Source organism: Agrobacterium sp. GW821-FHT14E08 (assembly GCF_058803865.1).
Genome location: NZ_JBXAPJ010000008.1, coordinates 1 through 57671 on the forward strand (window position 1 = coordinate 1; position 57671 = coordinate 57671).

Consider the following 57671-nt stretch of genomic DNA (forward strand, 5'->3'; position numbering starts at 1 on the left):
GGCTTTTCCCAGCATTCGGGCGTCGTCATCTGCGCCGATGGATCGGACGATGCGGCCAGGCGGCTTGAACGCGTGCTCTTCAACGACCCGGCAACCGGCGTCATGCGGCATGCCGATGCCGGTTACGAGATCGCCCTCGATTGCGCAAAGCAACAGGGACTGCGCCTGCCTGGAATTCTCGGGAACTAAAAAGACAAAGCGGCGCAGGCAGAAAACTGCGCCGCTTGTCAGATTGCAGAGGACGGCCGCGCGGATTTGATCCGGAGCCCGGTTATGTTCGAAACGCATGAGAGCGGGCCATGAACCCCGACTGAATAATCTCTTCAGCTTCCGTTCCGGCGGGACCGTCTAAAACAAAGACGTTCAACCGCGGTCCTATCCGCCTGAGGAGACAGTCATGATCCGGAAGTCTTTCATTGCAAGTGCACTCGTTGCTCTCGTTGGCATCGCTGCCGCGGCACCCGCCATGGCCAATGATGTGCGCATCGAACAATATGGCTGGTCCAACTCTGCCGGTGGCGCGCAGGAAGGTTATGGCAACCGGATCCGCACCTACCAGAATGGCGGTTACAACCGGATTGTCGGCCATCAGTATGGACGGCAAAACCTTTCGGCCGTCGGTCAGGAGGGGCATGATAATTACGGCTCCACCTATCAGAACGGCAGCCGCAACGTGGCCGGCATCGGGCAATTCGGCTCCAACCACACCACCATCCTCACCCAGGACGGCAACGGCAATATCGCGGCCGGTGTTCAGGTGGGTCGTGGCTGCAGCGCCAATGTGAGCCAGGGCGGCAACGACAATGTCGCGGCCTTCGTGCAGGCCTGCCCTTAAGCAGTCCGCAATGACGTGAACGGTCGAGATCGAGATATCAGATCGTCAGGGAGACGAGCCATGCCCCATACCCTCAGACATCCGCGCCGTCTGGCGGCGATCCTTGCAATGGCCCTGCTTCCTTTCGGCGCCGTTGCAGCCATATCGACTGCAAAGGAACCGGCCGAAGGGCAGCGTTGCGAGATCAGAGCAACACCGCAGGCCGGCATGGTAAGGCTGGAAGCCGTCACGAAGGGTGACGCCGGTGGCGGCGGGACCTACTCCTTTCACGTCGAAAAATCGGGCGGCAGCGGGCGTTCCGTCATCAATCAGGGCGGCGATTTCGACGCCGCTGCCGGACGTTCGCAATTGCTGAGTTCTGTGACGCTCGATGCGAAGGGAGCCCGCTACAAGGCGGTGCTCGATCTCGTGATCGACGGCAGGAGCTTCAGTTGTACGAAGCAGATTGGCGGCGATTAGGCTGCCGTCGTGTCGTATATTTCAAGAGACAAGGGCGCCGGTTTCGGCGCCCTTTTCTTTTGATCGTGCCGAGCCGCTGAACGACATGTGAATGGGCAATTCCGATCTGGTTCAGTTGCCAGATGCGACAGTGGATCATCGGCAAGACGCTGACAGATGGGAGACAAAAATGACCCGCAACATATTGAAACTTGTTACCATTCCTTTGCTTGTCGGTAGCCTCGCGCCAATCGGGCTTTCAACACCCGCTCATGCCGGCGGACGGATTTCATTCGACCTTGCGCCGGGCAATACAGCGGATGGTGATCTTCTCTCGACCGGGCTGCGCGCCTATTCGCTTTACCGTGGCCTGAAGGATGCCGATATCCGGCAGCTTGGCCGTGGCAACGCCGCCGGCATCGCCCAGAATGGCGGCGGTAATCTCGGTTTCATCCGGCAACGGGGCAACGGCCATGCCGCAACATTGCAGCAGAATGGCAACAACAATGCCTATGGCATTTTCCAGTATGGCCGCAACACGCAAACCAATGTTGTACAGGATGGCGACAATGGCAGCGGCCTGACCTTCAGCTATGGCTGGTAAGGAAGGCGGTCTATTTTATCACAGGCCGGTCTTTGCGTTGCCTTGCCACGCGGTCAAGGGTCTATCGGGAAGGCGAAGCCGGCCTTGACGCGGTCCATGACGACCATCGTCTTGAACCCCTTGATATCGTGGTTCTCGTAAAAAAACCGGCGGGTGAAGGCCTCGTAGTCCTCCATGTCCTTGGCCGTGATAACCAGAATGAAATCGGCGTCACCCGTCACGTAATAACCGATCATCACCTCCCGCGTGGCGCGAATGGCGGCCTTGAAACGGTCGACAATATCGGCCCTTTCTCGCTCCAGCGAGACAAGAACGATCATGGTGATGCCGCGCCCGACAGCCTTGGGCGAAACGATTGCCACATCGGCTTCGATCACCCCCTCATCACGCAGGCGCTTCAAGCGACGCTGGCACGCGGTTGGCGACAGGTTGACGATTTTGGCCAGTTCTTCCGATGTCAGGCGATTGTTCTTCTGCACGGCGTCAAGCAGCGCCCGGTCGGCTCGGTCAATATGGGTCATGCGGGATTCCTGCATATGAATATCAAACTAAGCATTATTCCTGCGTCAAAGCGCGCTTAAATGCCGCCGATCAATCATGCAGCGCAGTTAAGCTTCTGGCAAATGAAAAGGGAACTTGCCGATGGAAGCTATCGCCAGCGCAGCGCTTAAAAACCTTCACCGACCGGAGCTGATCGAGAATCGTGCCTTTCTGGACGGGCAATGGGTGGCGTGCAAGGAGACGCTGGGCGTTGTCGATCCGGCAAGCGGAGATCATCTGCTCGATGTCTCTTCCTGCTCCCTGAATGACGTGGACGCCGCAGTCGAGGCCGCCGGCAGAGCATTTCTCCGGTGGCGGGACATGCTGCCCGTCGAACGCGGCGATATCCTGCGGGCATGGGGCCGGCTGATGCGTGACAATGCCCGCGACCTCGCTGTTATCATCAGCGCCGAACAGGGAAAGCCGCTTTCGGAATCGCTCGGCGAAATTTCCTATGCCGCCGCCTTTCTCGACTGGTTTGCGAGCGAGGGCGAGAGATCCTATGGCGAGACGATTCCAAGCCACCTCCAAGGCGGCAATCTATCCGTGCGGATGCAGCCGATCGGCGTCACGGTGGCCATCACCCCATGGAATTTCCCCTCAGCCATGATCGCCCGCAAGGCCGGCGCGGCCCTGGCTGCCGGCTGCACGATGATCGTCAAACCGGCCCCGGAAACACCGCTTTCGGCACTGGCACTGGCAAAACTGGCGCAGGAGGCGGGCATGCCGGCCGGCGTGTTGCAGGTTCTGCCGGGTGAAGCCGCACCGCTTGCGCGCCGCCTGCTGGAACATACCGAGGTGCGGGCATTTTCCTTCACCGGTTCGACCGAGGTGGGACGGCTCCTCCTCACGCAATCGGCGGCGACCATCAAAAAAGCCTCGCTGGAGCTTGGCGGCCACGCCCCCTTCATCGTCTTCGCCGATGCGGACCTTTCCCAGACCGTGAAGGGCTCCCTTGCCGCCAAATTCGCCACATCGGGACAGGACTGCCTTGCGGCAAACCGCATCTATGTTCAACGCGGGCTTTATGACCGCTTCATTGAGCGATTTGCCGATGCGACCTCCAGACTGACCGTCGGCCATGGCCTTGAACCCGGTATCGACATCGGGCCGATGACACGACCGTCCGTCGCCGAAAAGTGCCGTCAGCAGGTTGCGCAGGCGCTCTCTTCCGGCGCGCGCCTCGTCTGCGGCGGGCAGGATAGCCCGCTCGGTGGCAATTTCGTCACACCTACCGTGCTGGCCGATGTGACCGACGACATGCTGATCGCGCGCGAAGAAACCTTCGGCCCGGTCGCCGCCATCCTGCCCTTCGATGACGAGCGGGAGGTGGTCCGCCGCGCCAATGCCACGGAGATGGGGCTTGCGGCCTATGTCTACACCAACGACCTCGGCCGGGCGATGCGCCTGACGGACCAGCTGGAATACGGCATGGTTGCCGTCAACACGCCGAAATTCACCGGCGCGCCCATTCCATTCGGCGGCTGGAAACAATCCGGCCTTGGCCGCGAAGGCTCGCGTCATGGACTCATGGAATATCTCGAACCCAAATATGTCTGCTTCGGCAACCTGGCTGCCTGAAAGGAACTGCCTATGACCATCGACATCAAAAACATCGCGGAAATGGATCGAAATGCGGTTCTGCATCCCTTCACGCAGCTGAAGGATTTCGCCAGCGGCAAGCTCGGTGAACCGACCATCGTCGAGACCGGCAAGGGCATCCGTATTCAGGACGCGCATGGCAAGCAGCTGATCGATGGCTTCGCCGGTCTTTATTGCGTCAATGTCGGTTATGGCCGTACCGAGGTGGCGGAAGCCATCTCCCGTCAGGCCTATCGGCTTGCCTATTACCATTCTTACGCCGCCCACACGACGGACGAACTGGCGATCCTTTCCGACCGGCTGGTGAAGATGGCGCCCGGCAAGATGAGCAAGGTCTTTTACGGCATGTCGGGCTCGGACGCCAATGAGACACAGGCGAAGCTCGTCTGGTATTACAACAACCTGCGCGGCAAGCCGCAGAAGAAAAAAATCATCTCCCGCGAAAGGGGATATCACGGCTGCAGCGTGGTTTCCGGCTCCATGACCGGCATGAGCTTTTATCACGACCACATGGACCTGCCGCGCGCCGGCGTGCTGCACACCGGCGCTCCGCACCATTATTGGGGCGCAGAAGCCGGTGAAACCGAGCTGGAATTCTCAAAACGGCGCGCCGACGAACTGGAAGCGCTCATTCTGCGCGAGGACCCCGACACGATAGGCGCCTTCATTGCCGAACCGGTGCTCGGCACGGGCGGCATCACGCCGCCGCCGGAAGGCTACTGGCCGGCGATACAGGATGTTCTCAAAAAATACGATGTCCTGCTGATTGCCGATGAGGTGATTACTGGCTTCGGCCGTACAGGTTCCATGTTCGGCTCGCAACATTATGGCATCGAACCGGACCTGATCACCGTCGCCAAGGGCCTGACTTCGGCCTATTTCCCGCTCTCCGGTGCCATCGTCGGGGAGAAAGTCTACAGGGTGATGGAGGAAGGTGCCGATCGCGTCGGGGCCTTCTCCCATGGCTACACCTATTCCGGCCACCCCATCGGTGCGGCTGCGGCAAATGCCGTGCTCGACATCGTCGAAAAGGAAGACCTGCCCGGCAATGCGCGGGCCGTCGGCAGCTATTTTCAGGAGCAGCTGAAGGCGAAGTTCGCCCAGCTTCCAATCGTCGGAGAGGTGCGCGGCGTGGGCCTGATGGGCGCCATCGAATTCGTGGCGGATCGTGAAAAGAAGACACGTTTCGCCGCCGGCCTCACGGTGGGTGCGCGCGTTTCGAAGGCGGCGCGCAATGGCGGCCTTATTGCGCGCGCCATGCCGCATGGCGATATTCTGGGCTTTGCGCCGCCGCTCGTCACAACGAAGGCGGAGGTGGATGAGATCATCGCTATCGCCGAAGCCGCCGTGCGCAGCGTCATGGATGATCTGGTGCGGGCCGGCGAAAAAATCTGATCGCCAGCCTTGGCGTTCAACGGTCACAGCTGCTGCCCATTTCGACAGCAATGACGTGTCAACTGCGCCTATTTGCGGCGCAGTTGACATCTGCGCTGCATAAGGCTTCATCTTTTCGCAGAAGCATGCATAATGTCATGAAATTACCGTCGTCGAAAACGAGACAATTTCATGCGTCGTCAAGCCAATCCGCTCAGCTCCGATCCGGTTTCCGCAACCAAACCGGTGGCATGGCGGCCGACCCTGGCCAAGCAGAAAGGCGAAACGAAACATTCAGCGCTGACGGAGCGCATCATTGCCGATATCGACGCCGGCGTCCTGAAGCCGATGGACCGCATGCCGACCCACCGCGATCTCGCCCGCGAACTCGGCCTTTCGGTGCAGACCGTCAGCCTTTCCTACAAAGAAGCCGAGCGGCTGGGTTATCTCAGCGGCGAAATCGGCCGCGGCACTTTCGTGAAGACGCGGGTGACGGACCGGGCGGGCCGCATGATGCTCGATCACAGCCCGACCGAGGTGCTCGATCTCTCCATCATTCGCGGCGTCTATCTCGACGACCATGAAAACGCCTCGCGCGCCATCCTTCGCGAATTGGCCGATAGCGACAATTCGGGCTTCATGCGCCCTTGCCGGCCGGTCGCGGGCCTCGACAGCCATCGCGAAACCGCCCGGATCTGGCTTGGCATGATGGGCGTGACCGCCGGCGCGGAGCGTATTCTCGTCACCAACGGTGCTGCGCACGGCATTTTTCTTGCCCTGAGCTGTATTATCCGCTCGAACGACGTGGTTCTCTGCGAAAACCTCACCGACCACGGCATTATCGGCCTGTCGAACATTCTTGGCTTCAGCCTCAAGGGCTTGCCCACCGACGCAGAGGGCATTCTGCCGGACGCGCTGGAGGCCGCCTGTGCAGCCGGTGGCGTCAGGGCGCTGGTGCTCATTCCCACCCTCAACAATCCGACCGGGCATGTTTCGGGTGCGGAGCGCAGGCGGGCGATAGCCGCGATTGCCGAACGGTACGGCGTCTTTGTCATTGAGGACGAAGTCTATCGCCCGATCATCGAGGATGATCTGCCATCCATCACCGAAATGCTGCCTGATCTGGGCTTTTTCGTCACCAGCTTTACCAAGACGGTGCTGACCGGGCTGCGCGTCGGTTATCTCGTCGTGCCGCCCGCCTACTCCATCCGCGCCGCCTCTATCCTGCGTGTATCGAGCTGGAGCGGCACCTATCTCACGGCCGAAATCGCCACGCGCTGGGTCGAAAACGGCACTGCACGGCGGCTGCTGGACGTCCAGCGCGCCGAAGTGCGTGCGCGGCAAAAGATTGCCGCGGACATATTGGGCGACCATATCGCCTCGACCCACCCCCTCTCCTTCTGCGCCTGGCTAAAGGTTCCACCGCGCTGGACGGAGGACGGCCTAGTGCGTGCGCTCACAAACCAGAACGTCGCGGTCACGCCGTCGGAACCATTCATTGCCGGTCCCGGCCATGGCGGCGGCATCCGCATATGTCTCGGCGGTCGCCTCAATCACCCAAGCCTCGTCAAAGCCTTGACCACTGTGCGACAGACCTTCGAGCAGCTGCCGCCGGTCTACGATATCGGTTCAATCGGCTGAGGCAGCTGCCCGAAAATCATTGAATCATTACAATATAATAATTGACATGATTTTACTTCGCTCTCAACATGACAATCATGAAGAGCGAAAACCTGTCCATATCCGCCGATAAAAACCCGCTTCCGGTCTCGCTGGCCGCGATAGAGCAGGCGGCTGCACGGCTTGCCGGACAGGTGGAGCGAACACCATTGGTTCTCTCGGATACTCTGTCCGAACGCTGTGGCAATCCCGTTCATCTGAAACTTGAAACCCTTCAGCCCATCGGCGCCTTCAAACTGCGCGGCGCGATGAACGCCATACTCTCGCTTGACGAGGAGGCACGCAGGCGTGGCCTCGTCACCGCCTCGACCGGCAATCATGGCCGGGCCGTGGCCTATGCGGCCCGCAAGCTCGGAATTCCCGCCACGATCTGCATGTCGGCGCTCGTGCCGGCGAACAAGGTTGAAGCGATCCACGCGCTCGGTGCGGAGATCCGGATCGTCGGCAGGTCACAGGATGACGCGCAGGAGGAAGCGGAGCGCCTGACCAAGAGTCTCGGCCTGACCGCAATCCCGCCATTCGATGATGCTGACGTCGTGGCCGGCCAGGGCACGATCGGTCTAGAGCTTGTCGAAGACATGCCGGGACTGAAGACGGTGCTCGTTCCTCTTTCCGGCGGTGGCCTTGTGGGCGGTATCGCCGTCGCGGTCAAGGTGCTGAAGCCACGGGCACGGGTCATCGGCATTTCCATGGAGCGGGGTGCGGCCATGCAGGCGTCGGTCGCAGCCGGCCGGCCCGTCGCCGTCCGGGAGGAAGAAACGCTGGCGGATTCGCTGGGTGGCGGGATTGGACTGGAGAACCGCGTGACATTCGCGCTTTGCCAGGCACTTCTCGATGAGATCGTGCTGGTTTCCGAAGACGAGATTGCAGCCGGCATCCGCCATGCGGCGCGCGAAGAAGGTTTGACGGTGGAGGGTGCGGGCGCCGTTGGTTTCGCTGCCATTCTGTCGAGCAAGATCGACATCAGCGGCCCGACCGCCATCATCGTGTCGGGCGGAAATATCGATCCGGCGATGCACAGGACCATCATCGACGGGGGAGCCGCATGAGCCGCATCACCATCCTGACAGAAAAAGACCTCCGCGGTGTCATCAAGCTCGACCTTTCCGCTGTCGATTGTGTGGAGCGGGCCTTTGCGGCGCTCGCAACGCAAGCCGTTGCCATGCCGCCGATCCTGCGGCTCGATATTCCCGAGTTTCGCGGCGAAGTGGATGTGAAGACGGCCTATGTGCCGGGCTTTGACGGTTTCGCCATCAAGGTCAGCCCCGGTTTCTTCGACAATCCGAAACTCGGCCTGCCCAGCCTCAATGGCCTGATGATCCTCTTCAGCGCAAAGACCGGACTGGTGGAGGCCCTTCTCCTCGACAATGGCTATCTTACCGATGTGAGGACCGCCGCGGCCGGTGCTGTCGCGGCGCGGCATCTGGCCCGCAAAGATGCTTCCGTCGCCGCGATCTTCGGGGCGGGCATGCAGGCGCGTTTGCAGCTTGAAGCCCTGATGCTGGTGCGCCCGATCAGGTCGGCGCGAATATGGGCGCGGGACCACCAAAAGGCCGAGAGACTTGCGGGCGATTTCGCCAGCGAACACGGCATCGAGATCGCCGCTGTGGCCGATCCGCAGGCCGCCGCGCGGGGTGCCGATATCATCGTCACCACGACACCAGCCGAAAAGCCAATCCTCTTTGCTGACTGGCTGGAAGAAGGCCAGCATCTGACAGCCATGGGATCGGATGCCGAACACAAGAACGAGATCGATCCGGCCGTATTCGCCAGAGCGCGCTATGTCGCGGACCGGCTGTCGCAGACCCGCATTCTCGGTGAGTTGCATCACGCCATCGCCGCAGGCCACGCCGCGTCGGATCAGCACTTCGCCGAACTTGGCGGTGTCATTGCCGGCAAGGTGCAGGGCCGTGTTTCGAACAAGGACATCACCTTTGCCGATCTGACCGGCACCGGCGTGCAGGACACCGCCATCGCCAATCTCGCCTTTGCCCGCGCAAAGGAAGCCAAGAGCGGTCAAACCATCGAAAACAGCGTAAAAATGGGAGACGCAGCGTGAGCGTAACGCTGAACTTTACGCGCGAGGAATATGCCGCGCGCCTGTCCAAAACCCGCAAAGCCATGGAAAAGGCCGGGATCGATCTTCTGCTCGTCACCGACCCGTCCAACATGCATTGGCTGACCGGCTATGACGGCTGGTCCTTCTATGTGCATCAATGCGTGCTGGTACCGCCGGAGGGCGAACCGATCTGGTACGGCCGCAAGCAGGATGCCAACGGCGCCAGGCGCACGGCCTATCTCGCCCATGACAATATCATCGGCTATCCTGACCATTACGTTCAATCGACCGAACGGCACCCGATGGACCTGCTGTCTGAGATCATCGAGGAGCGCGGGTGGTCCAGCCTGACGGTCGGCGTCGAGATGGATAATTATTATTTCTCGGCCGCCGCCTTTGCATCGCTGCAAAAAAATCTGCCAAACGCCCGTTTCAAGGATGCCGCCGGTCTCGTGAACTGGCAGCGCGCGGTGAAGAGCCCGACCGAACTCGACTATATGCGCAAGGCCGGCAAGATCGTCGAGCTGATGCACAAGCGTATCGTCGATGTCGTTGAGCCGGGCATGCGCAAATGCGATCTCGTGGCCGAAATTTACGATGCCGGCATTCGTGGCACCGCCGAATTCGGCGGCGACTATCCCGCCATCGTGCCGCTGCTTCCTTCGGGTGCCGACGCGTCCGCCCCGCATCTGACATGGGACGACAAGCCGATGCGCTCAGGCGAAGGCACTTTCTTCGAAATCGCCGGCGCTTACCGCCGTTATCATTGCCCGCTGTCGCGCACCGTCTTTCTCGGCAAGCCGACACAGGCGTTTCTCGATGCGGAAAAAGCAACGCTTGAGGGCATGGAAGCCGGTCTTTCCGCGGCGAAGCCGGGCAACACCTGCGAGGACATCGCCAATGCCTTTTTCGCCGTGCTGAAAAAATACGGGATCATCAAGGACAACCGTACCGGCTATCCGATCGGCCTCTCCTATCCGCCGGACTGGGGCGAGCGCACCATGAGCCTGCGACCGGGCGACCGCACGGAGCTGAAGCCCGGCATGACATTCCATTTCATGACCGGTCTCTGGCTGGAAGACATGGGCCTCGAAATCACCGAAAGCATCGCGATCACCGAGACCGGTGTCGAATGCCTTTCCAATGTGCCGCGGCAACTCTTCGTGAAAGGCTGAGACGATGTTGAAGACCGCGCTTCGCCCCTCGCCGATCACGCCCACCGTCGATTTTGACGCGAAGGGCGTGCAGCACGGTCATCTACGGCTGCCATACAGCCGCGATGACAGCGCCTGGGGTTCGGTGATGATCCCGATCTGCGTCATCGCCAATGGCGAAGGGCCGACAGCCCTTTTGACCGGCGCCAATCATGGCGACGAATATGAAGGACCGGCAGCACTTTTCGAACTCGCCCACACGCTGGATCCGGCAGACGTGAACGGGCGCGTCATCATCGTGCCGGCGCTCAACTATCCGGCCTTTCGAGCGGGAACACGCACCTCGCCCATCGACCGGGGAAACCTGAACCGCAGCTTTCCCGGCCGCCCTGACGGCACGGTGACGGAGAAGATCGCCGACTACGTGACCCGCCATCTGATACCGCTCGCGGATATCGTTCTCGATTTTCATTCCGGCGGCAGGACGCTTGATTTCCTGCCTTATGCCGCAGCCCACGAACTGCCCGACAAGACGCAGGAGGCCCGGTGTTTTGAGGCGGTGGCGGCGTTTGCTGCCCCCTATTCGATGAAGATGCTGGAAATCGATGCCGTCGGTATGCTCGACACAACGGTCGAGGAGATGGGCAAGGTCTTTGTCACGACCGAACTCGGCGGAGCCGGCACGGCGAGCGCAAGATCGATCGACATTGCCCGGAAAGGCATCGTCAATCTGCTGCGCCATGCCGGCATACTGTCCGGTGCGCCGGTGCCCGCCCCAAGCCGCTGCCTGGACATGCCATCGAGCGATTGCTTCACCTTTGCCGAAGACGACGGGCTTGTCGCTTTTGTCCGCGATCTGGGAGACGCGGTCACGGCGGGTGAAACAATCGCCCGGGTTTATCCCGTCGGGAAAACCGGCCTTGCGCCGGTCGATTACCGCGCCTCCATCAATGGCGTGCTTGCCGCGCGCCATGTTCCCGGCCTGATCAAGGCCGGCGACTGCCTTTCCGTCATCGCCACGGTCACGGAGAATAGCTAGCCATTAGAAACATCGTGAGATCCGAAAACGGACCACGCAACCCAACCAGAGGAGTAAGAACATGCGTATGATCAGACTTGCCGGGCTTTCCGCCCTCGCCCTTACCATCGGCGTGACGTCCGCCAGCGCCCTGACCGTCGAGGAAGTCAAAAGCCAGGGCTACATCCGCGCCGCCACGGCCAATGAAGTGCCCTATTCCTACATGCAGCCAGACGGCACCTCCGCCGGCATCGGCCCCGATGTGGCCAATGCGGTTCTGAAATCGATGGGCATCGAGGAGGTCAACTGGACGGTAACGCCCTTCGGCACGCTGATCCCGGGCCTCAAAGCCCGTCGCTTCGATTTTGCGGCGGCCGAACAGAACATTTCGCCCGAGCGCTGCAAGCAGGTCGCCTTCACCGAACCGAACTCGTCCTATGGCGAAGGCCTGCTGGTGAAGAAGGGCAATCCGAAAAAGCTCACCACCTATGCCGATATTGCCAAGGACCCCTCGCTGAAGGTGGCGGTCGTGTCGGGTGCCAACAATGTCGACTTCCTGCGGGCGGTCGGCGTCAAGGAAGACCAGATCGTCTTCATCCCTGCCAATGCCGACGCCATCCCAACCGTCCAGAGCCGCGCCGACGCCTATGCGGCCACGGAGCTGACGGTTTCGGAACTCGCCAAGGGCCAGGCCAACGTCGAGCAGGTCAAGCCTTTCACCGACCCCGTCGTGAAGGATGCGCCAGTGCGCAATTACGGCGGTTTCGCTTTCCGGCCGGAAGATAAGGAACTGCGTGACGCCTTCAACGCCGCGCTCGTCGAATTCCGCAAGACCGACGATTACAAGAAAATCCTCGCAAAATACGGTCTGTCCGAACAGAGTATCGCGGCGGCGGCCGAAAAGAAGGTCGCCGATCTCTGCGCCGGCAAATAATGCCAGCCGGCGCCCGGCCAAAACCGGGCGTCGTTCCTCGGGAATTCGGGAAAACGCCAGATGGACATGACCGCCTATCTGCCGATGTTATGGCAAGGCGCCGTCGTCACCATGACGATTACGCTCGCAGCCCTTGTCGTCGGCACGGTGCTCGCCTTTTTCTTCGGCATTCTGCGCGTCGAGGGTGGACCAATCCTGTCGACCATCGCGCTTTGTTACACGGAAGTGTTCCGCGGCACCTCGCTGCTGGTGCAGCTTTTCTGGTTTTATTATGCCTTGCCGCTAGTCGGGCTTAGCTTCGATCCTATCACGACGGGGGTGCTGGTGCTTGCCGCCCATGCCGGCGGTTATGGCGCCGAGATCGTGCGCGGCGCGCTGTCTTCCGTTTCGGTGCAGCAGCTGGAGGCCGCACGCGCGCTGAATTTCACGCGGATGCAGACGCTGTTTCGCATCTCGCTGCCGCAGGCCGTTGTCGAGATGATGCCGGCCTTCGGTAATCTCGCCATCGAAACGCTGAAGCTTTCCTCGCTCGTGTCGCTGATCTCGATTGCCGATCTCACCTTCGCGGCGCAGTCGATCCGCAACCTGACGCTGGACAGCGCCAGCATCTATTCGATCACGCTGCTTTGTTATTTCGCGATGTCGCTGATCCTGATGGTCGTCATCCGGGTGATCGAACGCTTCGTGCGGCGCGGCAACGTCTTCCCGCGCACCCGCCATTCGTAAGGATATCGGCTCATGATGTATGGTTACGAATGGGACACGACCACCTGGCTCACCTACACGACCTCCATCCTGCCGATCATCCTGATCGGCCTGACAGTGACGCTGAAGGCGGCCGCCGCCGGCTTTACCATCGCGCTGGTTCTGGGGCTCGTCTTCGCGCTGCTGCGCCGCAGCCGCGTCAGGATGATCTCCTGGCCAACAGCGCTGGTTGTCGAATTCCTGCGTGATACGCCGCTTCTGGTGCAGCTGTTCTTTCTCTATTACGTGCTTCCGGATTTCGGCATTGTCCTGCCGGCGTTTCTGACCGGCGCGCTGGCGCTCGGCCTGCAATATGCCGCCTATACCTCCGAGGTCTATCGCGGCGGCATCGAGGCGGTGCATCACGGCCAGTGGGAAGCGGCGACGGCGCTTAATCTCACACGCATGCAGACCTATCGGGATATCATCATCCCGCAGGCCATTCCGCGCATCGTTCCGGCCATGGGCAACTATCTCGTCGCCATGATCAAGGAAACGCCGGTGCTTTCCGTCGTCACGGTTCTGGAGATGATGGGCCTTGCCAACATGATCGGCGAGCGCACCTTCGAATATCTGGTGCCGCTGACGCTTGTGGGCCTGATCTTCCTCCTTCTGACCATAATCTGCTCGGCAGGCCTCAGCCGCCTGCAAAGGGCGCTTCCAAAAGCAGGAATACCCTTGCGATGACCAACAACACCAACCAGCCACTGATCGAATTTTCCGATGTCACGAAACGCTTCGGCATTCTGACGGTGCTCGACCAGTTCAATTTCAGCGTGGCGAAGGGCGAAAAAGTCACCCTCATTGGTCCTTCCGGCTCTGGCAAGTCAACGGTTCTGCGCATTCTCATGACGCTGGAACCGTTCCAGGAGGGAAAGCTGACCCTTGCGGACATGTCCTACCATGAGCCAGGCGGAAAAGGACCTTTCAAGGCCTCGGAAAAACATCTGCGCCAGATCCGCAACCACGTCGGCATGGTGTTCCAGAGCTTCAATCTCTTTCCTCACATGACCGTCCTTCGCAATATCGTGGAGGCACCGGTGCGGGTTCTGGGCATCAGCCGCGCAGAGGCGGAGGCGCGCGCAATCGAATTGCTGAAGATGGTCGGGCTGGCGGATAAAAAGGATCATTATCCGGTGCAGCTTTCCGGTGGGCAGCAGCAGCGTGTCGCCATTGCCCGCTCCCTTGCCATGCGTCCGCGTGTCCTGCTTTTCGATGAGCCGACCTCGGCGCTCGACCCGCAACTGGTGGGCGAAGTGCTGTCCGTCATCCGCGATCTGGCTCATGAGCATGACCTGACGATGCTTCTCGTCACCCATGAAATGCGTTTTGCCCGGGAAGTCTCGGACCGAGTCTGCTTCTTCGACAAGGGCCGCATCTGCGAACAAGGAAAACCGGACGAGATTTTCGGCCAGCCGAAGGAAGACCGCACACGCGAATTTCTCGCTTCCGTCTTACGGTGAATTCTATAGTGCAATCAGTCGGCAGAGCTGGACAGAACCGTTCCGTCCCTGCCCTGCACGATTTCATGCGACGGAGCCGCGATTATCAACCACGCGCCGGGATAGTCGTTGCGAAGATGCCGGGGATTGTAACGAATATTGGTTCCGGCGGCATGGTGAAGCGTCCCAAACGTTGCGTCTTTTGACAGGACACCTCTTTTGATCTCGTGGAGTTTTTGCTCGCCATCAAGGGCAAGCGTCACCTCGGAAAGATCGAAACCGTCGATGTGAACGGTCTGGTCCTTAGCCGTATCGAGAACCCATTGATCGGAATCGACGAAGCCATCGATATAGACATTGCCGGTGGAGGCGCGCAGGGACGTGCTTTTCGGCAGGGTGATGCCATCAACAACATTGCCATCGGAAAGAGTGCAGTTGCTGAAAGCGGATATGCCGCCATCGGGGGAAAGATCGAACTCCACCGGTTGCGTCGCGTCGCAGCGCCAGCCGCTCTGGGTGGTCACGCCGTTGCCGGTAATCCGCATGGTCTGCGGGGTAAAGCCCACCGTTTCGTAGTTCTCGTTGGTTTTTATCGAGATATAGCGAGTGACCTCGACGGCATCGATATCCGCCACCCGCACCGGATGCGGAAACACGGCCCGGTCGAAGGCTTCCCTGTCGTTGGCAATGGCCAGTTCGAGTTTCGTGCCTTTAGGCATATCGATCTGGCCAAGGCGCGCCGGCTCGAGCAGTTCCGGCCGATGGCTTGCCGCCCTCTCTTTGTCATAGGCGCGCATCTGGAGATAAAAATCACCGAACCGAAAGAGGGTGAAAAGCGCGACGGCGGTTACCAGCCCATAGGGCAGGATCATCGGGCGCTTCCAGCGGCCCGCCACATATCGAACGAGCAGCGAGAGCGTCCAGACGATCCATATGAGGGTCGTGATGAGCAAGAAAGCAAGGAGAAGCAGCGCTTCGACGGACGGTAGTGCGACAGGGATCATGCAAACCAATGGTCTTGGGCGGATCGTTTTGATCCCGAAGAGACATCAGTGCTTTAGCCCACAAGCGGTTATCTTTTCAACTCGGCGATGGCGGGCAAACATAGCAGTGGCTGCCCGGGCGACAGATGGCCGCCGCCCGGTCGATGCACTTATGGGTCATCAGCCGCCAAGGACGAAACGGGAGAATGCCAGGGCATTGCGGGCATCCTCGTCCATTTTCGCGAGATCGGCGCCGCCGCTGAGATCGCGCCACACTTTGATGTCGGAGCCGATCGTGCCGCCGGTCTTGACGAAAGGCTCCATGACGACCGCGCCGGTGTAATTGATATCGCGAAGGGCGAGGCCGATTTCGTGCCAGGGCATCCTGCCCTTGCCCGGTACGCGGCGATTGCTCTCGCCGGTATGGAAATGCCCCAGCAACGGGCCGGCCGTGCGGATGGCCTCGCCAAAGCTGTCTTCTTCGATATTCATGTGGAAGGTATCCAGCATGACTTTCACGTTGTTCTTGCCGACATCCTTGACGAAAGCAACGCCTTCGGCCGCCGTGTTGAGCACGTGATTTTCGAAGCGGTTGAGGACTTCGATGCACAGGTTGATGCCGAGATCATTGGCGAAATCGGCAATGCCGTGAATGCCTTCGACGCCGCGCGCATAATCGCCCGCCTTGTCGACCGGCTGCGAATAGTCGATCGGCCAATAGGAATGCAGCGCGCCGCCGATGGTGTGGATGTCGAGCTTGGCGACATTGGACAGGGTACGTTCAAAAAACGCCTTGCCGGCTGCGCGAACCGCAGCATCTTCCGACGACAGGTTCTTGGTTTTCGACGGGCCGATGCCGGCGGTGAGGATGATGCCGTTATCCTTCGCGCTCTGCCTGATGACGGCGAGTTCGGCGTCGCTGTATTCATTGATGTGGTGGGCGGCGACTTCGATGATATCGAAACCGAGCCTGGCGACCTTCTCGATATAGGGGCCGAACTTGGCGCTCCACTCATGTTCCCAGTAGGAATAATAGATGCCGTGTTTCATGGGGGTCTCTTTCGCTTTTCTGTTTCGCTTGACTTTGGATAGGAAGGCGCAGCCCTTCAGGCAGGTTCAGGACGCGGGACTGCTGCCCGGATTTCCGATGCGAAGGTCCGGCTCCGTGCTTGTCGATATGATGAACCGGCCATTGGGGAGATCGTTTTCCTCCACCTTCCGGTTGATCTCACCCTCGCCGAGACCGAAGCTCCGCCAGCGGTCCCGCAGCCGCGCGCGCAGATCGTCCTCGTCGACATCAACGAAGATCGTGAGATCGAAGATCGGCTTGAGGCGATCCCATGGCGACTGGCCGGCAAGGAGATAATTGCCCTCGCAGACGATGATATCGACGGATTGCGGGATCAGGCGACCACCGGCGCGGGCGATTTCGATGGCGCGGTCAAAGACGGGGACGGCAACGACATCGTCCTCATTGGCCTTCAGGCGCTCAAGCATGTGGCGCAGGCCATGCGCATCGAAGGTATCGATGGCGCCCTTGAAGGGACGGCGCTTCATCTCTTCCAGAACGGCATCGTCATAATGAAAGCCATCCATCGGGAACAGTGCGGCGGACACGCCTTCGCCTGCGTTCAACGCATCGACCACGCATTCGGCGATGGTTGATTTTCCCGATCCGGGAGCGCCGGCAATCGCAATCATCACACGCCGGCCCTTTGACCCTTCCAGTCGCTGGAGGGCAAGGCCCGCAATCTCGCGGGCATTATCGTCAATAGTGTTCAAGGTTCTCGCCCCGATAATGAGTGCTTTCAGAAAACGCGGTACTGGTTTGCCTTGTCGCGCAGGAATGACAGCCCCTTGTCGAGAACCTCATCGGCGCTGGGTGCAACCGGCCGCCAGGTCGAAATCGCGCCCGCCATCTCCTTGGGCATCGCAGCGAAGCTTTCGAGCGTCAGCACACCCTTGAAGCCGATGGCCGCGAGCGCCGAAAACACCTCGTCCCAGGCAACATTGCCGCAACCCGGCGTGCCGCGGTCGCTTTCCGACATATGCATGTATTTCAGATGGTTGCGGGCAGCGATGATGCCATTGGCGATGCCCTTTTCCTCCATGTTCATGTGGAAGGTATCGAGATGGATGAAGACGTTGTCCGCACCGATCCGCTCCACCAGCGCCACCGCCTGTTCGGCGGAATTGAGCAGATGGTTCTCGTAGCGGTTGACGGTCTCGATGCCGAATTGCAGGCCGAGTGTTTTTGCGTGGCCGGCAGCCCTGGAGAGCGCTTTTGTCAGATTGTCATATTCAGCCTGTGTCGGCGGAAATCCGGTTCGCTCATTGGTGCCGCCATAGGTAACACCCGTCAGCGCTTCCGCGCCCATTTCTGCCGCCTTGTCGAGTGCGGCATTCAGATGGTCGATTGCCGCATCGGGACGTACGGACGCCCAGGCCGGCTCCGGCAGCACCAGCGAACAGACGGCGCGCAAGCCGTATTTCTCCAGCAGGGCGCGGGTATGTTTTGCATCGACGGCAGGGATATCGATAAGCGGAATCTCGATGAAATCCTGACCGTAATCCGCGGCAGCGGCGATGGACCGTCTGGCGTTTTCGTGGTCCCATTTGAGAGACCACATCATAGCGTGAACACCGAAGCCTTTCACGTCATACCTTCTTTCTGAGAGATGCGAAGTAGCTTGAAAACAGGCCGCGCGCCGCCATGACGACAATCATCAGCACGCCCCAGAGCGCCGTTGCCAGATGCTGGTTGGCGCCGAGAAGATTGAGGCCGGATGACAGAAGCTGCAGAACGATAAGCGCGACGAAGACCGGCAGGACACGACCGAAACCGCCGAACGGATTGATGCCGCCGAGAAAGGCCGCCAGCACCGTGATCAGCAGGTAGGATTCCCCGTGGCCGACACGGACAGAGTTGAAACGGGCAAGCATGATGATGCCGGCAACCGCACACATCAGACCGGAGAGCGTGTAGACGAGAACCTGGATCTTGCGCGTATTGAGGCCGGAATAACGCGCGGACTCGATGTTCGAGCCGATCATCAACAGGCCGAAGCCGAGCTTGGTTCGCGTCAGCAGCACATGCCAGAGGCCGACGCAGACGATGAAGATCAGAAGCGGGATCGGCAGACCGAGAAGCGTGCCATGACCGAGCGGCGCCATATAGGCGGGGAAACCGGAAACGTCTCCGCCACGGGTGAGAAACTCGCCAAGGCCACGCAGGAAAATCATCATCGACAGCGTCACCAGAATGGGGTGCGCGCGGGTGTAGGCAATCGCCGCCCCGGTCATGGCTCCGGCAGCGCCGCCGGTTACAAATGCGGCAAGGCAGGCAAACAGGAATGCACTCGGCGGCGCATCCACCCCGCCATGGGCCTGCAACACCCAGGCTGCGGCGAGACCTGACAGATTGGCGGCGAAGGTGACGGATAGATTGATGCCGCCCGTCAGCAGCGGCAGCAGCATCGCCAGTGTCAACAGACCGAGTTCCGGCAACTGGAAGGCGACCGAACCGAATGTCGCGAGCGAGAGAAAGTTATCGGCAAAGGTTCCGAAGATGAGCATGACTGCGATGAAGGCAATCACCGGCCCAGCCATGTCCGCACCGAAAACCGCGTTGAATTTCCTGACAAGGCTGCTCATCGCTGGGCGCTCCCCTTCTTTGCGGATGTCCGTAAGGCGCTCGGCAGGAGCTTGTCGAAGCGGGTGGAAGAAAGCGTGATGGCGATGAGGATGATGGCACCGACGATCATCTTGAAGGCAAAGGGAGAAACGCCCATCAGGTTGAGGCCGTTCTGGGTGATGGACACCATCAGCACCCCGAGCACACAGCCGATGACGGAGCCCTTGCCGCCGCCAAGCCGTGCACCGCCGAGGACGGTTGCGGCAAGAACATCCAGCTCGCGGCCATAAAGCGCGTTCGGCACCACCTCCTGCGCGTAATGCGCCTGCATGAGCCCGGCAATGCCCGCCATCAGGCCGAGCCAGCCGAAAGAAATGTAATGCATCGCGCCGATATTGATGCCGAAGCGGCGAGCGCCTTCCGGGTTGTCGCCGAAAGCATAGAGTTTGCGCCCGACGGTGGTGCGGGAAATCATGAACCAGGTGGCGACACAGCAGAGGATCATGACGACAACGGGCAGCGTCAACTCCACCCAGGAACCGTCAGACATCTCACGCTCATAAAATACCACCCGCGTCGACAGCCACTCCGGCAGGTCGTAGATCGACACGCCCTTGGTGAAGAACATCAGCAGCCCGAAGAAGATGTTGAAGGTGGAAATGGTCGCGACGATGGAAATGATATTGAGCCGCCAGACGAGGAAGGCATTGACGAAACCGAGACCGAGGCCAACGGCGCCGGCGATGATGAAACCTTCCGCCCAGTTGCCGCCGCCGAGCGCATTGAGCGCCAGCACCGTCACATACTGGACGACGGAGGCTGCGACCGCGAAGGAGATGTCGATGCCGCCTGAAATCAGCACCACGAGAAGGCCAACCGCGAAGATGATATTGACTGCCGAGACATTCAGCACGTCGAATGCATTGGAAATGGTGAGAAAGCGGTCCGTCGCAAAGGACAGTCCCGTGCAGAGCAGCACCATGACCACAAGCAGGGTGAATTCGGTCGTATGTCCGAGGATGAGCCTACGCATAGATGGCGGACTCCAGTTCGGTAAGCGACAGGCGTCGCGGATCATGGGTGGCGTGGAACCGGCCTTCGACCATGTGGATGACCCTGTCTGTATTGAAATAAACTTCCGGCGCTTCGTCGGAGATCACGATGATCGAGAGACCTTCTGCGGCGAGCTTGCGGACGATTTCGAAGATGCCGGCGCGAGCGCCGACATCGACCCCCACAGTCGGCGCATCGAGAATGAGGATTTTCGGCCCGATCGCCAGCCACTTGGCAATCGCCACACGCTGCTGGTTGCCACCCGAAAGCGTGCGGATCGGATCTTCCGGCAGGCCGATCTTGACGCCGAGCGCCGAAATCCAGCGGGAAACGACATCCGCCTTTTTAGAGGGTGAGATCAGGCCGCCGCTCAGCAGCCGGTCCAGCGAGGCCATGACGAGATTGTCGGCAATGGACTGCGGCTGGTTCAGGCCAAGCGAAAGCCGGTCTTCGGAAAGATAGGCGACGCCCGCCCGGATCGCATCGCGGTTGGAATGAAAATCCACCTTCTTGCCGTCAATCAGCACTTCACCCGATTGCGGCCGATGCATGCCGAACAGTGTCAAAGCCAGTTCCGTGCGGCCGGCTCCGAGCAGGCCGGTAATGCCGAGCGTTTCTCCCCGCCGCAGATCGAACGAAACATCCTCGAACTCGCCGGCCCGGCTCAGCCCGCGCACGGAGAGAACGACGGGCTTGTCATCGTGATCGGCGGCAATGACGGCGCTATCGAAATTGCGGCCGGTCATCAGCTCTGTCACCCGTGACTGAGTCATGCCTTCGACGGGGAAAACCCCGACAAGCGACCCATCCCGCAGCACGGTGATGCGGTCTGAAATCTCAAGCACTTCCGCTAGGCGGTGCGAGACGAAGACAACCGCGACACCCGAGGCCGACAGGTTGCGGACGATGTCGATCAGGTAATCGGTTTCCGACTGCGTGAGCGACGCGGTCGGTTCGTCCATGAAAACGAGCCGCGCTTCCCCGACCAGCGCGCGGGCAATCGCCACGATCTGACGCTGGGCGATCGGCAGTTCCTTGAGCGGCTTGTCGAGATCGATCTCGACGCCGAGCCGCGCTAGCGCCTTTTCGGCAGCCTGTTCGATGGCGCGTTTGTCGACCAGCCCGTATTTCCCATTCACCGCGTACTGAAAGCCGATATTCTCAGCCACCGTCATTTCATCGAACAGCGCCAGATCCTGCCAGATCACCTGGATACCAAGCGATTGCGCAAGCGTCGGGTTCATTGCCGTTATCGGCTTGCCGTCGAAATAAAGTTCGGCATCGCTTTCCGGCGTGTAAACGCCCGTTATGACCTTGATCAGCGTGCTTTTGCCGCAGCCGTTTTCACCGGCAAGGCAATGCACTTCACCCGGATTGACCTCGAAAGAAACACCCTTCAGCGCGCGGACGCCGCCGAAGGTGACTTTGACATTTTTAAGGGACAGGAGCGGTTCTGCGCTCATGATAATGTAAATCTCCTTCGCCGCGGCAGCATTGCAGACGTGGCGCTCGGCATGTTTTCCAGATGAAGCGTCGCGCGAGTATTACACCTCGCGCGACGCCTTGGCCTTGGGGAGGATCAGAGGCCCATGGAAACGAGCTTGTCGATGCTTTCCTTGTCGATCTTCAAAAGCTGGTCGACGACGATGGTGTTACCCTCGGGATTGATGGTGCCGAGACCTTCGATATTGTCGCCGGCCTTGGGTGTTTCGCCCTTGGCGATACGGTCGGCGAGCGTGATGAAGACTTCACCGGCCTGCTTCGGGTTCCACATAAAGCCGCCCGTCAGCGCCCCCGACTTGATCAGCTTGGCGCCCTGCCCCGGCGAAAACGGGCCGATGACGAAGACCTTGCCATCCTTGCGTCGCTCTTCAACGGCACGCCCGGCACCGATCGGTCCCTGCGAACCGAAGGCGAGGAAACCGCTCAGATCGGCAGTGGCGGACATCAGGTCAAGCGCCGTCGAACGGCTCTTGTCGAGGTCCTCTGCTACGCCATAGCGATCGCCAACGAGCTTCATGTCCGGATAATTGGCCTTGATGTAAGCGATGGCGGCATCCGCCCAGGCATTATGAAGCGGAACCGTAAGCGAACCGACGAAGACGGCATAGGAGCCCTTGCCGCCCATCTTTTCAGCCAGCAGCTTGCCATGCGCTTCGCCGAAGCCCTTGGCGGAAGCCAGTTCGAAATCCCAGTCAGCGCCGAGCTGCTTGGGCGATTCATGGGTGATGACCTTGATGCCGGCGGCCTGGGCCTTTTTCAGCACCGGCTCCAGCACCTTTGCATCATTGGGCACGACGCCAATGAAATCGACCTTCTGGGCGATCAGGTCTTCGATGGCGCGGACCTGCAAGGCGGGATCGGCGCTGGTCGGGCCGACCATGAAACCGTCAACGCCGAGCTTCTTGCTCTGCTCCTTGATACCAGCCTCCATGGCATTGAACCACGGAATGCCACCGATCTTGACGACGACGCCCACCTTCGGCCCTTCGGCGAAGGCTACGGACGAGAGCAGCGCGAGCGACAGGCCGACCGCTGCAGCAATAATTTTCTTCATGATGTTCCTCCTCAAAAAACTAGGCAAACGAAACCCGCCGCAGCCATTTTTCATCTGGCGCGTTCAAAATTTCTCATCTCGCTTATTCGAGACTCTCCCTTGCCACTCCCACAGCAACCATCTTGCACAATCGATATTGCCAAGTTGCACAATCGATGGTGCAATAACCATATCATGAAGCGCCCTTCCGTCAAGGGGATGTGTGCTCTAATAATTGGAATCAGTTGGGGAGATCACAGTGACGGGTATAACTTCCAAGAAAGCCACCATTTATGACTTGTCGATATTGTCGGGCGCATCAGCCTCGACAGTGAGCGCGGTGTTGAACGGATCGTGGCGCAAACGGCGGATTTCGGAGGAGACTGCCGACAAGATTCTCTCGCTCGCCAAGGCGCATCGCTACACCACCAACCTGCAGGCCCGCGGTTTGAGGAGTTCAAAATCCGGTCTCGTCGGGCTTCTGGTGCCCATTTATGACAACCGGTTCTTTTCATCGATGGCGCAGACATTCGAAGGGCAGGCACGCAAACGCGGCCTGTCACCCATGGTGGTCTCCGGGCGGCGCGATCCCGAAGAAGAACGCCGCACCGTGGAGACCCTGATCGCCTATTCGATCGATGCCCTCTTCATTGCGGGCGCGACCGATCCCGATGGCGTGCATCAGGTCTGCGCCCGCGCAGCACTGCCGCATGTCAATATCGACCTTCCCGGCAAATTTGTGCCCTCCGTCATTTCCGACAACAGGCACGGTGCGGAAATACTGACATCCGCAATCCTTGCCCATGCGGAAAAAGGCGGACCTCTCGGCCCTGACGACGTCATCCTGTTCGGCGGTCATGACGACCACGCCAGCCGCGCCCGTATAGATGGCTTCCACGCCACCAAGGCCGCCTATTTCGGGGTCGATAACGGGGACGATATCGAAATCACCGGCTATTCGCCACGCATGACGGAACTGGCTTTCGAGCGTTTCTTTGAACGCAAAGGCCGCCTGCCCCGCTGCTTCTTCGTCAATTCATCGATCAATTTCGAAGGCCTGCTTCGTTTCATGGGGCGTCATGACGGCGAGGCGTTTGGCGATATCGTTGTCGGCTGTTTTGACTACGACCCGTTCGCATCGTTCCTTCCTTTCCCGGTCTACATGATCAAGCCGGATATAGCGCAGATGCTCAACAAGGGCTTCGAACTTCTGGCAGAGAACCGGACCGAGCCCGAAGTCACCATTATCGAACCGACACTCATTCCGCCGCGAACCGCTCTCGAAGGCCCGCTCGATGACATATGGGATCCCCTTGCATTACGCCGCATGGCGCGATGACAAGCGAAATGCCACTTGACCTCAACAGCGCTTGAGGTCGTACCGATTGCAGGGTGCTTCACCATTGCAACGGGATAGTGATGATAGAAAAACTCATGAGAATGCTTGAAGACGGACGGGACGGTCCGCTCCTGCGCTTTTCAATCGCGAAGTCTCTGGCTACGACGGGGCAGTTCGAAGATGCCGCCCATCATCTCCAGGCGGCCATCCGGCAGGATCCCGACTATTCCGCGGTCTGGGCCGAACTCGGCGAATGTCGCGCACGGCTGGGAGATGACGACGGCGCCATTGCGGCATGGGTGGAAGGCATCTTGGTGGCCATCAGGCGAGGCGACATTCAGGCCAAGAGGCAGATGGAAGTCCGGCTGCGACGTTTGCGGTCACGCAGCCTGAAGGGTGTCAGTTGACGAGACGCGAACCCGGTCGATTCGTTGCCGCAGCAATCGAGCCCATGCGCTAAAAAATCGCCGGAAGGTTAGCCAGATTTCATAAAACTGGCTATGATCGCCTGAAAAATCACGGGAGGCGGCTGTCCAGAGCCGGTGGTTTATGGGTTTTTCTGATCACATCAAGGAAATCGAGCACGTCGGGCAAGGCAGGAACACCGGCCGGGATGCGGTGGTGCTCGAATCCTGGCGGCGTTGTCTTGATACCTATCAGCTGGATCCAGCAAAGGCGCGAGAAGCGGTCATCGTCTCGGAGACGTGTCTGCGTGAGCACCGCCAGCGGGCGGAAGACCTCGTCCATATCGCCCGTTCCGGCCTGGAACGACTGTATCGGCAGGTGGCGGAGCAAAATTACGTTCTTCTTCTTTCGGATCGACAAGGGGTGACGGTCGAGTTTCTGGGCGACCCGTCATTCAATAACAATCTCCGCAAGGCCGGGCTTTACCTCGGCTCGGAATGGTCGGAACCGCGTGCCGGCACCTGCGCCGTCGGCGCCTGCATCGCCACCGGCGAGGCGCTGACGATCCATCAGACCGACCATTTCGATGTGACGCATACGCCACTCTCCTGCACGGCTGCGCCGATCTACGATACGCAGGGCGCATTGACGGCGGTGCTGGATATTTCGCTCCTGAGTTCACCGATCCTCAAGACGAGCCAGAACATGGCGCGCCATCTGGTTTCATCGACCGTGCGAAGAATCGAACTGGCAAATCTGATGGCCAGCAGCCGTCATGATCTCGTGCTGCGCTTTGCAGGCGCCCCCGAATTTCTGGATGTCGATCCCGAAGCGGCCCTGTCGGTGGATGGTTCCGGCCGGATTACGGGCATGACGCATGCCGCCGCCCGCCTTCTCGCCGCATCGCGCGGGCTTGACTGGCGCATGCCGGAACGTCTCCTCGGGGAGCGGGTGGAGGAGTTTTTCGAAGCCGGCTTTGACGAACTTGCTTCCCTCACCCGGTCAAGCCTGCCGCAGGAAAGGCGCATCGTCGTGAAGGACGGCACGGTTCTTTATGCGCACGCGATCGAACCGCAACAACGCCGGTCGACCGTGCCGCTTGCCCGTCCAAAATCCCAGCCAGTCATGACAGAGATCGGCGGCGATGGGCCGGCGGTTCGAAATCTCAGGCGCAAGGTGGAAAAACTGGCGCCTGCAAAACTGCCGATCCTACTGCAGGGCCAGACCGGAACCGGCAAGGAGCATCTCGCACGTATCGTCCATGACGCCAGCGGCGTTTCCGGGCGCTTCGTCGCTGTCAATTGCGCCGCCATTCCCGAACAGCTGATCGAGAGCGAATTGTTCGGTTATCTGCCCGGGGCCTTCACGGGCGCGTTGGCGAAAGGACGCAAGGGACTGGTGGAAGAGGCGCAGGGCGGGACGCTTTTCCTCGACGAGATCGGCGACATGCCGTTTGCGGCACAAAGTCGGCTGTTGCGGGTGCTGGCCGAAGGCGAGATCCTGCCCGTTGGTGGCTCCACACCGCAGAAGGTGGATTTCAGGGTAATTTCGGCATCGCACCGCCCCTTGAGCGACATGGTTCGCACCGGTGCATTCCGCGAAGATCTCTATTACCGTCTGAATGCGGCCGTGTTGACCTTGCCGGCGCTGTGCGAGCGTGATGACTTCCTCTGGCTACTCAATAAAATTCTCGAAAAACATGGGCTGCCTGATCGTCCCCTCACGCTGTCCAACGCCGCCCGGATGTTGATCCTCGGCCATCGCTGGCCCGGCAATATCCGCGAGCTGGACAACGCGATAGCCTTTGCCGCTGCCCTTTGCGACGACGGGCTGATTACGGCGGAAGACCTTCCCGATCATCTCGCCTCCGCAACGTCAGCAACCTTGATTGACAGTCATGGCGCGGACCTCGGCGCGCTTCTCGCCGCCTGCAACGGCAATGTGTCGGAGGCCGCACGCCGGCTCGGCATTGATCGCACGACGATGCACCGGCGAATGCGACGCCTCGGCATCGGAAAACCTCACTAGAACAAGTGAGGCATACGCCACGCCTGTTGCGCCACAGCTGTGGCGCCATACAAAACCGGCATTCTGGTAAAACCCCGCAATTTTGGGCTTCCGGCACGGCAAACCGTGCTGGCACGGGCATTGCACCTTCTCCGGCATCAAGAGCCATTGAGGAGAAAACATGCGCGCGCTCAGATTTCATGCAGCAAAGGACCTGCGGGTTGAAGTCATTCCCGAGCCGAAACGGCCGGGGCCGGGACAGGTTCTCGTCCGTAACCGGTTCGTTGGTATCTGCGGCACCGATCTGCATGAATATAGTTACGGCCCGATCTTCATACCCACCGAACCGCACCCCTTTACCGGCGCCTATGGCCCGCAAATCCTCGGTCACGAATTCGGCGGTGTCGTGGAGGCCATCGGCGAAGGCGTGACTTCGGTGAAGGTGGGAGACCGCGTTTCGATACAGCCGCTTGTCATGCCGCGATCCGGCGATTATTTCGCGGATCGTGGCCTATTTCATCTCAGCACGCAGCTGGCGCTGGTCGGTCTCAGCTGGGATGGCGGCGGCATGGCGGAAGCCGCACTCGTCAACGAATATAACGTCCAGAAGATTCCCGACGGGATGACGGATGAAGAGGCGGCACTTGTCGAACCTTCGGCCGTCGCCGTTTATGCCTGCGACCGCGGCGGAGTCACCGCCGGTAACAGCGTTCTGGTCACAGGCGCCGGCCCGATCGGCATGCTGACGCTTCTGGCAGCGCGTGCGGCCGGCGCCGCGCAGCTCTTTGTATCCGATCTCAATGATGCCCGTCTTGACCTTGCCCGCAGCGTCATTCCCGATGTCATCACCATCAACCCGAAGCGGGAGAATGTCGGCGATGTCGTGCGCTCGGCAACGGAAGGCAATGTGGGCTGCGATGTCGCCATTGAATGCGTGGGCAATGAACATGCGCTCAAGGCCTGCGTCGATGCGGTGCGCAAACAGGGCGTCGTCGTCCAGACCGGGCTGCATCCGCATGAAAACCCGATCGACTGGTTCCAGGTGACATTCCGCGACCTGGAGATCAAGGGCTCATGGGCCTATCCGACCCATTACTGGCCGCGGGTCATCCGGCTCATCGCCTCCGGGCTGCTGCCGGCGACGAAGATCGTTACCAAACGCATCACGCTCGATACGGCCGTGTCGGAGGGATTTGACGCCCTGCTCGACCCCGCCGGTACCCATCTGAAGATCCTGATCGATCTTTCGAAATAGGCTTTTGCCTCTGTTTGCCGGGAAGAGGAGCCCGGCATGCAGAGGCCACTAGCTTTCGGGGGCGACGATTTCGCCGCTCCACCATCAGACCAAGCAGCATGGAGGAGATGAATATGCTTGATGTCAGTCCTGCCACCAAAATCGACACGGTTCTTTCGAAACTCGGCAATGCGCTGGAAAATGGAGACATAGACGCGGCCATCAACCTGTTTCAGGCCGATTGTTACTGGCGCGACCTCGTAACCTTCACCTGGAATCTGAAGACGCTGGAGGGCCGTGAGCAGATCCTCGACATGCTGACGAGCCAGCTTTCCGCCATCAAACCCTCGGGCTTCGTGCAGGATGTGAAGGAGCAGGCTTCGGAAGGTGGCGGTGTCACCGAAGGCTGGTTCGAGTTCGAAACCGGGGTTGCCCGTGGTTACGGCCACATCCGCCTGAAGGACGGGCTCATCTGGACCCTGCTCACCACAATGAGCGAACTCAAGGGCCACGAAGAACCGAAAGGCATTCGCCGGCCCATGGGCGCCGAACACGGCCATGACCGCAACCGCCGAACCTGGAAAGAAAAACGTGAGACTGAGGCCGCCGAACTCGGCTATTCGGAACAGCCCTATATCGTCATCATCGGCGGCGGACAGGGTGGCATTGCACTCGGCGCCCGCCTGCGCCAGCTCGGCGTGCCAACGATCATCATCGAAAAGAATGAACGGCCGGGCGACAGCTGGCGCAAGCGCTACAAGTCGCTCTGCCTGCATGACCCCGTCTGGTACGATCACCTGCCCTACATTCCCTTCCCGGAAAACTGGCCGGTCTTCACGCCCAAGGACAAGGTGGGTGACTGGCTGGAAATGTACACAAAAGTCATGGAGCTGAATTATTGGGGCTCCACCACCTGCAAGTCGGCCCAATATGACGAAGCGACGGGCGAATGGACCGTGGTTGTCGACCGCGCCGGCAAGGAGGTCGTGCTGCGGCCGAAACAGCTGGTGCTGGCGACTGGCATGTCCGGCAAGGCGAATATTCCTAAACTACCCGGCCAGGATATCTTCAAGGGCGAGCAGCAGCATTCCTCGCAGCATCCGGGTCCGGACGCCTATGCCGGCAGGAAGGTCGTTGTCATCGGTTCCAACAACTCCGCCCATGACATCTGCGCGGCACTTTGGGAGGCCGGGGCTGACGTTACCATGCTGCAGCGTTCCTCCACCCATATCGTCAAATCGGACTCGCTGATGGATATCGGTCTCGGCGACCTCTATTCCGAGCGGGCGGTGGCAAGCGGCATGACGACGCGTAAGGCGGACCTTATCTTCGCATCCCTGCCCTACAGGATCATGCATGAATTCCAGGTTCCGGTTTACAACCGAATCCGCGAACAGGATGCCGATTTTTATGCCGCACTGGAGAAGGCTGGCTTCATGCTCGATTTCGGCGATGACGAGTCCGGCCTCTTCATGAAATATCTGCGCCGTGGGTCGGGTTATTACATTGATGTCGGGGCCTGTGACCTCGTAATCGACGGCTCGATCAAGCTGAAATCCGGGGTGGATATCTCGCACCTGACGGAAAATGCTGTTGTGCTAAAGGACGGCACGGAACTGCCCGCCGATCTGGTGGTCTATGCGACCGGTTATGGTTCAATGAACGGCTGGGCGGCCGATCTCATTTCACGTGAGGTGGCGGACAAGGTGGGCAAATGCTGGGGGCTCGGCTCCGACACAACCAAGGACCCCGGACCATGGGAAGGTGAACAGCGCAATATGTGGAAGCCGACCCAACAGCAGGCCCTATGGTTCCACGGCGGCAACCTGCATCAGTCCCGCCATTACTCGCAATATCTGTCGCTCCAGCTCAAAGCCAGGCAGGTTGGCCTGAAGACACCGGTTTATGGGCAGCAGAAGCCGCACCATCTGTCCTGATCCGGCCCAAGCATCGGCCCGCCTCATTGAGACGGGCCGGCAATTTGAACGCTGGAAATGATAAAGCTTTGCACCATTGCCGCCAGTCATGAACGGCATCGCCATTTCAAGCCGGTTTGCTGAAGCAAGCTCGGTATGCCTAGCATGAACTTTCAGCGACCGCTGTTGATGCTCATATGAAGGCATCGCCCGCGCAGTGACTGATATTGGGCTAGCGCTTCGGCTGTATGAGTGGTTCAATCGCCAGTTCCATTCTCGAAACGGGCCCAAAACAGGCGAGCATCGCTCGCCCGAATGTTTCGACAGTGTCGTTAAAATAGGCGACTTTGAATTGTTCGTAGCGAAAAGCAGCGTCACGACTGACAACACCCGCCGATTAATTCCTTCTCATTCGACCAATAAATGGTCAAATCCCACAAAAACTTTGTTCTGAATCGCGGATTTCCGCCATTTTTTTGAGTTGGCACGCCTTTTGCTTATGACTGATTTGACCGTTTTGACTGATATGACGGTTTTCAAGAGAAAAAAAGGGGAACTCGATGTGTTCGGAAATCAATCGTCGTCGCTTCCTGCAAGGATCCGTGGGCGCAGCCGCCGTCGCCGGCTATATGCAGATTAATCCTGACTTCTTCATCTCGTCGGCCTTCGCGCAGACCGCAAAGACCATGACCTTCCTGTCGGCCGAAAACATCACCGGCAACTGGGATCCGACCGCTCATACGACTCTTTCGCAGAAGAATATCGAAGGTTTCGTGATGGGCTTTCTTACCCGCACGCCGATGAAACTCGATGATCCGGGCGCGGTCGTTTACGAACTGGCGACAGACATCAAACTACTTGACCCTCACCGACTGCAGATCAAGCTGCGCGAAGGCATCGTCTTCCATGACGGCAAGCCGTTCAAGGCAGAGGACGTCAAGGCAACGTTCGAATATGGTTCCCGGGCAGATCGTCCCGCGCAGTGGTATCCCGGCCCGACCGAGACGCTGACGATCGAAACACCTGACGATTACACCGTCATCGTCGACACATCGAAGGGTGGCTATCCTGCCCATCTCTTCGTATTTCTTGCATCCTTCCTGCCGATCATGTCGGCCAAGGATGTCGCTGGTGGCCCCGGCGGCCCACTCTCCCAACGGCTCAATGGCACCGGTCCGTTCAAATTCGTCGAACAGCGCGGCAACGACACCGTGATGCAGGCCTTTGACGGCTACTTCAAAGGCAAGCCGGCCATCCCCGGCATTAACTTCACCTTCACCGGCGATTCCACCACCCGCATGCTGTCGCTGATGAATGGCCAAGCCTCAATCGTTGAGCGCCTGGAGCCCGAACAGGTGGATTCCATCAAGGACAATCCCGCGATCTACATCAACAAGGTCGTTTCGGTCGAAAACAAATATCTGTGGTTTCGCTGCTCCAAACCTCCTTTCGACGATCCGCGCATCCGCCTTGCCGCCTGCCATTCGATTGATCGTGACATGATCATGGAGCTGATGGGCTCGGCCGGACATGCCTCGTCAAATTTTGTCTCGCCGGTCAAATTTGGGTATGTCGACCTGCCGAATTATCCAAAATTCGACCCGGAGAAAGCACAGGCTTTGCTTGCCGAGGCAGGGTTCCCGAACGGTAAGGGACTGCCCCCGCTTGAATACATCACCTCCGTTGGCTTCTACCCGAAGACCAAGGAGTACGGTGAGATGCTGACTGCCATGTTACAGGAGCAGGGCTTCAACGTCAGCCTGACGGTGCTTGAGCCGGCAGCCTGGAACGAGCAGCTCTACCATCGCCCCGGCGGCGGCCCGGGTCACATGGTCGATTGCGGCTGGTCGACAGCTTCTCCGGAACCGGATCTTGTTCTCCGTACCCATTTCCATTCCACCTCGCACCGCATTTGCGGCATTGAGGACAAGGAGATCGATGCCAGCCTCGACAAGGAGCGTTCTGCACCGACATTGGAAGAACGCCAGAAAATCCTCCAGGGAGAAACTATGCCGCTCATCGCTTCCAAGATGCCGGCCCTCTCGCTTTTCACATCCGTGATGATCCACGCAATGCAGAAGGACTTTGAGGGCATGTACATCTATCCCGACGGATCGATAGACGCCGCCAAGCCTGCTGCCTGACCGTCATCAGCCACACGCCGCGCACCATCCGGCGGCGTGTGGACTTGCCCGTGGCTTTCCGAGCGGAGTGACTGAATGTTTGCCGTGAACTTCCTTATGCGCCGCCTCGTTCAGGGCGTCATCATCATATTCCTTGTGTCCTTGCTGATCTTTACCCTGTTGCGGGTGGTGCCAGGCGACCCGGTGCGCCTCATGGCGGGTGGCATGGCGCCCGAAGCATTGATCGAAAAGATCGCAACCGACATGGGTCTTCGTGATCCGATATTGGTGCAATTCGGTCGCTACATGGGCGGCGTGGTTCGCGGCGATCTTGGCCAGTCCTTCGTGCGCCCGGCAAACGGCGCCTCGACCGGTGGCGCGACATTCAACGACACAACTCGCGGCGAACGAGCAAAAGTCTTCGACCTGATTTTCGATGCACTTCCAATGACGCTTCAACTGGCGGCCGTGACGCTGGTGATCGCACTGATCTTCTCGGCAATCATCGGCATCGCGGGCGGGCTTTCGATCGGCAGGTGGCCGGACAAACTCGCCTTTTACATATCATCGATATTTATCTCGCTACCGAATTTCTGGCTCGGCATCGTTCTGGCATTGCTCTTCTCGGTGAAGCTCGGATGGCTGCCTGCAATTGGATATCAGGGCTTCGCCTACACTATCCTGCCAGCAATAGTGCTGGCGGTCGAACTGTCTCCCGTACTGATCCGCACATTGGTCAGCTCCGTATCCGGCCAGATGATGGAGCCCTATGTATCGGTTGGCCGCGTACGTGGCCTGAGCCGTTCACGGATCATCTCCAACCATGCGCTGCGCAACGCTTCGGTGCCGCTTCTCAACCTGCTCGGTGTGCAATTTTCCAGCCTGCTCGGCGGTGTCATCATCGTCGAATATATCTTTGATTATCCCGGGCTCGGTCTTCTGACCATCAATGCCGTGCTGCAGCGCGACTTTCCGTTGATCCAGGGGATAGCGATCGTCACGAGCGCCATCTTTGTATTGATCAACATTGTTGTCGATCTCATCGCAACCACCATCGATCCGAGGCTTGAATACTGATGTCCATCACATCCGCACTCGACACCCCGATGACATCGAAAATGGCAAGCCGCTCGATTGCGCGCCGCATATTCGATCGCGCCGCATCGACGCCGGGTTTCCGCATCGGCCTTGCAATCTTTCTGCTGCTTGCGATCGCCGCTGCGCTCTATCCGGAAATCAGTGGCATCGACCCAACCAAGATGGATGTGAAGGCCCGGCTTCTGCCGCCGCTTTTCCTCGGTGACAACTGGAGCTGGGGCCACCCGCTCGGCACCGATCAGATCGGCCGCGACATGCTGGTGAGGTCGCTTGTCGGCCTGCGTTACTCCTTCCTGATCGGCATTGCATCGGTTGCAGTGACACTCATCATCGGCTGCGCCCTCGGCACGATTGCCGGTTATTTCGGCGGTCGCATCGACATGTTGATCATGCGCCTGACCGATGCGCAGCTGTCTATCCCGATGATCATTCTGGCAATCGCCGTTCTCGGCGTATCGCGGCCGACAATTCCGGCCATCGTCCTGGTGCTCGGTCTGTCAAGCTGGCCGGTTTATGCGCGCATCATGCGCAGCATCGTGATGACGGAAAGGCAGCGGGAATATGTGCGCGCTGCGAAACTGGGGGGCTCGACCGATTTCCGCATCATCGTCAGCCTGCTTCTGCCGCTGCTCCTGCCACCGGTGATCTTCACCTCAGTGCTTGATGTGGCGCGCATGATGATCTTTGAATCGACGCTCGGCTTCCTCGGCCTCGGCGTCCAGCCGCCGACGCCGACCTTCGGCAACATCATTGCCGATGGCCGCAAATATCTTCTGAACGCATGGTGGATCGCCACCATGCCCGGCATCTTCCTCGGCCTCACGCTAACCAGCATCAATCTCATAGGCGCTTCGCTGGAGCGGGCCCGCAACACCATCCACGGAGGGTCAGAGTGATGATCACGCCACTTCTTCAGCTGAAAAACCTCACCGTTAACGCCGGTCGCTCGGATAAGGCGAAGATCATTCTTGACGATATCTCCTTCAGCCTTGCGCCGCGAGAAATCGTCGGTGTCGTCGGGGCGAGCGGCGCCGGCAAGACGGTGCTGTCGAAGGCCGTCGTCAACTGGCTGGAACCGCCCCTTTCCGTCCGTTCCGGCAACGTCCTCTTCGAAGGCAAGGATATTTACGGCATCTCCGAGAACGAGATGCGGATCCTGCGCCGCAGGGTCGCCTATGTCGGCGCCAATCCGATGGGCGCACTCGATCCGACGCTGCCGGTCGGCTCACAGATCGTCGAAAAACTGCGCGCTGTCGTTCCAGGCACCTCCCGGCAGGAGGCGGAAAAGCGCACGATAGAGCTTCTGGAAGCCGTCCGTATTCCTTCGGCACGCAGTCGCTTTGGTGATTATCCTTCGCAGTTTTCCGGCGGCATGATGCAGCGGGCACTGATCGTTGATGCGCTGGTAACAAATCCGGCGCTGCTGATTGCCGACAATGTCACCCAACCGCTCGACGTCACCGTCGCAGCCCAGGTCATCCGCCTGATGAAGGAACTGACTGACAGTTTCGATACCGCCGTGCTGTTCATCTCTTCCTCGCTTCCCGTTGCCCGCGAAGCCTGCAGCCGGATCTTGGTCATGGAGAAAGGCCGCATCGTCGAAGAGCAGGCAACCGAAAAGCTGATCGCTGCCCCAGCCTATGCCTATACGAAGGAGCTTGTCGAACAGACGCCTAAGATCTGGATCGAAGAGACCGAGATGCCGCGCCTCGCAGACAAGCGCGATATTGTCCTGAGCCTGCGCGACGCCTCGCAGGTCTACAAGGTGAAGAAGAAGACCGGATTTGGCGGCTTCAACAATGTCCGTGCGGTTCGCAACGTCACCTTCGACGTTCGCCGCGGCGACAGTTTCGCAATCGTCGGTGAATCGGGTTGTGGCAAGTCGACGCTCATGCGGCTTCTAAGCCGGCTGGAACTGCCGAGTTCCGGACAGGTCTTGTGTGGCAAGGACGACATCGCAACGCTCGGCGGCAAGGAGCTTCTTACCTTCCGCAAGAAGCTGCAGATGGTATTGCAGGACCCTTTTGGCTCGCTGCCGCCACGCACATCGGTTGGAAAGATGCTCGAAGGGCCGCTTCGCACCCACGGATGGAAGGATAGTGCGAATATCCGTGAGCGAGTACTCAAGGTCATGGGCGAGGTCGGTCTTTCCGCCGACCTCTACGAGGAACTGCCACTCGGACTGAGTGCGGGCCAGCGCCAGCGCATCAACGTCGCCCGTGCGCTGGTTCTCGAGCCTGAAATCCTGATCATGGACGAAACGCTGTCCGCCCTCGACCAGACGGAACAGTTCAAGCTTCTCGATCTTTTCCAGAAGCTGCAGAAGGAATACGACCTCACTTACATCTTCATCTCCCACGACCTTGCGATGGTCCGCAAGGTTTGCAACCGGGTGGCGGTGATGTATCTCGGCGAGGTCTTCGAACTGGCCGATAACGAACGGCTGTTCTTCGATCCTGGGCATCCCTACACAATGGCGCTGCTCAGTGCGATGCCGACACTTGAAGCACGCCGCTACCAGCCGGAAGACTGCCTGCTGGAAGGTGAACCGCCAAGCCCGATCGATATTCCTCCGGGTTGCAGCTTCAAGTCGCGCTGTCCGCGTGCGATGCAACGATGCGGCAGCCTGCAGCCCGCCCTTACCGCACGTGGCCGCCAGGATTTCGCCGCCTGTCATCTCATCCAGCCATTGGCTCTCGATGACGAAACCCGTCTAATGGCTACGGCCTGAACATGGTTGCGGCACCATCGAAGGGGCCGCGATGATCACTATAATCCAGGGTGCATTCATGAGTTTCACTGAACATCGCCTCAAGCTCATCCTCGACATGCTGAAGCAGACCCAGCGCGTCAATGTAAGGGAACTTGCCGATCATCTGCAGGTCAGCCAGGAGTCGATACGGCGCGATCTGAAGGAACTCGAGATGCGCGGTTATGCGCGCCGCATCTATGGTGGTGCGGTTTTCGACCAGCAGGAAAGCGATCAGCCTTTTACGGATCGATTGCGCGTCAGTTCCCGCGAAAAAGCCAAGATCGGCGAGGCCGCAGCGTCTCTCGTCGAAGACGGTATGAAGGTCTTCATCGATACGGGAACAACGACGCTTGCCTGCCTGAAACATATCGAGACCCGCAAGGACTTGACCGTTGTCAGCAATTCGCTGGCGGTCGCGGCTCATTTCTTCCATTTGCCGCAGGCAAGCGTACGGGTTCTGGGCGGCCGCATGCGCCCCGACTACCAGGCAACCTACGGCCATGAGACGGTGGCCGCGCTGAAGGAACATTTCTTCGATCTTGCGATCATCGCCATCAGCGCCATTCATCCGGAACGCGGGTTCATGGACTTCGGTGAAGACGAGGCGATCCTGCGCCGGGTCGCCAAGGCCCAGGCCAAACGTGCGATCGTCGTCGCCGACAGCTCCAAATTCGGCCGCCTCGGCTCCATCCACACATTCGGCCTCAGCGATATCGATGCGGTAGTGACCAGCGGCGTCATGGCGCGGGAATTTTCAGATCAATTCAGTCAATCCAAAGTGGAAATCATACATGCCTGACGTCTCCTCCTCCCCTGCACCGATCAATGCCGAGAGGCTCCAGTCGCTGATGGAAGCAGTCTCTTCCTTTGGCGGCGGCCAAGACGGATCGATGACCCGCCTGACGCTTTCCAGGGAAGATGGAATGGCGCGCGACTGGCTCGGCCGCTGGTTTGCGGAAAACGGTTTTGAACAGGCCGTCGACGCAATTGGCAACCAGTTCGGCAAGTTGACCCTGGCCGGCGCCAACGCGCCAGTGATCATGGTGGGCTCCCATATCGACAGCCAGCCGAACGGCGGTCGTTTCGATGGCGCTCTCGGTGTCATAGCCGCCTGTGAGGCGGTTCTCTCCGTGAGCGAACGTCTCAAGACGGAAGGCAGGCTGTCCGCCTGCAACTTCCAGATCGTCAACTGGACAAATGAGGAGGGTGCCCGTTTCCAGCCGAGCCTACTCGGTAGCAGCGTGTTTACCGGCGCCCTCGAGCTCGAATGGGCGCTGGAACGGACCGATGGCGACGGCATTACGGTGCGCCAGTCACTGGACGAGATCGGCTATGCCGGCAAGGATAAGGTGGATATTCCCCACGCATTGATCGAGTTGCACATCGAGGGTGACACGACGCTCAGCCGCGCCGGTGAACGCTTCGGTATCTTCACGCGGTTCTGGGGTGCCACGAAATATCGCCTCGCCTTCCAGGGACGCCAAGCCCATACCGGCGCGACCCCAATGGCCGACCGCAAAGACGCGGTACTCGCGGCGGCATATCTGATCGCCGACCTCAAGCAGCTATCGACGGAATACGGCCTCGACCTGCATACATCCGTCGGCCGCCTGGAAGTCTTCCCCAATTCTCCCAACGTGGTGCCGGCCGAAGCCATCCTTTTCATCGAGATGCGTTCAGGATCGCCGGAGATCCTGACGGCGGCGGAAGGAAAGATGAAGATCAAGATCGAGGAGGCGGCGCTGAAAGCGGGCGTAACCTCAGAGGTCCGCTCCATCGACCGCCGCAAGGCAGGAACATTCGCGCCGGGCCTGGTGACGCTCGCGGAAAGCGCTGCGGCGCATCTCGGCCAAACCGCTCGCCATCTTGATACGATCGGCGGTCACGACGCCGTTGCCGTCTCCGATGTCTGCCCGGCGGTGGTTCTGGCGGTCCACAGCCGTGACGGCGTAATCCACCACCCGACCGAATACACCTCCCCTGAAGACCAGGCCCTCGGCACGCAGATACTGGCAGACATGCTTTACAAGATCGCCTGCGAAGGTGTGAAGGCCGCGGAATTAAGCGAGGCTGCCGAATGAAGAAAACGGGTTCTCCTCAATCAGCGATGGAAGCCCGCGCTGAGAAGGCGCTGTCAGCCTTTTCGGCCGTGATTGGCGATACCCCTTCCTATGAGTCAACGACGGCGGCTGTCGCATCGCCGTCCTATCATGCCGTCGAATCCTGTAATTTTGCGGTCGCACCGGCAGACGGCGCGGCATGTTATTTCCTGCGTCTTGGTGCCGACGAAGTAGCCGATCTTGTGGAGAGCAAGGCTGCCTATGCTGCCGCCACCCGCTCTCATCAGCTTGGTTTTTCACCGGAGCCTGTTGGTTACGATAGCGGTACCCGCGGCGCGCTTTTTGCCCGGCTTGGCGACGGCTGGCGAGCCGCGAAGATTGACGATCTGATGCGACCGGAAACTGTCGCCCGATTGGTCGAAATGCAGAAGACGATCGCAACCGGGGTTTCCACCGGCCGCACATGGTCGGTATTCGAAGGTATCGACCAGCTGTGGTCAATCGTTGCGGCTGGCGATGCCAGCCCCGGCGATGCCGAATGGATGCTGTCCTGGATGACGCCGATCCGCGAGGCGGTTTCGTCCGCCGGCATGGACCTGAAACCCGCCCATGGCGATCCGCATTCCTCGAATGTGATGCTCGGAGCCGATGGTGCGTTGCAACTTGTCGATTTCGACATGGCGGCCGATATCGACCCCTATTATCAGCTCGGCGCGCAGATGAACGAACTCTACCAGTTCGAAAGCCAGATGAAGCCGCTGCTTGAAATGCATGATGGCAGCTTCAGCGAAAAGGCATTCAATCGCTGCCGTGTCTATGCCGCGGCAGACGATCTCTACTGGGCATTGCGCAGCCTCATGCTTGAGCTTCGATCGCCGCCAAAAGGCGTTGAATTCCTGAAATATGCCGGCTGGCGTTTCCTGCGCTGCCGGATGCTGCTTGGCCATCCGGATTTCGAGGCCAGGCTACGATCGCTCTAGAGCACGACCATACGTCACGACAGGCTAAAACGATAACGGGAACAAGCCTATGAACGAACTGGGAACGGCACGGTCCGACGCAGAAAAGGCGGTTGAGGCCGCAATTGTCCAGGTGGCCCCATGGAAAGGACGAAGGCTGCGCTACCGTCCTGTCTCCGGTGGCATCAGTAACACCAATTTTCGCATCGACGTTGAAGGCGAAGAGCGAGGGTATTTTCTGAAAATTCCGGGCCGTGGCACCGAAATGTTCATCGACCGCAAAGCCGCAGCCGCAGCCAGCAAGCAAGCGGAAGCGATCGGCATCGGGCCGAAGACATTCGATTATCTCGACCACCTCGATATCGAAATTGCCGAATTTATTGATGGTCGCCGCGCCTCGACCCACAGGGATTTTACCGATACAGCAATCCGCAACGAAGCGGTGCGCGTCTACCGTCAGTTTCACGACGCCCCTGCCCTGCCTCTCACGAAAACCGTCTTCGACATGATCGAGGAACATTTCGATCAGGTGCGCCAGCTTGGCGGCCACTGGCCGCTCGACCATGACTGGCTCTTGCGGAACTACCGGCAGGCACGCACCGCGCTTGAGGCATCGGGGCTCGACCTCGTTCCCTGCTTCAATGATCCGATGCCCGGCAATTTCCTGATCGGCGACGACAAGTCCATCAAGCTGATCGATTTCGAATATGCGTCAAACAATGAAAGGCTCTACGATCTCGCGATCTGGAGCGGCGAGATGTTCTATTCGGAAGCGACCGACTGCGAGATAATCGAAGAATATTTCGGACGTTACGACAAGTCGCACCACGCTCGCTTCATCGTCCACAAAGCACTCGCCGACATCAAATGGAGCACTTGGGCGATGGTGCAAAACCGGATCTCGACCCTCGATTTCGACTTCTACAAATACGGAATCTGGAAGCACATGCGTGCCCGATCGATCATCCACGATCCCCGTTGGCCCCTGTTCCTGAAAGCACTCTGATGCCCATCACCGATATCAGCCCGCAAGAGGCAGCGACATATAATGACTTCGCCGCGGAACTTGCCGACACCACGCGTCCGCTGGCGCTCTCTTATTTCAGAACGCAGCTCGACGTGATCTCAAAACTCGACGAAAGCCCGGTAACAATCGCCGACCGCGAAATCGAAAAACATCTTCGCGAGATGATCGGGGCGCGGTTTCCCGACCATGGTATCTATGGTGAGGAGTTCGGCGTCAAAAAAGGCAATGCCTTCACCTGGGTGCTCGACCCGATTGACGGCACCAAGAGCTTCATCACCGGCTTTCCGCTATTCGGCACGCTTATCTCACTGACTTTCGAGGAAAAGCCGTTCTGCGGCCTGATCGATATTCCAGCCACCGGTGAACGGTGGCAGGGAATGCCGGGGCAGACACTCTTTGCCGGCAAGCCGGCGCGCACCAGTGGCTGCGAGAGCCTGTCCGAGGCACGTTTCTATACAACCTCACCGGATATGTTTGTGGACAGCGAAGCGGAAAGCTTCGAGCGTCTCTCTCGCAAAGCCAGGCTGCGGCGTTTCGGTGGAGACTGCTACATCTATGGTCTGATCGCTTCCGGCCATTGCGACATCGCTCTCGAGACGGGACTTCAACCCTACGACTACATGGCTCTCGTGCCCGTTGTCGCGGGAGCTGGCGGGTGCATTACAGACTGGAAGGGCAATGCGCTTTCGATACATTCCGATGGACGAGTTCTGGCGTCGGCCACTCCAAGGCTTCACGACGAAGCCCTCTCACTACTCAACTGGTAAATTAAAAATGCCCTATACGACGACGCTCGAGCGGACTGTCTTCCGCTTCGATGACCTGAAAACGTTGCTGGCTAAAGCAACGCCGGAACGCTCCGGCGACCAGCTGGCTGGCATTGCCGCGGCAGGCCCGGTCGAGCGACTTGCGGCCCAGATGGCGCTGGCCGATCTGCCTTTGAAGGCATTTCTCAGTGAGGAAATCATTTCGTCGGAAGAAGACGAAGTTTCCCGTCTGATCGCAGAGCGGCACGACCCGGCAGCCTTTTCCGCAGTCTCCTCACTTACCGTCGGCGAATTCCGTGAATGGCTGCTCAAGCCCGAGACGACGCATGACCGGCTTGAGGCCGTTACCTGGGGGCTGACGCCGGAAATGGTTGCGGCAGTATCGAAGATCATGCGGTTGCAGGACATGATCGCTGTTTCCGCCAAGCGCCGTGTCGTGACAAGATTTCGCAACACGATTGGGCTTGCGGGACGGCTTTCCACCCGCAACCAGCCCAACCACCCGACCGATGACAGCCGAGGCATCATGGCGTCCGCCATCGACGGACTGTTGATGGGGTCGGGAGATGCTGTGATCGGCGTCAATCCCGCAACCGATGCGACAGATGACTATGTCCGCATAGTCTCTTTGCTCGACGAATTGCGGGAAAAACTTGCGATCCCGACCCAGACCTGTTGCCTCGGCCATGTGACAACGGCGATCCAGGCGATCCAGCGCGGTGCTCCGGTCGACCTCGTCTTCCAGTCGGTTGCGGGATCGGAAAAGGCAAATCGCGGTTTTGGTGTTGATCTGGCTCTGCTGAAGGAGGCGCATGAGGCGGGACGGTCACTGGGGCGCGGCATGGCGGGTGCAAACGTGATGTATTTCGAAACGGGACAAGGTGCCGCCCTTTCCGCCGATGCACATTTTGGCGTCGACCAGCAGACGATGGAGACCCGCGCCTATGCGGTGGCACGCGAGTTCGATCCGCTGCTCGTGAATACGGTCGTCGGCTTTATCGGGCCGGAATATCTGTTCAACGGCAAGCAAATCATCCGTGCCGGCATCGAGGATCATTTCTGCGGCAAACTCCTGGGCCTGCCGATGGGCGTCGACGTTTGTTACACCAACCATGCCGATGCCGACCAGGAGGACATGGATACGCTGCTGACGCTGCTCTGCGCTGCCAATGTCAATTTCGTGATTACCGTGCCGGGTGCCGACGATATCATGCTGAACTACCAGTCGCTGTCGCATCACGACGCTGTTTATTGCCGCGAGACCCTGAAACGGCCGCCGGCGCCGGAATTCGAAAGATGGCTTTCCGAAATCGGCCTGACGGATTGCGACGGTGCGCTGATTGGCGAGCCAGCCGTGCTCTCCAACTATGTCCGCAGCAATCTGATCGGAGCCTGATATATGACAATGGTGATCGAACCCTCCGTTACCGAACACGGGTTGAACCTCAAGGAAATGACCGACGCGCGCGTCTCGCTCGGGCGCCATGGTGCAGGTCTGCCAACAGGAGCACAGCTGTCCTTCCTGCTCGATCACGCGCGGGCGCGCGAAGCGGTCTGGACCAGCGTTGACAGGACGGCACTCACGGAACGGCTCAACCGCCTCGGCCTTTCCGTGCTCGAGGTCGACAGCATGGCGAGTGATCGCAACATCTATGTAAGACGACCGGATCTCGGACGACTGCTCGCCGCGGAATCGATCGAGCGGCTGAAGCAGGCGGGCAAGGGCAAGGGTTATGACGTGGCGATTATCGCGGCAGATGGCTTGTCATCCAGTGCGGTTGATCTCAATTCAGCGCCACTGATCGAGGCGCTTGTGCCAAAACTGGCTATACTGAACCTTTCAATTGCATCGATTGTACTTGCGAACCAGGCTCGGGTTGCGCTTGGTGATCCTGTCGGTGAAGCGCTCGGTGCAAAACTGACGATCGTGCTCGTCGGAGAACGTCCGGGCCTCTCCGCCGCCGACAGTCTCGGGGCTTATATCACCTACGGTCCAAAATCGGGGAACCCGGATTCCGGACGGAACTGCGTTTCCAACATCCGCGATGGTGGTTTGCCGGTCCGCGAAGCCGCCGAGATCATCTCCAAATTGGTAAGGGACATGGTGAAAACCCGCATCAGCGGTGTGGCGCTGAAGTCTGCGGTCGCCCAGTTTCTTAAAAACGGAGGTAGCTCGGATCAACTTTAAGCGGTGCTCATGGTGAAGCATCCAAAGGAATCTGACCTCCGCAATCTTGCGATAGATGCGGGGGAGAGGAGGAGCACCTGATGGATGCGCCACACAATTCGGATGATCGCCGAATAAACTTGCCGATCAGCAGCAGGTGAAACCGCCATCGATTGGCAGCGAAACACCCGTAATCATCGAGGCTGCATCACTGAGCAGGAAGACGATGGGTGCGGCGATTTCCGCTTCGCTGGCCCACCGGCCGAGCGGCATCTGCTTCAGGAAAGGCTCGGCCACATGCGGCTGGCTCCAGTGGCCGGACGAAATCGGTGTCATGACAACGGTTGGATTGACGCTGTTGACGCGGATATTGTAGCGGCCGAGCTCCAGCGCCGAGCAGCGGGTGATGTTGTCGAGAGCAGCCTTGGAAGACCCATAGGAGATATGGCCCGGCAATGCCACAAGGGCTGCCTGGCTGGACACGTTGACGATGGCGCCGCCCTTGCCGAGCCTCACCATGGACTGGCTGGCATATTTCGTCACCAGCAGCGCCCCGCGCGCATTGATGGTGATGACCTTGTCGAAAATGGCGATATCCGTATCCATCGGCGTGGCGATCTCGCCACCGAAACCGCCGCAATTGACGACGCCCCATAGATCGAGCCCCTCCAGCGCGGCGCGAATTTCCTCGTCGCGGGCAAGATCGAACGTCAATGTACGGCAACCGGTTTCCTTCGCGATAGCCTCGAGCGCCTCCTGCGAACGCCCTGCCGCGATGACATCGGCATTGGCGCGCACGAGATGGCGCACCGTTTCGCCGCCAATACCACCGCTACCGCCCGTTACAAGGATCGTTCTGCCCTGAAAATCCGTCATTTCCCGTCTTCCTCCCTCATGGCGCCGAAGATTCGGCGCCTTTCACAACGTTTCAATTGATCCGTCCCGGTTCAGTTTCCTGCGGGTTCTTCATATCCCGCGACACTCTCTGTCCGTTCGCATCGAACAGATGGCAGGCGGCGGCCGGGAATGACATGGCTATGCGGTCTCCTGCGCGCGCCATGCGGCCAAGACTGTCTCTTATGGTGATGGTTTCCTCGCCCTCGCGGACATGGATGAAAGTATCGCTGCCGAGCAGTTCGACCATCGTCGCTTTCATCGAATAGGTCTGTCCGCCCTGCCCGTCGCCGATTGCAATATGTTCGGGGCGGATGCCGAGGGTTACGGTGTCACCGGGCTCAAGCGGCCTTGAAACAGCAATATCGAGGGAGGGACCAGCGGCGAGAGACACGGTGGCGATGCCTTCTGCGACGGCGACAACGCGCGCTTTCAGAAGGTTCATGGCGGGCGAGCCGATAAAACCCGCGACGAAAAGATTGGCGGGACGCTGGTAGAGCGCAAGCGGCGAGCCGATCTGCTCGATGCGGCCGCCATTCATGACGACGATCTTGTCGGCAAGCGTCATCGCTTCCACCTGGTCATGCGTGACATAGATCATCGTGCAGCCGAGTTCTGCCTTCAGCCGCGCGATTTCCACCCGCATGCCGACACGCAGGGCCGCATCGAGGTTGGAAAGCGGTTCATCGAGCAGGAACAGCTTCGGCTTGCGCGTCATCGCCCGGCCGATGGCGACACGCTGGCGCTGACCGCCGGACAATTCGCGCGGCTTGCGTTTCAGATAGCTCGAAAGCTTGAGTTTGCCGGCCGCGCGGCCCACCCGCTCGCCGATTTCGGCTGTGGGCGTCCGGGCGATTTCCAGCCCGAAGCCGATATTGCGGGCAACATTCATATGCGGATAAAGCGCATAGGACTGGAAAACCATGGCCACGCCGCGTTCCGGCGGCTCGGCATCGCTCATATCCGCGCCATCCACCAGCACGCGGCCCGAACTGATCGGCTCCAGCCCGGCGATGATGCGCAGCAGCGTGGATTTTCCGCAACCGGAGGGGCCGACCAGCACGCAGAATTCGCCATCCTCTATGGTCAGCGACAATTCGGGAATGACCGTCAGGCTGCCGAAGGCCTTGGTGATTTTGTCGATCGAAAGCGTCGCCATGGGTCTAGCCTTTCACCGCGCCGGCAGTCAGGCCACGCACGAAGGCGCGCTGCACCAGCACATAAAGAAGAATGAGGGGAAGTGCGATCAACGTCAGCACCGCAAACAGCGCGCCGGGATTGGCCATGTAGAGGCCGGAATATTGCATCGGCACGATGGTGAGCGTCTTCATCTCGCTTTTCGTCAGCACGATCAGCGCCAGGAAAAATTCGTTCCAGGTGACGATGAACTGCCAGATGGTGACGAAAACCAGCGCCGGGCGCACCAGCGGCAACGCCACATGCCAGTAGGTCTGCCAGGCGTTGCAGCCATCCACCTTGGCCGCCTCGAACAGTTCACGCGGCGCGTCCTCCATGAAGGATTTCAGGATGACCATGGCGAAGGGCACGCCAAGGGCGGCATAGGGCAATATGAGGCCGATATAGGTGTTCACCCAGCCGAAATTCTTCAGGAGAATGGCAAGCGGCAACACCATCGAAGCGAGCGGCACCATCAGCGTCGTCAGAAGCGTGGTGTAGAGAAACAGCGTGCCCTTCAGCCGAAGGATGGCGATGGAAAAGGCAAAAAGCGAGGATACGGCGACCACGATCGCCACCGTCGCGACAGTGACGACCAGGCTATTCAAAAAGATGCCGCCGAGCGGATTGTCGCGGATGACGGTGATGAAATTGTCGAAGGTCACCGGCCATGTGAAGAGTGCGGCGTCAAAAGCCTGCGCCGGCGTTCTCAGCCCCACGGACAGCATGTAGACCTGCGGGACCATCCAGATGCCGAGCACGATGAACAGCACCGCATGAACGAGAATGCCGCGTGCGCGGTTGCGGGCAAAAGCCGTCATGACCGATCCTTTCCGGCAGGCGTCAGCCGCGCGCCCAGCGCCGCGATCTGCAGCAGCGAGAGGCCAAGCGCCACGACAAGAACGATCACGGAAAGCGCCGCACCGCTGCCGGTATCGCCCAGCACAAAGCTCTGCTTGAAGATGAAGGTGCCGAAAACCTCGCTTGCCCGGTTCGGGCCGCCGCCGGTCATCAGATGCACGATGGGAAAGGTCTGAAGCGTGCCGATGACGCCGAGAAGCAGCAACGATTTCGTGGCGGGCGCCAGCATGGGAACCACGACATGAGCGGCAAGCTTCAAACCCTTCGCGCCATCGATGCGCGCCGCATCCAGCACTTCAGAGGGCATGTTGGCGATGCCGGCGATATACATCAGCATGGAAAACCCGGTCCATTGCCAGATGTTGACGACGATGAGGGCATAGATCGCCGTTTTGGGATCGCCGATCGGCGAGGTCGACATGACGATGCCGGCATATTTCAGATATTCCTGCGCAATGCCGTAATAGGGCGCGTAAATCTGCACCCAGACAAGGCTGACCACCGAAACGGAGGTGACAACGGGCAGGAAGAACATGGTGCGAAAGAAACCGCGCAGCCGGTCCGTGTGCCGTTCGATGAACCAGGCGAGTACCCCGCCAACCAGCATCTGGACTGGAATTGTGATGACACCCCAGAGCACCATGTTGCGCACGACAATCCAGAAGGTGGGGTCACCAAGAACCGTGGCGTAATTCGAAAACCCCGCAAAGCTGCGTGCCTCGCCGGAAGCCGCATAGAAGCTCTGTCCCGTCACCCAAAGGATTGGATAGGCAATGAAAACGACGAACAGCAGAACGGCAGGAAGGGCGAAGACATAAAGCATGGACGTCCTCGAAACTCTGCTGCGTTCAATGATAACAGGCGTAGCGCCGGCCCTTAAAACTTCTGCACGCATGGGTTCTCACCGATTGATAATCACGCCGCCACCAAACGAAACGGCATCGAAAGGTGTTGAAGCGCACCTGGGAGGTCTTGTCGTGGTCGATGCGCTTCAACCCGCCGGGCGCATTTGGCAGCGCCCGGCATCTTGAGGCCGCCTGTCACTTGGACGCGAGCGCTTTTTTGGTTGCCTCGTCCACCTTGGCCAGCGCAGCCTCGGCTTCGATGCTGCCGGCGGCTACACCCGCCAGGGCGTTGTCCAGCGCCTCGGCCACGGCCGGCGAAGAAAAGCGCTGGTTTTCGGCCTTGGGCAGATCTGCCATGAACCGCGCCGACAATTGCTTGACGTGGTCGGTAATATCGCCCTTGGGCGTATGGCCTTCAAAGGCGGGCAGATCGTTCAGGTCGTTCAGCGCCTCCTGCAGACCGACACCGTTGGTCAGTTCGGCAAGGAAGGTCCATGCGGCGTCATTCTTGCCGCCATTCTTCGTCAGGCCGTAACCGATGTCGATGCCGCCGACCGGCGGGCTTGCCTTGTTGCCCTCCTTGACGGGAGGCATGTAGAAAAAGTCGAACCCGTCCATGTTTTGCACATATTCGGAGAGCGGCGGCGGGAACTTGCTTTCCTGCATCCACCAGGAGCCAAGCGCCATCATGCCAACCTTGCCCTGTGCGAAGAGCTGTGCGCCGGTTGGATAGGCATGCGCGCCAAGCGCACCCTGCTGGAAGATGCCGTCATCGAACAGACCCTTCCACGCCTTCATGGCAGCCACCAGCTCAGGCGCGGTCCACGGCGTTTCACCCGCCTGCGCCTTGTCGACGATGCCGGGGGAAAACTGGTTGGCAAGCATCAGGAAGACGTTTTCGTTCTGCCAGCCGTCCGCAGCGCCCTGAAACATCGGGATGAGACCGTTATCGCCCAGCGTCTTGGCGGCAGCCTTCAGTTCCGCATAGGTCTTCGGCACAGCGATATTGTGTTTTTCGAAGAGCTTGCGGTTGTACCAGATGCAGAGAACCTGCGATTCCTGGGGAATGATGTAGAAATTCTTGTCGCCGGCGGGGTTGCCCATCAACATCTGTTTGCGGTTGACGGGGAAAATCTTCTCCTCCCATGTTGCACCCCATTGTTTGGCGGCGCGGTCGTTTACGGGCTCGAGATTATCGCGATATTGCTGTGTGAGGGACCCCGGCTGCAGGCCGATGATGTCAGGCAAACTCCCGGATGCCGCAGCCGCCTTCAGCGCCGTGATATATTCCGGTGAATAATTGTAATAGGTGTAGTTCACCTTCACGTCTGGATGGGCCTTCTCGAAGGCCGCGATCGACTTCTTCATGGTGCTTTGCACGAACCATGACCATACGGTCACTTCTTTCTGCGCAGCACTCGCGACAGCAGCGGACAGAACGGCAGTCAGAACTGTCGTTGCAAGAAACAACGTCTTCCTCATCATATTCCTCCCTTTATTGTTTAAAGACGCATTGTTTAAAGATGCCGGCGGACCTGCCGCCCGATTTTGTCGCGGCCCTCCCCAGAGCCGCGTTCACTCGAAACCCGGCAGCTATCAGGCCGCCTTGGCCGCCGCCGCTTTCAGCACGTCCTCGGTAATGACGCGGTCGTCCGCGAGCGGGCGTACCGGGGAAAGCCCCAGTGTTTGCAGCTCGCCATGATAGGCGCGAACCGCCTCTTCCGGCTTCAGGGCGCCGTCGGCAACCGCGCGCATCAGCACGATCAGATTGAGCGGTGCTTCAGCCAGATTGATCTTGCGCCCGAACAGCGCGAGCCGCCCACCGTAACGCTCCGACTGCGCCACCAGCTCGAACGTATCGCGGGTGGTGCCCGCTCCGCCGCCAAGCACGCCGACGATCAGCTCGGAATCGAACGAGGCGAGTTCCTCCAGCGCCTTCGGCCCGTTATAGGGCATCTTGAGAAACATCGGCCGTTCGGCGCGCGGCACGCTCGCCAGTGACTTGATGATGTGGTCATTGACAAACTCGCCGGTCTGTTCGCGCGTCAGGCCGATATCGACGTTCGGGTTGAAGACCTCATAGAAATATTTGAAATTGTGCTTCGACGCTTCGGCGCGGAACTCGGCGAAAGCTTTGAGCGTGCATATGTCGCGGTCGAGATCGTTGGTGAAGCACACCGAATAAAGGCAGAGATCGGTGCCCGAGGTCGGATAGTTGGCGATGGCGCGGGCAAGGCCCGTATCGCGGAAAGGCACGGATGGCGACTGTGTATAGGTGCCATGCCGCACGCCACCCCAGCACATGCTTTCGAGATTGCCGCGAATGGCCGGTTTCACCTCGCTGCCGGAAAACGCGCCGCGCTCGTCCAGCAGATCGAGATTGGACTGCGACACCAGCATGATGTCGACCACGTCCTGGTCGATGATCTCCTCGATCTGGGCGATGAATTCCTGCCGCGTGCGACGGCGGGGCGGCTTGACGGAATAATCGAAACCGGTGGCGGAGACACCCGCGCCGACATCGCTGTCCTTCGCATCGGCAATGATAAAATCAGTCGGTTTGTAACGCCCTGCGCGAATATTCGCCAGTTTTCTGTCGAGTCTCGTGACCATCGTAGCCCTCAATGAATGTTGGAGTTCGGCTGCCAGCGCTTCGATTGCGACCGCAGACTTGCATTTATAAACGGCCACTTCTCATATTCTGTCAATAGCTATCTTTTTCTCTCTAAAAGAAGGCAGCTCGCCCCATATTCTTGACCGAAGGATGGGATTCAAAGTTTCCAAAATTCGAGTTTTATAAAAAGAAATCAATATTTTAAATTGTACTTCCAGACGCCTTCCAGCGTCTTTTCACGCCACATCAACAAAACATCAGCGCCACAATGGGCATCCGTCCACACGCTTGAAATGTCTTTATTTTCGGCAAATTAGCGGTCAATACGCCGCTAAAGACGTTCGCATGCGCAAAACATGTGCTGCGCCGCTATAAAAATGCGCTGCATTGCGCAAATTCTAGCAAAATAGCATTTTCAGCATAAAATCCCGTTGACGATTTGAGAGATAATGGTAGCAATTGACATCATTGCCGCGTGAGGAGGAGATACTCGGCTATGGGTGACGTTTTTACAGGCGACTGGGGGGAGCGTTATGTCGCGCTCGCCGATCCGCGCTCCGGTCCGATTGGAACATCGGCGCTTTCGCGGGCGGGGCTGTTTTTGTGCGGCATGTCCACCTGTGTCGATGCACGGGTCGACATGCACAATATGCAGCCGCTTCTTAATGCTCCAGCCGAAACGCCGGCGGGTCAATTCGCCGCCATGTTGCTGGCACGCGCCGCAAAGGGTATCGGCGGCGAAGTACGCGCCGACTGGGTGGACGGCCCGCAATGGCTGCGCGACCATCTGGATGTTCGCTACGCGCTGGGCGGCACCGGGCCGCAGGCCGCCTGGGTGCTTTCGCGGCTCGGCGTCGCGTCTCTGGTGGCGCTGGAGGATCGCCATGAGCAACAGCTTCGCCAGATCCCGCCGGGCGTTTTATTGGCCGAGGGCAACGCGCTCAAAACCGCGGCGGAAGTGACGCCGACAGAACGGCATATCCCTGAAATATTCATCTTCGAATTCACGGCGGGCAAACCAATCGGTGCGCTCACCCCCAATCGTTCGACACGCATCATCGTGCGTTTCTGTGATCGCGGTATCCAGCATGATACGGCATTCGAGGCGGTATCACGAAAGCGCGCCTCCACCGCCGCTGCCGGTCTTCTGTCCGGCCTCAACGACGAGGCCGGGGAAAATGTCGGCGACGCCGCCCGCCATGTCTTTGCGCTCAGCCGCGACTGGATGGATGCGGGCTTGAAGACGGTGCATTTCGAGCTTGCCGGTTACGCGTCGCAGGACGCCGTGCGCGAGCTGCTCGATCAGGCCAGGGGCGCAATCAGTTCACTCGGCATGAGCCATTCGGAACTGCTGGCAATGGATGGCACCGCCCAGCATCCAATGGAGGCGCTGACCGCTCTTGGGGACAGGCTGAATGTCGACCGCGTCTGCGTGCATGCCGACACCTGGGCAGCCGCTGTGACACGCAACGACCCCGACGAGGAGGAACTGGCGCTGATGGCCGGATGCGCTATCGCCAGCGCCCGGGCTGCCAATGGGGAGCCGGCAAACACCATCCGTACCGATGCGCTGGCGCAGTTTCATTCGTTACCCTTCGACAATCGCGTGCGGAAAGGCCGTTGGACCTTTGTTGCCTGCGCCTCGCCCTATGTTGAAAAGCCCGCTACCACGCTTGGCCTCGGCGACAGTTTCACGGCCGGGTGCCTTCTTGTTCTCGGAAATCCCGGCGTCGCGACCGCCCCCGCCGCCCTCAAACAGGCCTGAAGGAAAAACGATGTTTCTCGAACGATTTCGTCTGGATGGAAAAACTGCCTTCATCACCGGCGGCGGGCGCGGCATCGGCCTTGCGACGGCGCAAGCGCTGGCGGAAGCAGGCGCGCATGTCATCATTTCCGACATGAATGCCGAGGTGCTGGAGGCGGGCCTCTCGGAACTGAAGGCACAAGGCCATTCGGCGGATGCCATGCAGCTGGATGTAACGGATGCGAAAGCCGTCGCCGAGGCCGCGCGGGCCGCCAACGACCGCTTTGGCGCCGTCGACATCCTGATTGCCAATGCCGGCATCGCCTGGCCGGACACGCCGGGCGAAGAGATGAGCGACGAGGTTTGGCTGAAGGTGGTGGATGTCGATCTCAACGGCGCTTACTGGTCATGCCGTGAATTCGCCCGGCCGATGCTGGCGCGGGGACACGGCTCCATCGTCACCCTCGGTTCGATGTCTGGACTGATCTCCAACAAGCCGCAGCGGCAGGTGCATTACAACACGGCCAAGGCCGCCGTTCACCACATGACGCGCTGCCTTGCGGGCGAATGGGCTGAGCGCGGCGTTCGGGTCAATTGCGTTGCGCCCACCTATGTCGACACCGTCATGTCGCGCGGCGGCTTTTCAGATGAAACGCTGATGCCGGTCTGGATGGAGATGACGCCGATGAAGCGCGTCGCAAGGCCCGATGAGATCGCCGCGCCCATCCTGTTTCTGGCTTCGGACGCCGCCAGCGCCATGACGGGCACAATCGTTGCGGTGGATTGCGGATACACGATTTGGTAGAGCTTGACGGACATTGGAGAGAATCGGCGCGTTTTTGCGGGCCGAAAACTGGGTGATTGCATGGAGTCTTCGAGCAAGCGTGTTGATATGGTTCCCGCCAAAAGACGGGCGCTCATTCTGGAGCACCTGCGCATTAATGGCGCGGCGGGTATTCAGGAGCTCGCGGATACGATCGGCGGATCGCAATCGACCGTGCGGCGTGATCTCGAGCATCTGGTGGAAAAGGGCTATCTCGAGCGCACCCACGGCGGCGCGCATCTGCTGCAGCCGATGCGTGCGACCTTCGAACGGGAGATGACGGTCAACGCCGCGCTTCAGCACGCGGAAAAGGTTGCGATAGGCCGCGAGGCGGCGGAGCGGCTGAGTGCCGGCGACAGCGTCATCTTCGACAGCTCCTCGACGGTTATGGAGGCGGTGCGGGCCGCTGCCGAACGCGACCTTCCGTTGACGGTGGTGACCAACAGCCTGCAGATCGCCGACTTCGCCGCCGACATCAAATCCTGGCGCACCATCCTGCCGGGCGGCACGGTGCGGCCGGGGCACCGCCATCTTGCTGGCGAGCCGGGGGAAAGCTTCATCAAAACGCTGCATGCCGATATCTGTATGACGGGGGCTTCGGCCGTTACCGGCACGCTGCTGACGGAAACCTCGCTGGAAGTGGCCTCGCTCAAGCGCGCCATGATCGCCGCGGCCCGCAAGACCGTGCTTCTGGTCGACAGCTCGAAATTCGCAGCGCCCGGTTTCTGCACGCTTTCGGATATTTCGCAGATAGATGAGGTCATCACCGATAATGGCATTTCGCAGGATGCGATGACCTCGCTCAAAGCTACGGAGTGCAAGGTGACGCTGGTTTCGCCCGCTGCCCCTGCGCCATTGACCTGACGAACCGCCATTTCCATCGCCAAATTCACTGTGCTGCCTCGGCGTTCGTCGACTGCGGTTGCGAATGTGCATTTTGACGTGCGGCAAACAGGTGAAGCGAGCGCATGGCCCGCCGGAGCTCCTCGTCCGCCGCAAGCCGGCGATATTCGGCATAAAGCGTCTCGTATTTTTTGAAATGGTGCATGTTCGGCACAAATTCGCGAAGGCTGCGCGCACCGAGCCTTTCAGCGCCTTCGGCAAAAGAGCCGACGATCCCGGCCGCCACCGCCGCATGGATTGCCGCGCCGAGCGCCGTCGGGTTCTCCACGTCAGGAACCTCGATCGTACGTCCGAACACATCCGCCATGGTCTGCACCAGAAACGGATTGCTCCGGGCCAGACCGCTCGTCATCACGATGCGGCTGATCGGCACGCCGCCCGCTATAGCCATGTCCAGAATGGATCGCGTGCCGAAACACAGCGCCTCGATCAGCGCCCGGTAGATTCCGGCCGAGGTCGATTTCAGGCTGAGGCCAACCAGCAATCCCGACAGCATGGAGTCGGCCAGCGGAATGCGGTTTCCCGCAAACCAGTCTAGCGCCAGCACACCGCCCTCGCCCGGACTGACCGCCTGCGCCGCCTCATTGTGCAGGGTGAAGTTGCGGGAAAGGTCTTCATCGCGCGGAAAAGTCTTCACATACCAGGCCAACATGTCGCCGAACGCCGCCTGCCCCGCCTCGTAACACCACAGATCCGGCAGGGCGGCACCGAAAGCAGCCCCTTCGAGCCCTTGTGGCAGACCGCGTCCCTCGCCGTCCAGAATGAGAAAACCGGCAGAGGTCCCGAGCGCGCCGACAAAAACACCGGGACAGACGGCGCCGACCGCAGGCAGCACGACATGGCTGTCGATAACCGAAACCGCAACGACGGCGTCACCTGTAATCCCGGTACGGCGACGCCACTCCGGCGTCAGGGAGCCAGCGGGACTGCCGACCTGAAGCGGTTTTGAAAGACGCTCCGCAAGCCCCGGCACCACGTCTTGCGGATAGCCGCTTTCCCGGGAGAACTGCGCCTTGTAGGAGGCGAAGTCGAGGCTTCGCGCCTCCTTGCCGGTAAGTTGCCAGACCAGCCAGTCTCCCGCCTCGATGAAGCGCCCGGTTTCGGCCCACAATGCGGGTGCTTCAGCGCGCATTTGCGCCGCCTTGGCAAGCATCCATTCGCCGGAGAGCTTTCCGCCGAAGTTTCCAAGGTAATCACCGCCCAGAGCATTGATCGCATCGGCATGAGCCTGCGCCGAGTGTTTCCAGAGCTTCACATAGGCATGCGGTTCATCCGGATAAAGCACTGAAAGCGCCGTGCCGTCGGCGCGTGCAGGCATCGGGGAAGACGCGGTGAAATCGATACCTATCCCCGCAATGTTGCGGCCCTTGCCGAGCGCCGACAGAATGATCTCGGCGGCTTCCGTGTAATCGTCTGCGACCTGGAGCACGAAATTGGCGGGCAGGCTTTGACCGCGCAGCGAATGCGTCAGAATGCCGTTGCGATACGGATGGACATGGTGGCCTTCCTGCGCGCCGGTGCGGGCATTGACGAGAATGCCGCGCGCCGATTCCGAACCGAAATCCATGCCGATCATATAGGTATCGGTCATGCTCTCACGCCCCCTCGCGACTGCTGGCAAATATGGTGTGGGCATCATTCAGGGGCATGGGATCTCGCAATTGGGTGGGACTGGAACACTGCCATTCTTCACATTGTCGGACTGGCAGCGGCTTGGGCGCGCCGGCCCGGCGGATCGAGATCGGCGGCAGCCATGGCGCCGGTCATGATCGCCACGGCATCTGACATGGTGACGTCTCCCGGACTGACGACAGCCGCCCGCCTGCCGAGCCTGTGGATATGGATACGGTCAGCGATTTCAAACACATGCGGCATGTTGTGGCTGATAAGGACGATCGACAGGCCCTTGTCGCGAATGCTAAGGATCATGTCGAGAACCTTGCGGGATTCCTTGACCCCGAGAGCTGCGGTCGGCTCATCAAGAATGACGACGCGCCCACCGAACGCACAGGCACGGGCGACGGCAATGCCCTGCCGCTGCCCGCCGGACAGCGTTTCGACGCTCTGGTGAATATCCTGCACCGTCATCAGACCGAGGTTCGACAGATGTCGCCGCGCTTCGCTCGCCATGCGGGCGCGATCGAGCAGCCGAAACACCGATCCGTTGACGCCGGGCACGCGTATTTCACGTCCCAGGAACAGATTGTCTGCGATCGAAAGCGCCGGTGAGAGCGCAAGGTTCTGAAACACCGTTTCGATGCCGGCGGAGCGCGCATCCATCGGCGTTCTGAAATCGACGCGCTTGCCTTCCAGCCGGATTTCACCGCTGTCGGGGATAATCGCGCCGGCAAGCGCCTTGATGAGGGTGGATTTTCCGGCACCGTTGTCACCGATCACGGCGAGAATTTCGCCGCGGCGCAATTCGAAATCCGCACCGTTGAGGGCAACGACATTGCCGTATCGCTTGGTCAGGCCGCGCCCTTCGAGCGCAAGTTCGCGCGTCATGTCGAAACCCTCCGGATCCACTGGTCGACGCCGACGGCCGCCACGATCAGAATGCCCACCGAAAATTCCTGCCACAGCGCATCGAGACCGGCGAGCGCGAGGCCGTTGCGAAAGACCCCGACGATCAGGGCACCGATCAAGGTACCGACGATGGTGCCACGCCCGCCGAACAGCGATGTTCCGCCGATCACCGCCGCGGTGATCGAATCCAGATTGGCGGTCGATCCGGAGGTCGGGCTGATTGCACCGACACGGCCGATCAACGCCCAGGCGCCGATGGCGGAGATGAGACCCGCACAGGCATAAACGGCCAGCAGCACGCGGCGCGTATCGATGCCCGCAAGCGCCGCCGCATCCGGGTCGTCACCCGTTGCATAGACATGGCGGCCGAAGGCCGTGCGGTTGAGCACGTACCAGGCGAGAGCGGCAAGAGCCAGCATCAGCACGGTGCCGAGCGTGATCCGCGCGCCACCGAATTGCATCGCGGCTCCCATCCATTGCAGGATCGGTGCGACCTCAGCCACTTCCTGGCTGCGGATGGTCTGGCTGCCGGAATACCAGAGGTTCAGCGCACCAAAAACGCTCCAGCTCCCGAGGGTGACGATGAAAGGCGGAAGACGCACATAGGTGATGAGAAACCCGTTGATGAGGCCGCAGCCCAGCCCGCCGCCAAGGCCGATAAGGAAGGCAAGTTCCGGTGGCAACCCGGCCGTAACGGCAAGGCGACCCATGAGCGTCGAAGTCAATACCATGATGGCGCCAACCGACAGGTCGATGCCCGCCGTCAGGATCACCAGCGTCTGGGCGATGCCGATAATGCCGATGATGGTGACCTGCTGGAGGATGAGCGAAAGATTGAAAGGCTGAAAGAACCGGGAGCCGACAACAATGGAAAAGACCGCGATGCTGGCTGCCAGCACGATGAACGGCACCACTGTCGGATTGCCGTGCAGGAAGCGTTGCAGCCTGCGAAGCGGGTTCGTGTCCTGATCCTCGAATACGGCGTGCGATGTCTCGCTTCCTGTCAGACCGGTCTCAAAGCCTGTCGGACCCGCCGAAGCATGTTTGCTGGGTTCATTCATGGAGATACACCCTTCGCAGGTCTGCGGCATCAGCCCGGATACCGGATCGCCTGCCGGAAAATGCGATGCACAGATTCAACACGGTTTAGCGCCTTTTTTCACATCCACGGGGACATGCGGCGTTCTGTTACGGTAAAGTTTGCAAGACATGGCCGTTTGGTTTCCGGGCCGAAAAGCCATGCCTTGCTCCCGGGAGTTGTCCGGAAGGACACAAATCTTGCCGGGAATGACGCCCCGCAGGCAGAGAGAGGACGGGGCGTCAAAGCCACTCAACCCCAGCAGGCCTTCAGAGCCTCGTCGGAGGTGATCGATTCAACGCCGGCGACAGGCTTGTCGGTGACGAGCGTGACGCCGGTGTTGAAGAACGGCAGGCCGGGGCTTGCCTGAGGCTTCTTGCCGGATTTCACATATTCGACGATCGCCTCAACACCGAGAGACGCCATCTTCAATGGATATTGCATCGAGGTCGCGCCGATGACACCCGCCTTGACGTTTTTGACGCCGGGGCAGCCGCCATCCACGGAAGTGATTATGACCGAGTCCTGCTTGCCCGTTGCCTTCAACGCTTCATAAGCGCCAGCGGCGGTCGGCTCGTTGATGGTGTAAACGACAGACAGATCGCTGTCTTTCTGAAGAAGGGTTTCCATGCCGGTGCGGCCGCCCTCTTCCGATCCCTGCCCCCACTGGTGACCTACGATGCGCGCGTCATCTTCATCGAGGTAACGCGTCACATCCTTGGGATCGATACCGAAGCCTTTCATGAAGCCCTGGTCGCGGGCGACATCCACCGTCGGCTGGTTTTCGAGCGCATCGATAAAGGCGACCTTGGCCTTGGAAGCATCGGCGACCGTCTTGGCAGCCCAGGAGCCAATCAGCTCACCAGCCTTGAAGTTGTCTGTGGCAAAGGTCGCGTCTGCGGCATCGGCAGGTTCCAGTGGCGTATCGAGCGCGATGACGAGGATACCTGCCTTGCGGGCCTGCTCGACCACCGGCACCACAGCCTTGGTGTCGCTCGCCACCATCAGAATGCCCTTTGCGCCGGCGGAGATCAGGTTTTCCACAGCGGCAACCTGACTTTCATTGTCACCGTCGAACTTGCCGGCAAAACTCTGGATCTTCACGCCGCCGAGTTCCTTGGCCTTCGACGTCGCGCCTTCGCGGATCTTGGCGAAAAACGGATTGGCTTCGGTTTTGGTGATGACGCCGATGAGGATGTCCTCGGCCTGTGCGCTCACGGGAACAAAGGCCAGGCTCACACCAAAAGCGAGCGCTGCAGGACCGAGACGTCTGGACATGGCAAAATTGCCCGCAGAAGCGGGTTTTACAAAAAACTTCATGTGAAATCCTCCCAGATTGCCAAGCGCTCCCTCCCGTTCGGAGGACATAATCGGTCTTGGCGCGATTATTACTGACCGCGATTATGCATACTGTCAACATTATCTGTTTATTGTTTTGTATTTTTTTATACATATATCATGTTCAAGATTGCAAATTCAGGAATATGTCTGGATTTTGTGCGAAATCCTGGCAGGCAGCCTCGCAAATCGCTCGGCCGCGTGCCAGACACTCGGAGACGCTCTGAGGAACGGGAACTGGCAATGGCAAGCACAACCTCCGGACAAGGGTCTACGGCTCGCGAATGGCAAGGCGATCTCAACGCGATCAAGGCAAGCGCGGCGCTCTTGTCGCTTGTCGGATCGGGTCGCGCCCGTTCGCGCAGCGCCCTGACCGAACTTTCCG

53 protein-coding genes and 1 pseudogene (1 of these 54 running past the window's edge) are annotated in these 57671 nt (G+C 59.7%); 35 read left to right on the plus strand and 19 right to left on the minus strand.

Translation table 11 applies throughout. From position 1 onward, the window contains the following. The 4 genes and pseudogenes from AC1ROR_RS22515 to AC1ROR_RS22530 form a co-directional block, all read left to right on the plus strand. Window positions 1-189, plus strand: a pseudogene (locus AC1ROR_RS22515) (urocanate hydratase); the annotation flags it as partial. A gap of 208 nt (window positions 190-397) precedes the next feature. Beyond that, window positions 398-835, plus strand: coding sequence for a curlin (locus AC1ROR_RS22520; RefSeq protein ID WP_035225274.1), 438 nt, complete (start codon window positions 398-400; stop codon window positions 833-835). A gap of 60 nt (window positions 836-895) precedes the next feature. After that, on the plus strand, window positions 896-1294 hold the full coding sequence (gene csgH, locus AC1ROR_RS22525; RefSeq protein ID WP_498590794.1) for a curli-like amyloid fiber formation chaperone CsgH: 399 nt from the start codon (window positions 896-898) through the stop codon (window positions 1292-1294). A 169-nt stretch (window positions 1295-1463) separates the two neighbouring features. Beyond that, window positions 1464-1877 carry a curlin gene (locus tag AC1ROR_RS22530; protein ID WP_035225277.1) on the plus strand — a complete coding sequence of 138 codons (414 nt, stop codon included), beginning with the start codon at window positions 1464-1466 and terminating at the stop codon, window positions 1875-1877. Between the two features lie 53 nt (window positions 1878-1930). On the opposite strand, the gene AC1ROR_RS22535 is transcribed toward AC1ROR_RS22530, so the two are convergent. After that, a complete protein-coding gene (locus AC1ROR_RS22535; protein ID WP_498590795.1) occupies window positions 1931-2398 on the minus strand; it encodes an Lrp/AsnC family transcriptional regulator in 468 nt (155 codons plus the stop codon). 121 nt (window positions 2399-2519) lie between these two features. On the opposite strand from AC1ROR_RS22535, the gene AC1ROR_RS22540 reads away from it, so the two are divergent. The 11 genes from AC1ROR_RS22540 (at window position 2520) to ehuA (ending at window position 14445) form a co-directional block, all read left to right on the plus strand. Beyond that, window positions 2520-3998, plus strand: a complete 1479-nt coding sequence (locus AC1ROR_RS22540) for an NAD-dependent succinate-semialdehyde dehydrogenase (RefSeq protein ID WP_498590796.1) — start codon at window positions 2520-2522, stop codon at window positions 3996-3998. Between the two features lie 12 nt (window positions 3999-4010). Next, on the plus strand, window positions 4011-5414 hold the full coding sequence (locus AC1ROR_RS22545) for an aspartate aminotransferase family protein (protein ID WP_498590797.1): 1404 nt from the start codon (window positions 4011-4013) through the stop codon (window positions 5412-5414). 171 nt (window positions 5415-5585) lie between these two features. Then, complete coding sequence (gene ehuR / locus AC1ROR_RS22550; protein ID WP_498590798.1) at window positions 5586-7034, plus strand: MocR-like ectoine utilization transcription factor EhuR; 1449 nt, start codon at window positions 5586-5588, stop codon at window positions 7032-7034. A 68-nt stretch (window positions 7035-7102) separates the two neighbouring features. Next, on the plus strand, window positions 7103-8122 hold the full coding sequence (eutB, locus tag AC1ROR_RS22555) for a hydroxyectoine utilization dehydratase EutB (RefSeq protein ID WP_498590799.1): 1020 nt from the start codon (window positions 7103-7105) through the stop codon (window positions 8120-8122). Next, window positions 8119-9132: an ectoine utilization protein EutC gene (eutC, locus tag AC1ROR_RS22560; protein WP_498590800.1), complete on the plus strand. Its 1014-nt coding sequence runs from the start codon at window positions 8119-8121 to the stop codon at window positions 9130-9132. Before eutB ends, eutC (AC1ROR_RS22560) begins: the two co-directional genes overlap by 4 nt. Further along, complete coding sequence (doeA, locus tag AC1ROR_RS22565) at window positions 9129-10307, plus strand: ectoine hydrolase DoeA (protein WP_498590801.1); 1179 nt, start codon at window positions 9129-9131, stop codon at window positions 10305-10307. Before eutC (AC1ROR_RS22560) ends, doeA begins: the two co-directional genes overlap by 4 nt. A 4-nt stretch (window positions 10308-10311) precedes the next feature. After that, window positions 10312-11325, plus strand: coding sequence for a N(2)-acetyl-L-2,4-diaminobutanoate deacetylase DoeB (gene doeB, locus AC1ROR_RS22570; RefSeq protein ID WP_498590802.1), 1014 nt, complete (start codon window positions 10312-10314; stop codon window positions 11323-11325). 61 nt (window positions 11326-11386) lie between these two features. Beyond that, window positions 11387-12238 carry an ectoine/hydroxyectoine ABC transporter substrate-binding protein EhuB gene (gene ehuB / locus AC1ROR_RS22575; RefSeq protein ID WP_498590803.1) on the plus strand — a complete coding sequence of 284 codons (852 nt, stop codon included), beginning with the start codon at window positions 11387-11389 and terminating at the stop codon, window positions 12236-12238. A 60-nt stretch (window positions 12239-12298) separates the two neighbouring features. After that, a complete protein-coding gene (gene ehuC, locus AC1ROR_RS22580; protein WP_003521633.1) occupies window positions 12299-12964 on the plus strand; it encodes an ectoine/hydroxyectoine ABC transporter permease subunit EhuC in 666 nt (221 codons plus the stop codon). Window positions 12965-12976: 12 nt separating this feature from the next. Next, entirely contained in the window at window positions 12977-13669 is a 693-nt protein-coding gene (ehuD, locus tag AC1ROR_RS22585) for an ectoine/hydroxyectoine ABC transporter permease subunit EhuD (protein ID WP_498590804.1), read from the plus strand. Beyond that, window positions 13666-14445, plus strand: a complete 780-nt coding sequence (gene ehuA / locus AC1ROR_RS22590) for an ectoine/hydroxyectoine ABC transporter ATP-binding protein EhuA (protein ID WP_003521635.1) — start codon at window positions 13666-13668, stop codon at window positions 14443-14445. Before ehuD ends, ehuA begins: the two co-directional genes overlap by 4 nt. Before the next feature lie 14 nt (window positions 14446-14459). Here ehuA and AC1ROR_RS22595 read toward each other — a convergent pair whose 3' ends face one another. From AC1ROR_RS22595 to AC1ROR_RS22630, 8 genes are all read right to left on the minus strand, one after another. Then, a complete protein-coding gene (locus tag AC1ROR_RS22595) occupies window positions 14460-15428 on the minus strand; it encodes a hypothetical protein (protein ID WP_498590805.1) in 969 nt (322 codons plus the stop codon). A gap of 159 nt (window positions 15429-15587) precedes the next feature. Continuing rightward, entirely contained in the window at window positions 15588-16457 is an 870-nt protein-coding gene (locus AC1ROR_RS22600; RefSeq protein ID WP_498590806.1) for a D-psicose 3-epimerase, read from the minus strand. A 66-nt stretch (window positions 16458-16523) separates the two neighbouring features. Beyond that, a complete protein-coding gene (locus AC1ROR_RS22605) occupies window positions 16524-17189 on the minus strand; it encodes a nucleoside triphosphate hydrolase (RefSeq protein WP_498590807.1) in 666 nt (221 codons plus the stop codon). 26 nt (window positions 17190-17215) lie between these two features. After that, a complete protein-coding gene (locus AC1ROR_RS22610; protein ID WP_498590808.1) occupies window positions 17216-18064 on the minus strand; it encodes a sugar phosphate isomerase/epimerase family protein in 849 nt (282 codons plus the stop codon). Window position 18065: 1 nt separating this feature from the next. Then, window positions 18066-19061, minus strand: coding sequence for an ABC transporter permease (locus tag AC1ROR_RS22615; protein WP_498590809.1), 996 nt, complete (start codon window positions 19059-19061; stop codon window positions 18066-18068). Continuing rightward, entirely contained in the window at window positions 19058-20074 is a 1017-nt protein-coding gene (locus AC1ROR_RS22620) for an ABC transporter permease (protein WP_060727206.1), read from the minus strand. Before AC1ROR_RS22620 ends, AC1ROR_RS22615 begins: the two co-directional genes overlap by 4 nt. Beyond that, window positions 20067-21557 carry a sugar ABC transporter ATP-binding protein gene (locus tag AC1ROR_RS22625; RefSeq protein ID WP_498590810.1) on the minus strand — a complete coding sequence of 497 codons (1491 nt, stop codon included), beginning with the start codon at window positions 21555-21557 and terminating at the stop codon, window positions 20067-20069. Before AC1ROR_RS22625 ends, AC1ROR_RS22620 begins: the two co-directional genes overlap by 8 nt. 116 nt (window positions 21558-21673) lie before the next feature. Continuing rightward, window positions 21674-22651: a substrate-binding domain-containing protein gene (locus AC1ROR_RS22630; RefSeq protein WP_498590811.1), complete on the minus strand. Its 978-nt coding sequence runs from the start codon at window positions 22649-22651 to the stop codon at window positions 21674-21676. A 238-nt stretch (window positions 22652-22889) separates the two neighbouring features. Here AC1ROR_RS22630 and AC1ROR_RS22635 point away from each other — a divergent pair, with 238 nt between their 5' ends. The 16 genes from AC1ROR_RS22635 (at window position 22890) to eutC (AC1ROR_RS22710) (ending at window position 42505) form a co-directional block, all read left to right on the plus strand. Then, entirely contained in the window at window positions 22890-23969 is a 1080-nt protein-coding gene (locus AC1ROR_RS22635) for a LacI family DNA-binding transcriptional regulator (protein WP_080839316.1), read from the plus strand. Between the two features lie 95 nt (window positions 23970-24064). Beyond that, entirely contained in the window at window positions 24065-24376 is a 312-nt protein-coding gene (locus AC1ROR_RS22640; protein WP_498590812.1) for a tetratricopeptide repeat protein, read from the plus strand. A gap of 142 nt (window positions 24377-24518) precedes the next feature. Next, complete coding sequence (locus AC1ROR_RS22645) at window positions 24519-26402, plus strand: sigma-54-dependent Fis family transcriptional regulator (protein ID WP_498590813.1); 1884 nt, start codon at window positions 24519-24521, stop codon at window positions 26400-26402. A 160-nt stretch (window positions 26403-26562) separates the two neighbouring features. Next, a complete protein-coding gene (locus AC1ROR_RS22650) occupies window positions 26563-27636 on the plus strand; it encodes a 2,3-butanediol dehydrogenase (protein WP_498590814.1) in 1074 nt (357 codons plus the stop codon). A 113-nt stretch (window positions 27637-27749) separates the two neighbouring features. Then, entirely contained in the window at window positions 27750-29552 is a 1803-nt protein-coding gene (locus AC1ROR_RS22655) for an NAD(P)/FAD-dependent oxidoreductase (protein WP_498590815.1), read from the plus strand. Between the two features lie 539 nt (window positions 29553-30091). Continuing rightward, window positions 30092-31675 (plus strand): ABC transporter substrate-binding protein, encoded by a 1584-nt coding sequence (locus tag AC1ROR_RS22660; RefSeq protein ID WP_142171732.1) that lies wholly within the window; start codon window positions 30092-30094, stop codon window positions 31673-31675. Window positions 31676-31750: 75 nt separating this feature from the next. After that, entirely contained in the window at window positions 31751-32731 is a 981-nt protein-coding gene (locus AC1ROR_RS22665; protein WP_142171734.1) for an ABC transporter permease, read from the plus strand. Next, window positions 32731-33648, plus strand: coding sequence for an ABC transporter permease (locus AC1ROR_RS22670; RefSeq protein WP_035225318.1), 918 nt, complete (start codon window positions 32731-32733; stop codon window positions 33646-33648). Before AC1ROR_RS22665 ends, AC1ROR_RS22670 begins: the two co-directional genes overlap by 1 nt. Continuing rightward, window positions 33648-35483, plus strand: a complete 1836-nt coding sequence (locus AC1ROR_RS22675) for an ABC transporter ATP-binding protein (RefSeq protein WP_080839304.1) — start codon at window positions 33648-33650, stop codon at window positions 35481-35483. The genes AC1ROR_RS22670 and AC1ROR_RS22675 overlap by 1 nt, the downstream gene beginning before the upstream one ends. Window positions 35484-35541: 58 nt before the next feature. After that, window positions 35542-36303, plus strand: a complete 762-nt coding sequence (locus AC1ROR_RS22680) for a DeoR/GlpR family DNA-binding transcription regulator (protein ID WP_035225320.1) — start codon at window positions 35542-35544, stop codon at window positions 36301-36303. Then, entirely contained in the window at window positions 36296-37585 is a 1290-nt protein-coding gene (locus AC1ROR_RS22685; protein WP_498590816.1) for a Zn-dependent hydrolase, read from the plus strand. Before AC1ROR_RS22680 ends, AC1ROR_RS22685 begins: the two co-directional genes overlap by 8 nt. After that, window positions 37582-38544 (plus strand): phosphotransferase, encoded by a 963-nt coding sequence (locus tag AC1ROR_RS22690; RefSeq protein ID WP_498590817.1) that lies wholly within the window; start codon window positions 37582-37584, stop codon window positions 38542-38544. The genes AC1ROR_RS22685 and AC1ROR_RS22690 overlap by 4 nt, the downstream gene beginning before the upstream one ends. Window positions 38545-38593: 49 nt before the next feature. Next, complete coding sequence (locus tag AC1ROR_RS22695; RefSeq protein ID WP_498590818.1) at window positions 38594-39529, plus strand: phosphotransferase; 936 nt, start codon at window positions 38594-38596, stop codon at window positions 39527-39529. Continuing rightward, a complete protein-coding gene (hisN, locus tag AC1ROR_RS22700; protein WP_498590819.1) occupies window positions 39529-40317 on the plus strand; it encodes a histidinol-phosphatase in 789 nt (262 codons plus the stop codon). The genes AC1ROR_RS22695 and hisN overlap by 1 nt, the downstream gene beginning before the upstream one ends. 7 nt (window positions 40318-40324) lie before the next feature. Beyond that, the gene (locus AC1ROR_RS22705) at window positions 40325-41713 is read left to right on the plus strand and encodes an ethanolamine ammonia-lyase subunit EutB (protein ID WP_498590820.1); all 1389 of its coding nucleotides are present in this window, start codon (window positions 40325-40327) and stop codon (window positions 41711-41713) included. Between the two features lie 3 nt (window positions 41714-41716). Next, complete coding sequence (gene eutC, locus AC1ROR_RS22710; protein ID WP_498590821.1) at window positions 41717-42505, plus strand: ethanolamine ammonia-lyase subunit EutC; 789 nt, start codon at window positions 41717-41719, stop codon at window positions 42503-42505. Window positions 42506-42631: 126 nt separating this feature from the next. On the opposite strand, the gene AC1ROR_RS22715 is transcribed toward eutC (AC1ROR_RS22710), so the two are convergent. The 6 genes from AC1ROR_RS22715 to AC1ROR_RS22740 form a co-directional block, all read right to left on the minus strand. Then, complete coding sequence (locus tag AC1ROR_RS22715; RefSeq protein WP_080839289.1) at window positions 42632-43360, minus strand: SDR family oxidoreductase; 729 nt, start codon at window positions 43358-43360, stop codon at window positions 42632-42634. A 52-nt stretch (window positions 43361-43412) separates the two neighbouring features. After that, a complete protein-coding gene (locus AC1ROR_RS22720; RefSeq protein WP_498590822.1) occupies window positions 43413-44537 on the minus strand; it encodes an ABC transporter ATP-binding protein in 1125 nt (374 codons plus the stop codon). Between the two features lie 4 nt (window positions 44538-44541). Then, window positions 44542-45375, minus strand: a complete 834-nt coding sequence (locus tag AC1ROR_RS22725) for a carbohydrate ABC transporter permease (protein ID WP_498590823.1) — start codon at window positions 45373-45375, stop codon at window positions 44542-44544. Then, window positions 45372-46238, minus strand: a complete 867-nt coding sequence (locus tag AC1ROR_RS22730) for a carbohydrate ABC transporter permease (protein ID WP_080839283.1) — start codon at window positions 46236-46238, stop codon at window positions 45372-45374. Before AC1ROR_RS22730 ends, AC1ROR_RS22725 begins: the two co-directional genes overlap by 4 nt. 217 nt (window positions 46239-46455) lie before the next feature. Continuing rightward, window positions 46456-47742 carry an ABC transporter substrate-binding protein gene (locus AC1ROR_RS22735; protein WP_498590824.1) on the minus strand — a complete coding sequence of 429 codons (1287 nt, stop codon included), beginning with the start codon at window positions 47740-47742 and terminating at the stop codon, window positions 46456-46458. 114 nt (window positions 47743-47856) lie between these two features. Then, complete coding sequence (locus tag AC1ROR_RS22740) at window positions 47857-48873, minus strand: hypothetical protein (RefSeq protein WP_498590825.1); 1017 nt, start codon at window positions 48871-48873, stop codon at window positions 47857-47859. A gap of 497 nt (window positions 48874-49370) precedes the next feature. Here AC1ROR_RS22740 and AC1ROR_RS22745 point away from each other — a divergent pair, with 497 nt between their 5' ends. Genes AC1ROR_RS22745 through AC1ROR_RS22755 form a run of 3 tightly spaced genes read left to right on the plus strand, consistent with a single transcriptional unit; the run spans window position 49371 to window position 52305 of the window. Further along, window positions 49371-50639, plus strand: coding sequence for an ADP-dependent glucokinase/phosphofructokinase (locus AC1ROR_RS22745; protein WP_498590826.1), 1269 nt, complete (start codon window positions 49371-49373; stop codon window positions 50637-50639). Window positions 50640-50649: 10 nt separating this feature from the next. Beyond that, complete coding sequence (locus tag AC1ROR_RS22750) at window positions 50650-51423, plus strand: SDR family NAD(P)-dependent oxidoreductase (RefSeq protein WP_142172241.1); 774 nt, start codon at window positions 50650-50652, stop codon at window positions 51421-51423. Between the two features lie 60 nt (window positions 51424-51483). Beyond that, window positions 51484-52305 carry a DeoR/GlpR family DNA-binding transcription regulator gene (locus AC1ROR_RS22755; RefSeq protein ID WP_020008978.1) on the plus strand — a complete coding sequence of 274 codons (822 nt, stop codon included), beginning with the start codon at window positions 51484-51486 and terminating at the stop codon, window positions 52303-52305. 25 nt (window positions 52306-52330) lie between these two features. On the opposite strand, the gene AC1ROR_RS22760 is transcribed toward AC1ROR_RS22755, so the two are convergent. The 4 genes from AC1ROR_RS22760 to AC1ROR_RS22775 all read right to left on the minus strand — a co-directional run bounded on the left by AC1ROR_RS22760 (window position 52331) and on the right by AC1ROR_RS22775 (window position 57226). Beyond that, window positions 52331-53935 carry an FGGY-family carbohydrate kinase gene (locus AC1ROR_RS22760; protein ID WP_498590827.1) on the minus strand — a complete coding sequence of 535 codons (1605 nt, stop codon included), beginning with the start codon at window positions 53933-53935 and terminating at the stop codon, window positions 52331-52333. Between the two features lie 98 nt (window positions 53936-54033). Then, on the minus strand, window positions 54034-54849 hold the full coding sequence (locus AC1ROR_RS22765; RefSeq protein ID WP_498590828.1) for an ATP-binding cassette domain-containing protein: 816 nt from the start codon (window positions 54847-54849) through the stop codon (window positions 54034-54036). Further along, window positions 54846-55931 carry an ABC transporter permease gene (locus tag AC1ROR_RS22770; protein ID WP_498590829.1) on the minus strand — a complete coding sequence of 362 codons (1086 nt, stop codon included), beginning with the start codon at window positions 55929-55931 and terminating at the stop codon, window positions 54846-54848. Before AC1ROR_RS22770 ends, AC1ROR_RS22765 begins: the two co-directional genes overlap by 4 nt. 269 nt (window positions 55932-56200) lie before the next feature. Continuing rightward, window positions 56201-57226 carry a substrate-binding domain-containing protein gene (locus AC1ROR_RS22775; protein ID WP_498590886.1) on the minus strand — a complete coding sequence of 342 codons (1026 nt, stop codon included), beginning with the start codon at window positions 57224-57226 and terminating at the stop codon, window positions 56201-56203. Between the two features lie 303 nt (window positions 57227-57529). Here AC1ROR_RS22775 and AC1ROR_RS22780 point away from each other — a divergent pair, with 303 nt between their 5' ends. After that, window positions 57530-57671, plus strand: the 5' end (the start) of a protein-coding gene (locus AC1ROR_RS22780) for an ROK family transcriptional regulator (protein ID WP_498590830.1). Its footprint extends 1097 nt past the window's final position; only the first 142 of its 1239 coding nucleotides appear in the window; the start codon lies at window positions 57530-57532; the stop codon falls past the right edge of the window.

Coding starts and splice junctions, on each gene's coding strand:
- AC1ROR_RS22650 (WP_498590814.1), top strand. CDS start 26,563: ATGCGCGCGCTCAGATTTCATGCAGCAAAGGACCTGCGGGTTGAAGTC.
- AC1ROR_RS22750 (WP_142172241.1), top strand. CDS start 50,650: ATGTTTCTCGAACGATTTCGTCTGGATGGAAAAACTGCCTTCATCACC.
- ehuA (WP_003521635.1), top strand. CDS start 13,666: ATGACCAACAACACCAACCAGCCACTGATCGAATTTTCCGATGTCACG.
- AC1ROR_RS22660 (WP_142171732.1), top strand. CDS start 30,092: ATGTGTTCGGAAATCAATCGTCGTCGCTTCCTGCAAGGATCCGTGGGC.
- AC1ROR_RS22725 (WP_498590823.1), bottom strand. CDS start 45,375: ATGACGGCTTTTGCCCGCAACCGCGCACGCGGCATTCTCGTTCATGCG.
- ehuR (WP_498590798.1), top strand. CDS start 5,586: ATGCGTCGTCAAGCCAATCCGCTCAGCTCCGATCCGGTTTCCGCAACC.
- AC1ROR_RS22685 (WP_498590816.1), top strand. CDS start 36,296: ATGCCTGACGTCTCCTCCTCCCCTGCACCGATCAATGCCGAGAGGCTC.
- csgH (WP_498590794.1), top strand. CDS start 896: ATGCCCCATACCCTCAGACATCCGCGCCGTCTGGCGGCGATCCTTGCA.
- AC1ROR_RS22705 (WP_498590820.1), top strand. CDS start 40,325: ATGCCCTATACGACGACGCTCGAGCGGACTGTCTTCCGCTTCGATGAC.
- AC1ROR_RS22520 (WP_035225274.1), top strand. CDS start 398: ATGATCCGGAAGTCTTTCATTGCAAGTGCACTCGTTGCTCTCGTTGGC.
- AC1ROR_RS22645 (WP_498590813.1), top strand. CDS start 24,519: ATGGGTTTTTCTGATCACATCAAGGAAATCGAGCACGTCGGGCAAGGC.
- AC1ROR_RS22595 (WP_498590805.1), bottom strand. CDS start 15,428: ATGATCCCTGTCGCACTACCGTCCGTCGAAGCGCTGCTTCTCCTTGCT.
- hisN (WP_498590819.1), top strand. CDS start 39,529: ATGCCCATCACCGATATCAGCCCGCAAGAGGCAGCGACATATAATGAC.
- eutB (WP_498590799.1), top strand. CDS start 7,103: ATGACAATCATGAAGAGCGAAAACCTGTCCATATCCGCCGATAAAAAC.
- AC1ROR_RS22675 (WP_080839304.1), top strand. CDS start 33,648: ATGATCACGCCACTTCTTCAGCTGAAAAACCTCACCGTTAACGCCGGT.
- AC1ROR_RS22530 (WP_035225277.1), top strand. CDS start 1,464: ATGACCCGCAACATATTGAAACTTGTTACCATTCCTTTGCTTGTCGGT.
- AC1ROR_RS22615 (WP_498590809.1), bottom strand. CDS start 19,061: ATGAGCAGCCTTGTCAGGAAATTCAACGCGGTTTTCGGTGCGGACATG.
- AC1ROR_RS22625 (WP_498590810.1), bottom strand. CDS start 21,557: ATGAGCGCAGAACCGCTCCTGTCCCTTAAAAATGTCAAAGTCACCTTC.
- AC1ROR_RS22540 (WP_498590796.1), top strand. CDS start 2,520: ATGGAAGCTATCGCCAGCGCAGCGCTTAAAAACCTTCACCGACCGGAG.
- AC1ROR_RS22715 (WP_080839289.1), bottom strand. CDS start 43,360: ATGACGGATTTTCAGGGCAGAACGATCCTTGTAACGGGCGGTAGCGGT.
- AC1ROR_RS22600 (WP_498590806.1), bottom strand. CDS start 16,457: ATGAAACACGGCATCTATTATTCCTACTGGGAACATGAGTGGAGCGCC.
- AC1ROR_RS22640 (WP_498590812.1), top strand. CDS start 24,065: ATGAGAATGCTTGAAGACGGACGGGACGGTCCGCTCCTGCGCTTTTCA.
- AC1ROR_RS22690 (WP_498590817.1), top strand. CDS start 37,582: ATGAAGAAAACGGGTTCTCCTCAATCAGCGATGGAAGCCCGCGCTGAG.
- AC1ROR_RS22655 (WP_498590815.1), top strand. CDS start 27,750: ATGCTTGATGTCAGTCCTGCCACCAAAATCGACACGGTTCTTTCGAAA.
- AC1ROR_RS22740 (WP_498590825.1), bottom strand. CDS start 48,873: ATGGTCACGAGACTCGACAGAAAACTGGCGAATATTCGCGCAGGGCGT.
- AC1ROR_RS22735 (WP_498590824.1), bottom strand. CDS start 47,742: ATGAGGAAGACGTTGTTTCTTGCAACGACAGTTCTGACTGCCGTTCTG.
- AC1ROR_RS22720 (WP_498590822.1), bottom strand. CDS start 44,537: ATGGCGACGCTTTCGATCGACAAAATCACCAAGGCCTTCGGCAGCCTG.
- AC1ROR_RS22670 (WP_035225318.1), top strand. CDS start 32,731: ATGTCCATCACATCCGCACTCGACACCCCGATGACATCGAAAATGGCA.
- AC1ROR_RS22680 (WP_035225320.1), top strand. CDS start 35,542: ATGAGTTTCACTGAACATCGCCTCAAGCTCATCCTCGACATGCTGAAG.
- AC1ROR_RS22695 (WP_498590818.1), top strand. CDS start 38,594: ATGAACGAACTGGGAACGGCACGGTCCGACGCAGAAAAGGCGGTTGAG.
- AC1ROR_RS22760 (WP_498590827.1), bottom strand. CDS start 53,935: ATGACCGATACCTATATGATCGGCATGGATTTCGGTTCGGAATCGGCG.
- AC1ROR_RS22665 (WP_142171734.1), top strand. CDS start 31,751: ATGTTTGCCGTGAACTTCCTTATGCGCCGCCTCGTTCAGGGCGTCATC.
- ehuD (WP_498590804.1), top strand. CDS start 12,977: ATGATGTATGGTTACGAATGGGACACGACCACCTGGCTCACCTACACG.
- ehuB (WP_498590803.1), top strand. CDS start 11,387: ATGCGTATGATCAGACTTGCCGGGCTTTCCGCCCTCGCCCTTACCATC.
- AC1ROR_RS22535 (WP_498590795.1), bottom strand. CDS start 2,398: ATGACCCATATTGACCGAGCCGACCGGGCGCTGCTTGACGCCGTGCAG.
- AC1ROR_RS22765 (WP_498590828.1), bottom strand. CDS start 54,849: ATGACGCGCGAACTTGCGCTCGAAGGGCGCGGCCTGACCAAGCGATAC.
- AC1ROR_RS22770 (WP_498590829.1), bottom strand. CDS start 55,931: ATGAATGAACCCAGCAAACATGCTTCGGCGGGTCCGACAGGCTTTGAG.
- AC1ROR_RS22620 (WP_060727206.1), bottom strand. CDS start 20,074: ATGCGTAGGCTCATCCTCGGACATACGACCGAATTCACCCTGCTTGTG.
- ehuC (WP_003521633.1), top strand. CDS start 12,299: ATGGACATGACCGCCTATCTGCCGATGTTATGGCAAGGCGCCGTCGTC.
- AC1ROR_RS22755 (WP_020008978.1), top strand. CDS start 51,484: ATGGAGTCTTCGAGCAAGCGTGTTGATATGGTTCCCGCCAAAAGACGG.
- AC1ROR_RS22730 (WP_080839283.1), bottom strand. CDS start 46,238: ATGCTTTATGTCTTCGCCCTTCCTGCCGTTCTGCTGTTCGTCGTTTTC.
- AC1ROR_RS22745 (WP_498590826.1), top strand. CDS start 49,371: ATGGGTGACGTTTTTACAGGCGACTGGGGGGAGCGTTATGTCGCGCTC.
- AC1ROR_RS22545 (WP_498590797.1), top strand. CDS start 4,011: ATGACCATCGACATCAAAAACATCGCGGAAATGGATCGAAATGCGGTT.
- AC1ROR_RS22775 (WP_498590886.1), bottom strand. CDS start 57,226: ATGTCCAGACGTCTCGGTCCTGCAGCGCTCGCTTTTGGTGTGAGCCTG.
- AC1ROR_RS22630 (WP_498590811.1), bottom strand. CDS start 22,651: ATGAAGAAAATTATTGCTGCAGCGGTCGGCCTGTCGCTCGCGCTGCTC.
- eutC (WP_498590821.1), top strand. CDS start 41,717: ATGACAATGGTGATCGAACCCTCCGTTACCGAACACGGGTTGAACCTC.
- eutC (WP_498590800.1), top strand. CDS start 8,119: ATGAGCCGCATCACCATCCTGACAGAAAAAGACCTCCGCGGTGTCATC.
- doeB (WP_498590802.1), top strand. CDS start 10,312: ATGTTGAAGACCGCGCTTCGCCCCTCGCCGATCACGCCCACCGTCGAT.